The organism is Oscillochloris sp. ZM17-4 (genome assembly GCF_019599295.1).
GTDB lineage: Bacteria > Chloroflexota > Chloroflexia > Chloroflexales > Chloroflexaceae > Oscillochloris.
Window position 1 is genome coordinate 93,312 of record NZ_JAIEWN010000001.1, and the last position, 49,498, is coordinate 142,809.

The window sequence follows — 49,498 nt, forward strand, 5'->3', positions numbered from 1 at the left end:
TGCAACACGCAGATTCATCCGGTGCGCATGCTTCGGCCCTACTACACGAAACCCGTTAACTCCATGCACATAGGGCGAAGCGCCCCCATCGGGGGCTCGGGGGCTGGCCCCCGAGTCTGGGAGAGGCCAGGGCGCGGGGCGCTGCGTCCCTACAGCGCGCTGTGGCGCGCCTCCCACGCGGCGGCCCGCGCCGCATCCTCCGCGCAGCCGTCCAGCAGCGCCGCGATCTCCGCCCGCGCCCCCTCGGCCCCCGCGCCGATCAGCGCCAGCCGGTTCAGCGGGCGGGTCTGCTCGCGCGGGCGGAACGGTGTCAGCTCCAGACGCCCGCCCACGTAGTGCAGCTCGTCTGGCCAGGGCGCGTCCCCGCAGTGGACGACCCCCTTGGCCCGGTAGATCTGCGGCGGGAGGCTTGACATAACCTCTGTCAGCGCCGCCCGGCGCAGCGGCGTGTCGCCCTGCCACACAAAGCTGCCGAATCCGTCCAGCCCCAGGTGTCCCGGCGCGGCCGGCGGGTCATCGCCGGCCAGGCGCGGCCCGAAGAGCAGTTGTGGGTCGATGTTCCCGCCGGCGGCGCGGATGATCGGCGCGCGCGGGTTCAGCTCGCGCAGCCGCGCCTCGGCCCCGGCGATCTGCGCGGGGCTGGCCAGATCGACCTTGCTCAGCACCAGGATGTCGGCGGCGCGCAGCTGCCACTCGGCCACCGGCGAGGCCGCCAGGGCGGCGTCCAGCCCGTCGGCGGCGGCCACCGCCACCGCCGCGTCCAGCGGCAGCCCGGCGGCGCGGGCCTGGCGGATCATGCCGCCCGGCTCGGCCAGCCCCGTCGTCTCCACCACGATCTGCTCCGGGTCGGCCATGTCGATCAGCTCCTCCACGGCCACCAGGAAGTCGCTCCCCGCCGCACAGCAGATGCAGCCGCCGGTCAGCTCGACCATGGGCGGGCCGCCGGCGCGGCCCAGGGCCGGCCCGTCGAAGCCGGCCTGGCCGATCTCGTTCACCACCAGGGCGATCCGCCGGCCCGCGCCGCGCTCCAGCATCGCCCGCAGCAGCGTCGTCTTCCCGCTGCCCAGGAAGCCCGTCACAATCGTGATCCGTGGGGTCATGGCCCGCCCTCCGCGTAGCCGGTCAGCTCGACGTAGCCGCTGCCGCCGAGCGGCGCGCCGGCGCGGGTGCCCGTCACCTGCACCGCGCCCTCCCAGTAGACCACGCTCACTTGAAGCTCCTGGTCGGCCAGGTAAGGGATAATCTCCAGGTCGATCTGCTCGGCGGGGACGCGCAGCCTCCAGCGGGCCGGGTAGCTGGCCCCGCCGCGCGGGCTGCGCCAGCTGTCGAGGACATCGACCTGCACATCCTCGCGGCTCAGGCGAACCTGCGCCCCGTCGGCCGCCACCAGGCTGCCGGCGGTGTAGGGCGAGACCGCGCCGCCGGGCTGGCGCAGGCGGTAGAACATCAGGCTGGAGCCGTCATCCAGCTGGAGCGCGAACCAGTCCCAGCCGCTCACATCGCCCTCCAGACTGCTGGTGCTCCACTCGCGGTCCATCCAGCTCAGCCCGCTCACCCGGTAGCGCGTCTCGCCCACGCGCACCTCTCCCTCCGTCGCCATGCGCGGCAGTGAGTAGTAGTACGATGCGTTGCCCGGCGTCGGCCCCTTCTGGCTCAGCCCGGCGTCGCCCTGGAGCACCGGCGGCGCGCTGTTGACCGCCCGCAGGTCGATCGCCACGTCGCCCTGCGCCGCCCGCAGGCGCATATCCATGCCCTCGGGGCCGGCCCCCTCGACCGACCAGTTTTCTAGGAAGACCCGGAAGGGATCGCCGCTGGCCCCAGCGAGGCCGTCCGCGCCCCGGCTGAAGCGCTCATAGGCGTAGAACTGGTCGCCGGCTACATCGGCCAGGGCCAGGTGGCCCATGTAGATATCGCGGGTGGCCCAGGCCGAGTCCCGCGCGGGGGCCGTGGGGACAAGGGCGCGGCGGAAGAGCGTCAGCTGGTAGCCGAAGTGGCGGCCGGCGTCGTCGTCGAGATTGCCGGTGAAGTACCACCACTCGGTGAGGAACGCCGGGTGCGGGCCGTGGTCCTGCGGGAACGTGAAGGGTCGCGGCGCGAGGGCGCGCTCGTAGCCGGCGGTGGCGTCGGTACTCAGCGCCTCGATCGCCCCCAGCCGGGCGCGCACCTCCGGCTGGGCCGGGGCCGCGCATGCGGCCAGCAGCGCGAGGCAGATTATCAGCAGGCCGAGCAGAACCTTCGGGCCGCGCGGGCGGTATATGATCATGTGCATACATGTATTGTAGGGCCGAAGCATTGGCCCTGCAATGCTTCGGCCCTACTTGCGCCGCCAATGCTTCGGCCTTACTATAGGAAGATCGGTATGAGCGACTACCAAGACATTGAGGACGAGGCGCGGGTGCTGGTCGCGGTGGTGAGCCGCGTGCGCGACCTGGAGCTGGCCCGCGCCGAGGGCTGGTACCGCGTGCCCCTGGCCCGTCTGCCGGCCCGCTTCGCCGCCGACTTCCTGGCCTTCTACCAGACATCCGTGTTCGGCGCGGAGCGCTGGGCGGTGCGCTACTACGCGCCCGTGCTGCGCTACCGGATTGTCCTCCGCCGCGAGCTGCTGCCCGCCGAGCCCGATCACCCCCGCGCCGACGAGCGCTACTACCGGGTCGAGCTCGGCCCCCTGGAGGCGCTGCCCCTGCCGGTGCCCGCCGAGCGCCTGCGCCGGGTCAGCTTCATCAGCACCACCTTCGGCCAGCTGCGGCGCGCCCGCGATGTGTGCGAGCTGTTCCATCCCGACGAGGACGCCGCGCCCCCCGACGATATCTGGGGCGCCGGGATGGCCGGGAAAAGCCTGACGTAATTAATGTTGAATGCTGAATGTTGAATGTTGAATGTCCGGCATTCAACATTCAACATTCAGCATTCAACATTCAACATTACCTATGCACGCGATCATCGTCGCCAACGCGCCCGACTTCGACGCCGCGCCCTTCGCCGGGCTGCTGGCCTCCGCCGACCTGATCGTCGCCGCTGACGGCGGGGGCAACGCCCTGCGCGCCGCCGGGCTCACCCCCCACGTGGTGATCGGTGACCTCGACTCGCTTGAGCCGCAGGCCGAGGCGGCCTTCCGCGCCGCCGGCGTCGAGGTTATCCGCCTGCCCGCCGAGAAGGACGAGACCGACCTGGAGCTGGCCCTGCTGCTCGCCGTCGGCCGCGGCGCCGGTCAGATCGACATCCTCGGCGCCCTCGGTGGCCGCTGGGATCAGGGCCTGGCCAACGTGGCCATGCTCGCCCTGCCCGAGCTGGCCGGCCTGCGCGTGCGCCTGCTCGACGTCGCCCAGGAGGCCTTCCTGGTGCGCGGCGCATCCGACATCCCCGGCGCGGCGGGCGACACCGTCTCGCTGCTGCCCCTCGGCGGCCCGGCCTACGGCATCACCACCCGCGGCCTCTTCTACCCGCTGGACGGCGCGACCCTGCGCTTCGAGCGCTCGCGCGGCGTCAGCAATCTGATCACCGCCCCCCCCGCCCACGTCTCGGTGGGCGAGGGCATGCTGCTGGTGGTGCATCACACGGTACAGGCCGGCAGATAGCGTGATGATACGCGCTAGCAGGTTGTATATCTCTCAGGCATGCGCTACAACGAGTCTGTCGATGGTATCCGCCCTGTATGTGTGGGTCGGATCATCTCACGGAGGACTCCTTTGCGCACATTCAACATCGCCCTGTCGCTACTGGCGCTATCGCTGCTCATCGGCGTGGGGGCTGTGGCCCGCGCCGACACCACCCCCCGCCCCCAGATCGTCGGCGGCGCAGACGTGCCCGACCCCAACCCCTACACCTACCAGGTCTCGATCGGCACCGTTGACTCCTACTTCTGCGGCGGCTCGATCATCGCGGCTGACTGGGTGCTCTCGGCGGCCCACTGCTTTGTCGACGAGAATACCGGCGCTGTCACCGACGCCACGACCCTCGTGGTGCGGACAGGCATACGCAGTATTCAGGCTGGATTTGACGATACGACGGGGAACCGGGCTGTCGCGCAGCTGACCGTCCATCCTGCCTATGATCGGGGAACCTCCGCCAACGACATCGCCCTGCTCAAGCTCGCGGCGCCCGTCGACGCGGCCTGGATCGTCCCGCTGGCCGACGCGGCGAACGACCCGGCCCTGACCGTGCCGGGCACCAACGCTATCGCCACCGGCTGGGGCGGCACCATCGGCTATGGGCCGAATGACCCGACCCCGACCCAGCCCACCATCGACATCCTGCGGTTCGTAGAGATGCCGATCGCCAGCAACACGACCTGCGGGATCACGGCGACCCAGCTCTGCGCCGGCCTGCCCGGTGGCGGTGTCGACACCTGTCAGGGCGACAGCGGCGGCCCGCTCGTGGTGAGCGACGGTGCGGCCTGGTACATCCAGGTTGGCGTGGTGAGCAACGGCGCGGGCTGCGCGGCGCCGGGCTTCTATGGCACCTACACGCGGGTGGGCTCCTACCGCAGCTGGATCGACTCGACGATGAACCCGGTGGACCCGAGCACGATCATTCCGCGGGCCTACCTGCCGCTGATCGTGCGGTAGCCGACACCATACACCGTAGGGGCGCAGCGTGCTGTGCCCGCATGTAGCCCCTACGTCACATCCCCATGGCGGCCCGGCCGACCAGCTCCAGCGCGGCGTCGTCGCCGGGCGGGTGGGTCAGGCCGGCGCGGGCGTCGCGGAAGTAGCGCTCCAGGGGCAGCTGGCGGGTCAGGCCGAAGCCGCCGGCCACGCGCAGGGCCTGATCGCTGGCGCTGACGGCGGCGTTGGTGCAGAGGTACTTGGCGGCGGCGATCATTGGGGAGAGCGCCTCGCGGCCCTCGGGCGCGGCGTCCCAGCTGCGGGCCGTCTCGTGGAGCAGGGCGCGGGCGGCGCTGAGCTGCACCTGCATCTCGCCGACCCGGCGCTGGATCTGGGACAGGCTGGCGATCGGCCGGCCGAGGGCCGTGGGCGCGCGCTCGCGCGCGTAGGCCCCCGCGGCGTCACAGGCGGCCTGTCCCACCCCCAGGTAGGTGGCGGCCATCGTCAGGGCGAACCAGGCGTTCATGACGGCGGTCTTCTGGGCCGGGGCGACCCCGGCGGGCCGGCGGTCGACCAGCCAGGCGTCGGGCACGGGCACATCCTCCAGCCAGAGGTCGTTGCTGCCGCTGGCCCGCAGGCTGAGCGCGTCGCCCCAGGTCTCCTCCAGGCGCAGGCCGGGGCTGCCGGCGCGGATGATCGCGTTGCCGGTGCCGCCCTCGGGCATGCCGGGGCCGGGGGGCAGGGCCACGCTCACCACGAAGAAGCGCAGGGCCGGGGCCATGCTCACAAACTGCTTATGCCCGCTGACCCGCCAGCCGTCGCCCTGCGGGGTGGCCCGCGTGGCGGGCATGCCCCCGCGCGATGGGCTGCCCAGCTCGGGCTCGCTGGCCGCCGCGTTGATCAGCGCGCCCTCCCCGGCGATCTCGCGGCAGACCTGGGCGAAGATCGGGTCGGGCCAGCTGCGCGCCTCGGCCAGCCGGCCGATCAGGTGGACGGTCATATCCACCGCCATGGCCGTGGAGCCGTCGCCGCGGGCGAGGTGCTCCTGGGCCAGGGCCATCTCGAACAGGCCGGCCCCCTGGCCGCCATACTCGGCGGGAACCACCAGCCGCAGGTAGCCCGACTCGCGCAGGTCGGCGTAGTTCTCGTGGGGGAAGCTGCCGGCGGCGTCGTGCTGCGGGGCGCGGGCGGCGAAGCGGGCGGCCAGATCGTCGGCCAGGGCGACGATCTCGTGCTGGCGCGGGGTTAACATGCTCATCGGTGGGGGTTCTTTTTTGTGGGGGACTGGGCGGCGCAGCCGCCCAGTCCCCCACAAAAGCGGGTTTAGGGCGCAGCCCTAGATCTGATCCAGGTAGTCCTTCAGCAGCTTGCCGAGGCGCGGGTGCCGCAGCTTGCGCAGCGCCTTCACCTCGATCTGGCGGACGCGCTCGCGGGTGACGCCGAAGGCCTTGCCGACCTCCTCCAGGGTGCGCGGCTGGCCGTCGGAGAGGCCGTAGCGCAGCTCCAGCACGCGCCGCTCGCGCTCGGTGAGCTGGTCGAGGGCGGTGGCGATCTGCTGGCGCAGCATGCCGCTGGCGGCGGCGTCGTCGGCGTCGAGGGCGTGCGGGTCGGGGATGAAGTCGGCCAGGGTGCTGTCGGCCTCCTCGCCCACCGGCGTCGCCAGCGAGACCGGGTCCTGGGCGGTGCGGCGCAGCTCGCGCAGCTTCTCCTCGCTCATGCTGAGGAAGTGGGCCAGCTCGCTGTCGTTAGGCTCGCGGCCGAGGCTCTGGGTGAGCTGGCGGCGGGCGGCCTGGATGCGGTTGAGCGTCTCGCCGAGGTGGACGGGCAGGCGCACCAGGCGGCTCTGGTCGGCCAGGGCCCGCGAGAGCGCCTGCTTGATCCACCAGGTGGCGTAGGTGCTAAACTTAAAGCCCTTATCGTGGTCGAACTTCTCGATCGCCCGCAGCAGGCCGAGGCTGCCCTCCTGGATGAGGTCGAGCAGGGGCAGGCCGCGGTCGCGGTAGCGCTTGGCGATGCTGACCACCAGGCGCAGGTTCGCGGCGGCCATCTGCTGGCGCGCGTCGTTGCCCTGCTCAATCTGGCGGCGCAGCTGCTGGGCCTCGTTGCTATCGGTGCGCAGCTTGTCCTTCTTCATGTTCTCGAACTTTTCGGTGGCTTCCTGCCCGCGCTCGATCGCCTGGGCCAGGCGCTTCTCCTCGGCGGCGGTGAGCAGGGGCACCTGGCCGATCTCGCGCAGGTAGAGCCGGACGCTATCGCCGAGCAGTGCGTCGGAGAGCCCCTCGTCCAGGTCGTTCACCACGCCGCTCGTCGGCTCCTCTTCAGGCCCCGGATCGTCGGCGCTGTCGCGGACGGAGATGCTGGCCTCAGACAGGGCCGCGTAGATCGAGTCCATGACCGAGTCTACGACCTCGACGGCCTCCTCCGCGTTGGGCACGAGAGCCTGGATCTCTTCGAACGTGACAAAGCCGCGCTGTCGCCCAAGGGTCAGTAGGCCCTGCATGTCGGTCGGGTGGGGAGAGGAGCCACGCGCAGTGTCGGGTTGGGTCTGAGCCATAGCGTTATCCTTGACCGGGCGAATCGGCGTCGTGCCTGCCTACCGTACCGGAAGATCAGCATACGCTTGCAATGCCGTTGATACGGGTGCCGGGGTCGCCAGAGAGTGGAAGCAACTGGCTGTCGGGAAAAAGAACGGGGGACTGTGCCGATATTGCGCCTGTGGTTACATGTGGGGCGTATTGTAGCATACCTGCTGTCGGAGTGCAGATTACCTGCCTCCAACGGCAAGATCACATAGTACAAGCTACGAGAGGAGATCGCGCACCTCTGCGGCGCTGGCGCAGGCCAGGGCGCGGTCGGCCAGCTCCGTCGCCGCCGCGCCCTCGGCGGCGCGGATGGCCGCGCGCACCAGCGGCAGGCTATTCGGCCCACAGCTGAGCTCGTCCACGCCAAGGCCGATCAGCAGCGCGGTGGCCGCCGGGTCGCCCCCGAGCTCGCCGCAGACGGCCACGTGCCTCCCGTGGCGGTGGGCCGCCTCACAGGTCATGCGGATCAGGCGCAGCACCGCCGGGTCGAGCGGCTGGTAGAGCTCGTTGATCCGGCTGTTGCCGCGATCGCAGGCCAGGGTGTACTGGGTCAGGTCGTTGGTGCCGATGCTGAAGAAGTCGGCCTCGCGGGCCAGGGCCTCGGCGTTCAGCGCGGCCGCCGGCACCTCGATCATCACCCCAAGCTGCGGGCTGGCGGCCTGCTCCAGTCCCTCCTCCGCCAGCTGCTCCCTGGCCCGATCAAGCAGGGCGCGCGCCCGGCGTAGCTCGTCCACCGTGCTGACCATCGGCAGCATGATCCGGATGTCGGCCGCCGCCCCGGCGCGCAGCAGGGCGCGCAGCTGCGGCAGCAGGATCTCGGGCTGGCTCAGGCCGATGCGCAGGCCGCGCCAGCCCAGGAAGGGGTTGTCCTCGTGGGGCAGCGGGAAGGCCGGCAGGTGCTTGTCGCCACCCACGTCGAGCGTGCGCACGGTGATCGGCGCGCCGGGCAGCTCGGCGGCCACCGCCGTATAGAGCGCCAGCTGCTCCTCCTCGCCGGGCAGGTCGGGCCGCTCCAGGAAGAGCAGCTCGGTGCGCAGCAGGCCCACCCCGGCGGCCCCCCACGCGCGGGCGGCCAGCGCCTCGGCGGGCGTCGACGCGTTGGCCACCAGGGCCACCGCCCGGCCGTCGCGGGTGACGGCGGGCAGGCCGACATCGGCGCGCATAGCGTCCATGCGGGCGTCGATGTCGGCCCGGGCGCCCCGCAGCCGGGCCAGCGCCTCGGCGGGCGGGTCGATGTGCAGGCTGCCCGCCGCGCCGTCGAGGGCCAGGGCGACGCCCTCGGGCAGATCGAGCAGATCCTCGCCGAGGCCGACGACGGCCGGGATGCCGAGGGCGCGGGCCAGGATGGTGCTGTGGGCGGTGAGCCCGCCGGCGGCCAGGGCGAAGCCGAGCAGCCGCTCGCGGGGGGCGCTGATCAGGTCGGAGGGGCCGAGGTCGCGGGCGACCACCACCGCCGGGGCCTCCAGTCGCTCGGCGAGCCCCTTGGCCCCGGTGAGCCGGCGCTGCACCTGGCCGACCACATCGCGCACATCGGCGGCGCGGGCGCTCAGGTACTCGTCGCCGATCGCGATCAGCTCGGCGGCCTGCTCCTCGCCGGCCGCGCCGATCGCCTGGGCCGCGCCCATGCCGCCCTCGACGATCAGGGCCGCCGCACGCTCGCGCAGGCTCGGGTCTCCCAGGAGCATGCGGTGTGCGCCGAAGATCTCGGCCTCCTCGGCCTGCTCCTCGGCGCGCAGCTGCTCCTCAAGCGCGGCGATGGCGATATCGACCTCGGCGATCGCCGCGTCGAGGCGGGCCATCGCATCCTCGGGGCTCTCGGCCGCGGCCGCGCCCGCCGCCGACACGGGGTTGAACACTAGGGCCGGTCCGATCACGATCCCCGGCGCGGCGGCCAGCCCGCGCATGATCTGGGCTGTGGGCATATGTGTCATGTATCCCGTAGGGCCGAAGCATTTGGCTGGCTCGCAAAGCGAGCCAGCCAAATGCTTCGGCCCTACCCTTTACCGTATCCCCAAGACACTATGGGCGATCACGCCGCGCAGAATCTCCGAGGTGCCCTCGCCGATCGTCAGCAGGCGCGTGTCGCGGTACATCCGCTCGACGGGGAACTCCTGGCTGTAGCCGTAGCCGCCGAGGACCTGGATGGCGTCCCGGCAGACTTTCTCGGCGGCCTCGGAGGCGTAGAGCTTGGCGGCGGCGGCCTCCCGGCTGTAGGGCCGGCCCTGATCCTTCAGCCAGGCCGCCCGGTAGACGAGCAGGCGCGCCGCGCCGATGGCCACCTCCATATCGGCGATCATATTTGCCACCGACTGGTGCGCGCCGATCGGCTTGCCGAAGGCCTCGCGCTCGCGGGCGTAGCTCACGGCGGCCTCGTAGGCGCCCTGGGCCAGGCCCAGCGCCATCGCGCCGATGCCGACCCGCCCGCCGTCGAGCACCTGGAGGAACTGGATGAACCCCTTGCCGCGCTCGCCGAGCAGGTTCTCTCGCGGCACGCGCACATCATCCAGCTGGATCGCCGTCGTCACCGACCCGCGCAGGCCCATCTTGTGCTCGGGCTGGCCGAAGCTCATCCCCGGCGTGCCGCCCGGGATGATGATCGCGCTGATCCCGCGCTTGCCGCGCTCCCGGTCGGTCACGGCGGTGACGATGATATGGCCGGCGACGGGCGCGTTGGTGATCCACATCTTGCTGCCGTTGATCACCCACTCATCGCCTTTGAGCGCGGCGGTGGTGCGGGTTGCCCCTGCGTCGGAGCCGGCGTGGGGCTCGGTGAGGCCGAAGGCGGCCATGTATGTGCCCTCGGCGGCGGGCCTCAGGAAGCGCCGCTGCTGCTCGGGCGTGCCGAACATGGCGATCGGCGCGCTGCCCAGCCCGAGGTGGGCCGAGTAGGCGATCGCCGTCGACCCGCAGCAGCGGGCCACCTCCTCGATCGCAATCGCCGTGCTGACGCTGTCCACGCCCGCGCCGCCCAGCTCCTCGGGGAAGGGCAGCCCCATCAGCCCGAGCGCCGCCATCTTGCGGAATGTCTCGGCGGGGAACTCTCCGCTCTCATCGACGTGGCGGGCCTGGGGCGCGATCTCGCCCTCGGCGAACTCGCGCACCGTGCGCCGGATCATCGCCTGCTCGTCGGTCAGGTCAAAGTGCATCGTTGCCTCCACAACATGGCTGTGTCATCGATCTCTAGCGTAGCTACAGACAGATCGATTATACAACCATCAGCTCCACGCCCTCCATCGTCTCGGCGATCAGGTTGTCCACCACCGCCTTCAGGTCGCCGCCGCTCTCCTCAAACACCCGCAGCTGGCGGTCGGCGCTGGAGCCGTGCTCGGCGATGTGCAGCAGGTACTCGACCTCCTTGCGCGAGCCGAGCATGTCGACGACATCGTCCACCAGCTCGACCATCTCGTGGATGAGGGCCTTCGTCTCCACCTCGCTGCGCTTGCCGAAGTCGATCATCTTGCCGCCGAGGCCGTAGCGCTGCGCCCGCCACTTGTTCTCGTTGATCAGCGCCCGCCGGTAGACCCGGAAGGTCGTGTTGTGCTCAAACATCGTGTAGAACTTGACGATAACCGCCTGCATCATGGCCGCCAGGGCCAGGCACTCCTCGACCCTGGTGGCGATATCGCAGACGCGGAACTCCAGCGTGCCGAAGATCGGGTGCGGGCGCAGGTCCCACCAGATCTTCTTGCCGTTGTCGATGCAGCCGGTGCTGATCAGCAGCTCGATATAGCGCTCGAACTCGCCGGCCGAGGCGAAGGTCGGCGGGGTGCCGGTGCGCGGGAAGCCGCTGAAGATTAGGCTGCGGTAGGAGTGGAATCCGGTCTTGCGGCCCATCCAGAAGGGCGACGAGGTGCTGAGGGCCAGCAGGTGTGGGCAGATATAGCGGGCCACGTTCATCAGCTCGATCGCCACGTGGTTGCTGGGCATACCGATGTGGGTGTGCATCCCGAAGATCAGCAGCTGGAGCGCGGCGTCCTGCATCTCCCCAACCACCGCGTCGTAGCGCTCGTGGGGCGTGATCTCCTGGGTCATCCACGAGGAGAAGGGGTGGGTGCCGGCGGCGACGATCTTCAGGCCGTGGCGGGCGGCCAGCCCGGCGATCGTGCCGCGCAGGTGGAGGATCTCCGCCCTGGCCTCCGAGATCGTCCGGCAGGGCCGCGTGCCCACCTCCACAATGCTCTGGTGCATCTCGGGCTTGATCTGCTCGCGCAGGATCATCTGGCCCGGCTCGAGGATCTGCGTGATGTAGGAGCGCAGCTCGCGCGTCTCCGGGTCGACGATCTGGTACTCCTCCTCGATCCCCAGGGTAAACGCGAAGTCCGGGTCCATCGGGTTGTACACGCTCACGGCGCTCTCCTCGGTTCTGTGATCGGTTAGGAGACAGGGGATAGGGGATAGGGAACAGGGAACAGGGAACAGGGAACAGGGAACAGGGAACAGGGAACAGGGAACAGGGAACAGGGAACAGGGAACAGGGTCTGGTTGGGATGTAGATATTATACACGGAGATGCTTTTGGGTGTCGCTTGCCCGGACATACGGATGCTGGTAGCATACGTATGTCCCCTGTCCCCTGTCCCCTGTCCCCTGTCCCCTAGTGCGAGGTGCTATGGATGTCGAACGCTTTCGCCCGGCCGCCGAGCGCTGCCTGGCCGGCGCGCGGATGGGCGGGCTCGTGCTGGCGGCGGCCGCCGGCGACGATGCGCCCCAGTCGCTCGCCCTCGGCGCCGACGCCGCCGGGGCCGCCCTCGCCGCCAACACCCTGTTCATCACGGCCTCGATCACCAAGCTTGCCACCGCCCTGGCCGTCCTGCGCCTGGCCGACCTCGGCGCCCTCGGCCTCGACGCCGCCCTGGCCGCGCACCTTCCCGACGCCGCCGCGGCCCAGCCCGGCGTGACCCTGCGGCGCATCCTGAGCCACAGCGCCGGGCTGCCGGTGGACGTGCGCGCCGAGCGGGCGCCCTACCGCATCGGGCTAGGCTGGCCCCAGCTGGCCGCGGCCTGCCTCGCCGAGCCGCCGGTGGCCGCGCCGGGCAGCGTGGTTCAGTACGGGAACGTGGGCTACGGGCTGGCCGCCGTGATCGTCGAGCGGCTCTCCGGCATGCCCTTTGCCGCCGCCCTTCAGGATCTGGTGCTCGGCCCGCTCGGCGTCGAGGGCTACCTGGGCGACGAGCCGCCGCGCGCCCCGGCCCTGCTGGCCGATATTCGCGGCAGCAATCCGCCGGAGCTTGCGCCGTTCAACTCGGCCTTCTACCGCTCGCTGGCCCTGCCCTGGGCCTGCCTGGTGACGACGGCCGAGGGCGCGCTGGCCCTGGTGCGGGCCTTCGCTGGCCGGCCGGCCGGCTTCCTCTCGCCCGCGACCCTGGCCGACGCGCGGCGCAGCCAGACCGACGGCCTGCCGGGCGGGGCGGCCCCGCCGCTCTGGTACGCCGCGTGCCCCTGGGGCGTCGGCCCCGACATCCGCGGCGCCAAGCAGCCCCACTGGGCGCCGCCAAACGCCGCGCCCGAATCCTTCGGCCACGCCGGCGCCTCGGGCTGCATCGCCTGGCACGACCCGGCCAGTGACACCAGCTACGCGATTATGGGCACGAGGACGGCCACCAACGGCTGGCTGCTGCGCCACGCCACCACGCTGGGCGACGCGCTGATCGAGGGGCGCGCCCGCACCTAAAATCTTGTACTGCCGAAATGTGCCAGCGAAGCTGGCACATTTCGGCAGTACAAAGCGGGGCATAGGCTGGCAGCATCGCGCGCTACGCGCCGCCCTCCTGGCGGATCACCTCGATCGTGCGGGCGAGCCGCCGGTCGAGGGGGTAGGCCTGCCCGCCGATACGGATAGTGATCGGGCCGTCGAAGGGCGCGCTCTCGACGACCCGCACGCAGCTGCCGGGGGTGAGGCCGAGCCCCGCGAGGTAGCGCAGCCGGTCGGCGCTCTGGTCGCGCACGCGCGCGATGCGGGCGCACTCGCCCACCGCCAGGTCGGCCAGGCGGATGTCGTCGCTCGGCGGCAGCCGGCCCTCCAGCGTCGGGATCGGGTCGCCGTGCGGGTCGACATTCGGGTTGCCGAGGTGTGCGGCGATGCGGGCCTCCAGCTTCTCGCTGATATGGTGCTCCAGCCGCTCCGCCTCCTCGTGGACCTCGTCCCAGCTATAGCCGAGCGCCTCCACCAGGTACAGCTCAAGCAGGCGGTGGTGGCGGATCACCTCAAGGGCGATCCGCTCGCCGCCGGAGGTGAGCTGGACGCCCTGGTAGGGCGTGTGCTGGACCAGGCTCATCTCGGCGAGCTTCTTGATCATGCCGGTGACGGACCCCGGCTTAAAGCCGCGCTGCTCGCCGAGCATGGAGGTGGTGACCACGCCGCCCTGCTGCTGGAGCGTGTAGATCGCCTTGAGGTAGTCCTCGATCGCCGGCGTGACACGGCTGCTCTGGTGGATCTGCTCGTCGGGTGCCGTCATCGACTGCGCCTCCTTCCCGAGGAGTGTCTGCGCCACTGCGTTCGCTTCTGGCAACTGTACCATAATCTCGCCTGGTTTGCATGCTGGCGCGCTGCGTGCTATCCTACGTCGTCAGAGCGGCAGCTACGCCGATCATCCCATTCGCCCCGGCTGAGATAGAGGTGCTCGACGATGACCATCACCGATCGTATGCTCACGGGCGCAATCGCCAATAACCCCGCCAACTATGATGGCGACGGCGAGTGGCGCTACTCCATCCCCCACAAGTCACTGTACTTCACCCGCGCATCCGCCGCCGACGCGCGCGATAGCGAGCCCTGGTTCCCGCTGCCCTCGCTCAACCCCGACGGCTCACGCCGCATGGAGCTGGCCTTCCAGCAGTTCATCCAGCGCCGCTGGCCGCCGAGCCGGCGGGCCGAGCTTGAGCGCTTCGCCGAGCGGCGCGGCTGGAACCTGGCCATGGAGCTGAAGTACGGCGGCGGCGCCCTGGAGGATAAGGAGGCCGAGGAGTGGCAGTACGTGGTCAACCGCGAGCTCCAGCGCCTCGCCCAGCAGGTGCGCCAGAAGATCGCTGAGATCGGGCAGGGCTGACAAACAACCAAGCGGCCTCAGACAGGCCGATTCAGCGGCCTTCGCAGACTGAGCCCGCCCGTTTACGGGCCGGGCGCTTTCTGCGCTACAGCCCCCCAGTGAATCGGTACTCCCTGGTCCTCACCACGCCGAGGATGCGGTAGGTTGCCGTGGCGCAGATCGCGTGCGGCCCGGCGGCCGCGCCGCCAACCGGCACCTCGGCCTCGGTCGCCTCGCCGTCGGTGGTGATGCTGCCGGACGCGCCGGCGCCCAGGCTCAGGTCGAAGATGATGCTCTGGGGCCGGGCACCCGCGCCATAGCCCCAGCTGAACCTGGCGTAGGCCGGCCCATCGCCGCTGACCCCGTTCAGGCGCAGGTTGCGCACGCTCGCCGGCAGGAGCGCCCCCCGCCACACCACTGCGGTCAGCACGCCCCAGAAAGCGATCCAGAACCCTCTTCGCATCAGTGCCCCCTACTCGTCGTCGTCGTCATCCTCGCCCGCATCGTCGGCCTGCGCGTCGCCGTGGGGCAGCCTGATCTGGCGCCGCTCCGGGTCGGCCTGCTGGCGGTAGAGCGTGGCCACGTGGCCGATCAGGATCACCAGGGAGCTGCCCGTCTCCTCCAGGATCGTCGCGGTGAGCTGCTTGCGCTCATCCTTATGCTCCAGGAAGCGCACCTTGATCAGCTCGTGGGCGTCGAGCTCGCGGTTGACCTTATCGACGATCTGTTCGGTGAGCCCCTGCTTGCCCAGCATCACCGTGGGCTTGAGCGGGTTGGCGAGCTTGCGCAGGAAGTTGCGCTGGCGTTTTGTGATCTCTTGCATGTCGCTCCTAGTGCAATTGCAGATTGCAGATTGCAGATTGCAGATTGCAGATTGCAGATGGGTGTGGAGCGGCGAAGCCGCCTCATCACCTCATCACCTCATCACCTCATCACCTCATCACCTCATCACCTCATCACCTCATCACCTCATCACCTCATCACCTCATCACCTCATCATCTCAGTGTCTCAGCGCCTCAGCGCCTCAGTGATACCGCCCGCGCATATCGTTCAGGCGGACGGTGAGCACATCGCGCAGATTGCGCAGCGAGTCGCGCAGGGGGCTCACCTTCGTCTCGGTGCCGTAGTGCCAGGGCACCGGGACCTCGGCGATGCGGTAGCCGCAGCGGATCGCCAGGAAGAGCAACTCGACATCGTAGGCGGTCACGGCGGCGCCGCGCAGCACCGGCGCATCATCGCCGTAGATCCGCACGCGCCGGAAGAGATCCTGGGCGGCGGCGCGGGTCATGGCCTTGAACCCACACTGGGTGTCGTTAATGCCTCGGATCGCCACGCTGCGGATGATCAGGTTGAACACGCGCCCCATCACGTGGCGGTACCATGGCTCGCCCTGGCGCGTGGCGCCAAGCCCCTCGCGCGAGCCGATCACCACCTCGTTGCCGGCGACTAGTCGGGCGTACATCGTCCCCCACTCGCTGATCGGCACGGCCAGGTCGGCGTCGCAGAGCAGCACGTAGGCGCCGCGGGCGGCAAGCGCCCCCGCCCGCACGGCGAAGCCCTTGCCGCGATGGTCGCGGCGCAGCACCCGCACGCCCGGGTGCGCCTCGGCGATGTCCGCTGTCCTATCGCTGCTGCCATCGTCCACCACCAGCACCTCGCTGGCGTAGCTCTGGCGCGCCAGGTAGCTCATCACGCTTGCAAGGGTTGCCGGCAGGCGACCCTCCTCATTGTAGGCCGGGATGACCACGGAGAGCAATGGTGCTTCGAGGGACACAGGATCTCACTTTGGCCGCCGGTCACCGGCGGGTGACCAGCGCACAATCGCGTCGGCGAGGGGGGAGTCAGTCTGTGCGGCGGCTATCTTCCGCCGCTTGGCGAGGAAGCGCGGCATGTGGCGCAGGGCGGCCAGGTGGCCGCGCAGGCGGGCGCGGGCGGCCGGCTCGCGCAGGTGGCGCACGCTCTGGAGCATAAAGCCGAGCTGCGAGCGCAGCAGATCGGGCCAGTGCCGGCGGGCCAGGCCGCCGGGCATATTCTTCACCCAGACCAGCGCGAAGTTCCGGCCGCAGTAGTAGCTGGCCAGGGACCCGCCGCCGGTGGCGCTCAGCTTATGGTAGATCACGGCCGTCGGCACAAAGATCGTCCTGAGCCCAGCCCGCCGCGCCCGCAGGTTCAGATCTACATCCTCGCAGTACATCACCAGGTCCTCATCGAAGATATGGCCGTCCTCCGCGAGCGACTCAAGGGCGCCGCGCCGGTATGCCGCCGCTCCCGCGCACGGGCCGAACACCTCGCTCACCATATCGTACTGGCCGGTGTCGCGCTCCCAGACCCCGCGCGACCCGGGCTCGCCGAAGACCTGGTAGTAGTCTCCCGCAGAGTGTATGTGGTCGCGCCGGTCGAAGAGCATAAGCTTGCTCGCGGCGAAGGCGTACTGCGGCCGGCGCTCCAGTGCGCCCACGAGCTGGTCGAGCCAGCGTGGGTCTGCCTCAGTGTCGTTGTTGAGCAGCACCACATACGGCGCGGCGGTGGCGGCGATCCCGGCGTTCACGGCGATCGCCAGGCCCTGGTTGCGCGGTCGGGCCAGGACGCGGACTTCAGGGTATCGCTCGGCGAGCAGCGCCAGCGAATCATCGCGGCTGCCGTCGTCGACCACCGTCACCGTGAAGTCCTGGCGGCTCTGGGCGCGCAGGGCGTCGAGGCAGGTGGGCAGCAGCGAGGCACCGTTATAGTTGGGGATGATGACGTCGATCATGCCAGCGTTGCGAGGTAGGCCGCGAGGGCCTCCTGCCAGGGGCGGAGGGCGACGCCGAGATTGGCGCCGGCGATATTGGCCAGGGGCGTGTAGGGCGGCGGGGCGCTATCGCGCCGATAGTCGGCCAGCCTGATGGGCGCGATCGGCACATCGGTGCGGCCGGCCATCTGAAGGATCGTGCTGGCGAAGGCGTGGCGCGAGCAGGCCCCCTCATTCACCAGATGGTAGGTGCCGTAGCATCCGGTGTCGATCAAGCGCGCGACCCCCTTGGCCACATCGGCGCAGTAGGTCGGGCTGCCCACCTCATCATCCACCATGCGCAGGCCGCCCTCGGGCGGGCTGGCGGCCAGGCGCAGCACCGTGCGCACAAAGTTGCGTTCGCCGCCATAGAGCCAGGCCACCCGCACAATATAGAAGTCGCGCAGCAGCTCGCGCACGGCGAGCTCGCCGGCCCACTTCGAGCGGCCATAGGCGTTGATCGGCGCGGCCTGATCATACTCCAGGTAGGGCCGGCCGGCGTCGCCGGCGAAGACCTCGTTCGTGCTGATATAGAGCAGCGGGGCGCCGAGGCGGCGGCATGCCAGGGCGACATACTTTGTCCCCAGCGCATTCACCCGATAGGCGCGCTCAGGGTCACGGGCGCAGCCGTCCACATTCGTGTAGGCCGCCGGGTGGATCACCAGGTCTGCGCCGGTCGCGGCGATCTGTTCAATCGCCTGTGGGCTGCCAAGCTCAAGCTGCTCGTGCCCGAGCAAGGCCAGCTCGTTCCCGTCGGCCAGCTCGGCTACGAGCGCGTGGCCAAGCTGGCCTCGCGCGCCGGTGATCGCAATACGCACGTGTCTCCTCCTCTGCCCCTCATCATCAGGCAGACAGAGTAGCAGATCGTGAGAAGAGCGTCAAACTACTGGCTTGCCAGCGGGAGTGTGATCTCGACCACCACGCCGGGGCCGTCGCCGCGGTTGGCGATCGCGCAGCGGCCGCCCGCCGCATAGACGATGCGGGCCACCAGGGCCAGCCCGAGCCCCATGCCCTCAACCTGGCCGGTGAAGCTGCGCTCTCCCTGATAGTAGGGCCGCCATGCCGAGGCGATCTGCTCTGGCGAGAGGCTCGTCCCATCATCGGCGATCCGCAGCGTGATCTGGCCCTCTGTGGCGGGCGTGATCGTCACATGCACCAGCGGGTCGTGGTCGGGGTGAAATTTTCGCGCGTTCTTAAGAAGCTCTCGCAGGGTCACATCCAGGCTATGGCGGGCGACGGTGATCCTGCGGTGGTCGTCGGTGCTGTCGCGGATCGTCTCGACATGCGCGATCTGGAGGTCGCTGGCGATCTCGGCAACCATCGCGTCGATATCATCGAGGGTGATCTGGTCGCTTCCATAGAGGTCGGCCGGGGGGCGCAGGTAGTTGAGGATGTCATCGATCTCGCCCTGGAGCCGGCGGGCGCCGGCGATCGCCACCCCGGCGATGCGCGCCATACCGGCGCGATCCATCGAGGTGTTGCTGTCGCTGATCAGGTTCAGCCCGCCGAGGATGCTCGCCAGGGGCGTGCGCATCTTGTGGGCGACCATCGCGTGGAAGGTCCACATATCGCGCTGCGAGGTGATCTGTGCGGTCACATCGCGGAGCCGCACCACATGTCGGTCGTCGCCGCTCGGGGGATGGGTGGCCAGGTCCACCTGGAGCCAGAACTCGGCGGCAGTGGCTGTCTCGGGGCGCACCAACATGCGCGGCGCGCCGGCGGGGAGCGGCTGCGGCCAGCTGGCCCACGCCTGCTGCGGGGCGAGGCTGTACTGGCGGGCGACGTGGCCGAGAAAGGTCCCCGGCTCGTCGTCGATGATGCTCAGCAGCTCGCGCGCCCGCTGGTTGCTGTACTGGATGCGGTCGTCTTCGGTGATGATCAGGTAGCCGTCATCGGACTGCTCGACCACCCAGGCGAATCGCGCCTTCTCAACGGCGGTGCGCTCCTGCTCCTCAAGCAGCAGCCGGTAGCGGTTGAGCCGGAGCACGGTGGAGACGCGGGCGCGCAGCTCGACATAATCGAACGGCTTGCCAATGAAGTCATCAGCACCGACCTCGAACCCGCGCAGGCGCGAGGCGCGATCATCCAGCGCGGTGATCATAATCACCGGCACCTTCGCGAGCCGGGGGTCGGCGCGCAGCGCCTGGCAGACGCTGAACCCGTCCATGCCCGGCATCATCACATCGAGCAACACCAGATCTGGCTGGTTGGCGGCGGCGAGCTCAAGCGCCTCGCTACCATTGATTGCGCAGAAGATGCGATAGTCAAGTGGGCGCAGAAGGTCGGAGAGGATCGCCAGGATCTGCGGGTTATCATCGACCAGGAGGATCGTGCTGCGATCCATATGCTCTCTGTGGTTACGCTACGTGATACTCTAGCCCGGCTACGCCGCGATCATTGCGTGGAAGAATAGCTCCAGTATACGCGATGTCGCGCCGCACCCCAGTCGTTTCATCGGCCTGCCTAGATCGGCCCGACTCGTCCGCGGGCGGCCTGGACGATGCGCAGCAGCTCCTCATCATTCGGCCCGCCGCCGTGCTCCTCCCACCAGATCCGATACCAGCGCAGGTTCTCGGTGAAGGCCCAGATCACCTCCTCATTGCTGAGGGGCGGCACGCGATGCCGTAGATCAACCATCACTTCCTGGCGATCACTGTCGCTCAGCTCTTCGATAGACTCGAGGATGCGCTCAGCGCGCAGCAAGAAGATCTCACGCTCGATCGTGGGGAATTGATCGCCGATCTGGCGGATGTTACCGAGGTAACAGATGGTGCGCTGTCGTGGCGCGCCTTTCTGATCACGGTAGCTCTCGACAAGGTATGCGTCGAAGAAGCTTGTGTCGGCGATGTTGGCGTTCTTATGCCGCCGGACGATCCAGCGCACGTACATATCCAGGCTCCGTAGGTCGGAAAATTTTGCTTATTATAGCATGGATTTCACTGGAGTTGAATAATATGACAATGCCGTCCATGCCTTTCTGACCAATGGCGCGCGGGTGTCACAGATATCATACAAAAAAATGGTAGGGGTGGCAACGCCATCCCCAAAGAGGCTTTGTGGAGGTTGTGGCGACTGCGCCGCCACAACCTCCACAAAACCGAGCCTGGGGCTGCGCCCTAGCGTACGACAAGTGGCATGTAGATCCGATACTCCTGCTGGAGGGCCGGCTGGTTCAGCTCATACTCGTGGCGCGCCCCGCCGATCTCCACCTCCACCAACCAGTAGCTGTACCCCACCTGCGGGTCGGCGCTGCTGTCGAGCCAGCTGTAGCGCGCCCCGCCGCCACCTACGCCGCTGGACAGAATCAGCGGCCCGCTCACCTGCTCCGCGTCGGCGCGGCTGCCCGTGGCGCTGCGGTAGATCTCGAAGCCTGCGCTATTGATCTCCGCCCCCGTCTCCCAGCGCAGCAGGTTGCCGCTGCGCTGCCGCTCCAGGGTGAAGCTCTGGAGCGTGATCGCCGTCGGCGGGCGCGACATCCCGGCCCACCAGGTCAGATCCTGCACGCCGATGCCCAGCGTGAAGACCTTCGTCTTCCCGCTGTTTGGGTTGGCGTCACTGTCGATGCTGTTGTCGCCGCCCTGATCCTGCGGGCTGATCAGCCAGCCTGAGGGCGGGTAGAACTGGATGTAGTAGTCGCCCGGCTCCAGGTCGATGAAGATGAACGCCCCGGTGCTGTCGGTGACGGCGCTGGCGACGAGGCTTCCGTCGCTGCGGTAGAGCTCGACGGTGACGCCGGGGATTCCGGCCTCGCCCGCCCCAAAGATGCCGTCGTGGTTGCTGTCCTCCCAGACGTGGTTGCCCACGCTGGCGAGCTGGTAGATCCCGCCGTCGAGGCTGTCGTTGACCTCTCCGGGCGTCAGGCTGACCACGCCGCTCTGCATACTGGCCCGGTCGATGTCGCTGTCGGTGGCCGTGTCGCCGCCCTGGAGCTGCGGGCTGATCTGCCGGCCCGTCGGGCGCACGACCTCGATCTGGTAGTCGCCCGCGCCCAGCTCGCGGAAGTGGTAGCTGCCGTCGCTCGCCGTGGTGGTTGTGCTGATCACGGCGCCGCCCTGGATGAGCCGCATGGTCACGCTGGACACGCCCAGTTCGCCGCTGTCCTGCACGCCGTTCGCGTTCGCGTCGTCCCAGATGAAGTCGCCCAGGCTGGCCGGCAGGTAGATCCCGGCGTCCCAGCTCAGGTCGTTGGCCCCGCTGGCTAGGGCGAATGTCGCGCTCTGCCCGATGGCCCGGTCGGCGTCGCTATCGACGCTATCGTCCGTCCCTCGATCCGCCGGGCTGAAGATGTAGCCCGCCGGCAGGTTGCTGAAGACGACGTAGTAGTCGCCCGGCGTCAGGCCGCTGAAGCTGTAGATCCCGTCCTCGGCCCCGACCGTCGCCGTGGTGCTGCTGCTCACCAAGGTGCCATCGGCCTGGTAGAGCGTCACGGTGACGTCATTCACGCCGACCTCGCCCGCGTCCTGCACTCCGTTGGCGTCCAGGTCGTTCCAGACCCGGTCGCCCATGCTGGCAGTCGTGTAGATGCCCGCGTCCCAGGTCGGGTCGTCCTGGCTGCTCAGCAGGTCGATGTCGGATGTTCGCCCGCTGGCCGGGTCGGCGTCGCTGTCCTTGCTGCTGTTACCACCCTGGCTCTGCAAGGTGAAGGAGTAGCCCGCCGGCAGGCCGCTGAAGACCAGGTAGTAGCGGTCGGGGGGCAGGCCGATGAACTGGTAGAAGCCGTCGGCGTCGGTGATCTGCGGCGTCCCTACCTGCCCAGTGGCCGTGTTGTAGAGCGTGACGGTGACGCCGGGTACGCCGGGCTCGCCCGCGTCCTGCACGCCGTTGTGGTTCATGTCCTCCCAGACAGTATCGCCCAGGCTTGCAAGCTGGTTGATCCCGGCGTCCCAGCTGTCATCGCTCTCGCCGCTGGTCAGAGTGGTGGCGATCGTCTCGCCACTGGTGCGGTCGGCGTCGCTGTCAATCGCATCGTCGCCGCCCGCGTCGCGGCGGGTGAAGAGGTAGCCAGTGGGCTTGTCGAAGACCAGGTAGTAGCTGGCCGGCGGCAGGTCGCTGAACCCGTAGATCCCGCTGCCGTCTGTCGGCGTGCTGTCCACCAGGAGGTCGTCGCCGCCGCCGGGTATTCCGTCGGCGCCTGCGTCGTAGAGGGTGACGATGACGCCGCTCACCCCCAGCTCGCCCGTGTCCTGCAGGCCGTTGCCGTCCGCATCCTCCCAGACCCGGTCGCCGATGCTGGCCGGCTTGAACAGGCCGAAGTCGACCGTCTGGTTGCCGTTGGTGTCGTCGCCGTCGTCGGCGACATCCGGCTCGCCCAGGGCGCTGAGGCTGACCGGCGCGCTCTGGATGCTGCCGCCGATCAGGCTGCCGTTGTCGTCGTTGTTCTTGTCGTTGGCTGCCGGGGCGCCGGTCGGGTCGTCCGGGTCAGGCGCGGGCTCGCTCGGCCCCGCCGTTAGGCTGTGCGCGCCGGTGCTGCTGCGGTAGCCGCTCAGCACGCCGCTGAAGTTGCTGGCCGGCAGAACCACGATGTAGTCGCCCTGGGCCAGCCCGCTGAACTGGTAGAGCCCGCCGCCGGCAGTCGTGGTGGTGCCTACCAGGCTGTTGTCGCTGGCCCGGCGCAGCTCGACCGTCACGCCGTTGATGCCGCTCTCGGTCGCGCTGTCGAACTGGCCGTCATTGTTCAGATCGTCCCAGACCAGGTTGCCCAGGCTGAGCGTGTGGTAGATCCCGGCGTCCCAGTCCAGGTCGGTCTGCCCGGCACTCAGGGTGATCGTCGCCGTGCCGCCGTCGGCCGGGCTGGCGTCGCTGTCGGTCGCGGACGTGCCCTGGCCGGTCGGGCTGAAGACGTAGCTCGGCGGCAGGCCGCTGAAGACCACGCGGTAGTCGCCTGCGGCCAGGTTATCGAAGCTGTAGAGCCCGCCTCCGGCGGTGGTCGTTGTCGCCACCTGGCTATTGCTCGCGTCGTAGAGCGTCACGGTGACGCCGTTCACCCCCGACTCGCCCGCGTCCTGCACGCCATTGCCGTTCAGGTCGTCCCAGACGAAGTTGCCCAGGCGGGCCGGCTTGAAGAAGCCAAAGTCGACCGTCTGGTTGCCGTTCTTGTCATCGCCGTCCACACCGCTGTCTGGCTCGCTGTCTAGGTCCAGGGTGATGGGCATGCTGACCACGTCGCCGCCAGTGAGGCTGCCGTCGTCGTGGTTGTCCTGGTCGGCGTCAGGGTCGGGCGCCGGCTCGTAGGCACCGGTGAGGCTGCCATTGGTGCCGCTGCTGCTGATGTAGGCCGGCATAGCGCCGCTGGCGGACAAGGCACCACCCGTGGCGAAGTTGCTCGCCGGGATGACGACGATGTAGTCGCCAGGGATGAGCTTGGTGAAGCCGTAGACCCCGCCGAGCTTGGTGGTGTCGCTGATGACGAAGGTGTCGCCCGCGCCATAGCTGCCGTCGCCGTTGTCCAGGTAGAGATCGACGGTTACGCCGTTGATGCCGCTCTCGGTCCCGCTGTCGAACTGGCCGTCGTTGTTCAGGTCGTCCCAGACCAGGTTGCCCAGGCTGAGCGGGCGGAACACGCCGAAGTCGAGGGTCAGGTTGCCGTTGGTGTCGTCGGTGTCAACGCCGATGTCCGGCTCGCTCTGGGAGGTCAGGGTGACGGGCAGGCTGGCCACGTTGCCGCTGCCGTCGGTATTGCCGCTATCGTCGCTGTCGATGTCTCCGTCGGGGTCGGCCAGGGCCGTGCCCTCGTAGTCGCCGGTCGCGCTGCCGTTGGTGCCGGTGCTGCTGACGTAGGCCGGCATGGTGGCGGTGGCGGCCAGGGCGCCTGCCCCCGTGAAGTTGCTCGCCGGCAGGGCCACGACATACTCGCCGGGGATGAGGCTGTCGAAGCTATAGGTTCCGCTGATGTTGGTGGTCGTGGTCAGGGTGACGGTGTCGCCCAGGCCGTTGGTGCCGCTCAGCTCAACGGTCACGCCGCTGATGCCGCTCTCGGTCAAGCTGTCGAATGTGCCATCATTATTGAGGTCGTCCCAGACCTGGTTGCCCAGGCGCACCAGGCTGTAGAAGCCGGCGTCCCAGGTCGGGTCGATCTCGCCGCTGGCGAGATCGGTCGCGGCGGTGCGCAGGGTGGTCGGGTCGGCGTCGCTGTCGTCGGTTGTGTCCGTACCCTTGCCCGTCGGGCTGGCCTTATCGAAGCCGGCGGGCAGGCTGAACTGCACCCGGTAGAAGCCGGGGATGAGGCCGGTGAAGCTGTAGGCACCGCCGCCGGCTGTGGTGGTGGTGGCGGCGCTCAGGTTGTCGTCGGCGGTGCCAAAGGCACCGTCGGGGCCGGCGTACTGGAGGGTGACGGTCACGCCGTCGATGCCGGGCTCGCCCGCGTCCTGCACGCCGTTGGCGTTCTGGTCGTGCCAGACGAAGTCGCCCAGGCTGGCCGGCTGGTGGAAGCCGAAGTCGAGCGTCAGGTTGGAGTTGTGATCCGGGGCACCGTCCGGCTCCTCGCCCGAGCTCAGGGTGATCAGGTTGCTGCTTGCGGTCGCGCCGACGCCGATGCCGTTGTCATCGTCGTTGGTGTTGCTATTCGGGTTCGGCGTGTCGGTCAGGTCGTCGGATGAGCTGTAGCCGGCGGGCGGGGTGACGCGCACGATGTAGCCGCCGGGCTTGAGGTTGGTGAAGAGGTAGAGCCCGTCCGCAGCGGTGGTCTGAGTGGCGGTGGCGATAGTCTCGTCTACGCCGCCGCTGCCGCTGTTATCCTCAAGCGTGCCATTGCCGTTGGCGTCGAAGAAGAGATCAACGCTCGCCCCGGCCAGCGGGCTGTCGGTGCCGTCGAAGGTGCCGTTGTTGTCGCGGTCGATGAAGACCAGGTCGCCCAGGCTGAGCGGCTGGTAGAAGCCGAAGTCGAGGCTCGGGTTGGAGTTGGGATCGCTGTCCCCGTCGTTGATCTCCTGGCCCGAGCTGAGCGTGATCGGGTTGCTGCTGACCGGCGTGGTGACGCTGTCGCCAATGCCGTTGTCGTCGTTGTTGCTGTTGTTATTCGGGCTGGCGCTGCTGGCGATATCGTCGGACGAGCGGTAGCCGGCGGGCGGGGTGACGCGCACCACGTAGTCGCCAGCGGGCAGGTTGCTGAACAGGTAGAGTCCATTGGCCGGGGTCGTGATTGTAGCGACCGGGGTGCCGTCGCTCGCGCGGGCCTGGGTCGTCCCGTCGGCGAGGAACAAGTCCACCGCCGCACCCTGAAGCGGGCTGTCGCTGCCGTCGAAGGTGCCGTTGTTGTCGCGGTCGATGAAGACCAGGTCGCCCAGGCTGACCGGCTGGTAGAGGCCGAAGTCGACGGTCAGGTTGCTGTTGTCGTCGGCGGTCGCGTCGCCGCCCACCGTGTCGGTCTCGCCGGTCGGCTCGCCGCCGACGCTCAGGGTGACGGTGGCGCTGCGGATGACCGCGCCGCTGGCGGTGCCGTTGTCGTCGCTGTCGGCATCGTCGTCACTGGTTCCGACCGTACCGTCGAGTCCGGTGTCCGGGTCGGGGGCGGGCTCGTAGGGCCACGGCAGGGTGGTGCCGGTGCTCGACCGGTAGCTGGCTGCCGGGGCGATCTCGACGATGTAGCCGCCGGCGCTCAGGTTCGTGAAGCGGTAGTAGCCGCCGCCGGCGGTGGTGGTGCTGGCGATCGCGTCGGTCGTATCCACGCCGCCGCCGTTCACGTCGTCGGGCTGGCCGTCGCCGTCGTTGTCGCGGTAGAGCCGCACGTCTACGCCGTCGATGCCAGGGCTCGCGCCGTCATCGATAATCCCGTTGTTGTTACGATCCTCCCAGACCCGGTTGCCCAGGCTGAGCGCGGTGTAGAAGCCGAAGTCTACCGTGTAGTTGGCGTTGGCGTCATCGGCCGTCTCCGTGAAGCCGAGGGTGGCCGGCTCGCCGGTGGGCTCCGCACCGAGGCTCAGGGTGACGGGCGCGCTGCGCACGACCGCGCCGCTGGTGGTGCCGTTGTCGTCGCTGTCGGGCGCGAGCGCCCCGCCGGTGTCGGGGTCGGGGGCGGGCTCGTAGGGCGTTGGCAGGCTCTGGCCGGTGCTGCTGCGCATGCCGGCCGGGGTGTCCACCTCGACGATGTAGGTGTCGGCGCCCAGGTCGGTGAAGAGGTAGTAGCCGCCGCTGGCCGTGGTGACGGTCAGGATGGCGTCGGCGGTGGTCACGCCGGCGGTGCCGTCCACATCGTCGGGGGTGCCGTCGTCGTTGCTGTCGCGGTAGAGCCGCACGGTCAGGCCGTCGATGCCGCTCTCACCCGCGTCGATGAGGCCGTCGTTGTTCAGGTCGTCCCAGACCCGGTTGCCCAGGCTGAGCGGCTGGTAGAAGCCGAAGTCCACCGTGTAGTTGGCGTTATTGTCGCGGGCGCTATCGCTGAGCGTCGTCGGTCGCGACCGTGTCGGGGTCGGGGGCGGGCTCGTAGGCGCTGAAGTTGCCGGTCGAGCTGCGGTAGCCGGCCGGGGGCACCACCTCGACGATGTAGTCGCCGGCGAACAGGTCGGTGAAGAGGTAGTAGCCGTCGGCGGTTGTGGTCTGGTCGGCCACCGTGGCGCCGGTGGCGTCGGTGGCGGGGTTGCCCGCGCTGTCCAGCAGGCGCACGGCCACGCCGGCGATGCCGGGGCTGGCCCCGTCGGCGGCGTTGATCGTGCCGCTGTTGTCGAGGTCGTTCCAGACCCGGTTGCCCAGCGAGAAGCTCGGGTAGAAGCCGAAGTCGACTGTGCGGTTGGACTGGGCGTCGGGGGCTTCGCCCGTAGTCACCGCCGGGCCGCCGCCGATCTCGCTGGTCGGCTCGGCGGTGCCGGTGCCCTCGCCAAGGGTGACGGCGGCGCTGCGCACCACCGCACCGCTGACGGTGCCGTTGTCGTCCTCGTCGGTGGCGTCGCTGTCCGGGTCGGGGGCGGGCTCGTAGGGCAGGGGGGAACCCGAGCTAGTACTGCTGCGGTAGCCGGCCAGCGCGTTTGCGCCGGTGAAGTTGCTCGCGATCACCTCGACGATGTAGTCGCCGGCGGGCAGCAGGTCGAAGCGGTAGAACCCGCTGGCGTCGCTGGTCTGGACGGGCGCGTTGCTGCCGTCGATGCGCACCGCTGGGTTGACGCCGTCGCTCTGGAGCAAGCGCACGGTCACGCCGCTGATACCGTTTTCGCCTGCGTTCTGGGTGCCGTTGTTGTTGCGGTCGTCCCAGACGCGGTTGCCGAGCGAGTAGTAGCGCACGATGCCGAAGTCAATCGTCGGGTCGTCGCTGCTGCCGGTGGCGTTGTTCACCGTGGGCTCGGCGCCGGGGACGAGCGTGAAGACGTTGCTGGTCGCCGTCGTGGCGGTCTGGTCGCTGCCGACGCCGTTGTCGTCGTTATCGGTGTTGGCGCTCGGGTTGGCGCTGTCGGCGGTGTCGCGGGTGCTGACGTAGCCGGCCGGCACGTCGATCTGCACCTGGTAGCTGCCCTCGGGCAGGCGACTGAAGGCGTAGTTGCCGCTGCTGTTGGTGGTCATACCGCCGAGGGCGTCATCGGCGGTGCCGAGCCGCCCGTCGGGGCCAATCGGAATCTCGTTGCCATTGGACGAGTAGAGGCGCACGGTGACGTTGGCGATGCCGAGCTCGCCCGCTACCCACGCGCCGTCGTTGTTCAGATCATCCCAGACCAGGTTGCCCAGGCTGGCGGTGTAGAAGCCGAAGTCGACGGTCTGGTTGTCGTTGGCGTCGGGCCGCACCGCCGGGTTGGGGTCGACGTCGGGGTTCTCGCCCACCGGCTCAGTGCCGGGGCTGAGGGTGACGGGCAGGGCCAGCACGCCGCCGCTGTAGAAGCCGCTGGCCTGGAGCGCGCCGTTGTCGTCGCCGTCGGGCGCCGTAGCGCCCCCGGTGTCGGGGTCAGCCGGCGCGATCTCGCTGGTCGTGCCGTCAGCGCCCATAGTGGTGCCGCTGCTGAAGAGGCCGCGCAGCGCGCCCGTGGTCGGGTCGAGCTCGCTGGCCGGGATGCCGACCACGTAGGTGCCGGGGTTGAGCAGGCGCTGGGGCGATAGCCCAGTGCCGCTGGCGTTGGTGCGCTCGGTGAAGAGGTAGGTGCCGGCAGCCGTAGTGGTCGTGGTCACGGCCACGGCCTGGGTCTCATCCACGCCGCCGCTGCCACTGTTATCCTCGATCGTGCCGTTGTCGTTTGCATCGAAGAACAGCTCGACGCGCACGCCGTTGATCCCGACCTCGCCTGGGTCGACGTTGCGGTTGTTGTTGGTGTCGTACCAGACCTGGTTGCCGACGCTGACCGGCTTGTAGAGGCCGGCGTCCCAGGTCATGTCGCTCTCGCCGGCGATCAGGGTGGTGCTGATCATCACCCCGCTGGAGTCGGCGTCGCTGTCGGCCGTGTCATCGGCGCCCTGGTCCTGCGCCGTGAAGACGTAGCCGGCGGGCGCGGTGACGGTGACAGAGTAGTCGTTCGGGATGAGGTCGGTGAACTGGTAGAACCCGGAGGGTAGCGTGGTGGTTGTGCTGATCGGGGTCGCGCCCTGGTAGAGCGTCACGGTGACGCCGTCGATCCCCGGCTCGCCCGCGTCCTGCACGCCATTGCCGTTGCTGTCCTCCCAGACGAAGTCGCCAATGCTGGCCGGCCGGAACAGGCCGAAGTCGAGGGTCTGGTTGCCGTTGGTGCCGTCGCCGTCCACGCCGCTGGCCGGCTCCGTCCCGCTGGCCAGGGTGATCGCGCGGGTCGCGATGTCGCCGGAGCCGAGGAGCGAGCCGTTGTCGTCGCTGTTGGCATCGTCGTCGCCGCCACCGACCGCGCCGTCGAGCCCGGTGTCCGGGTCGGGGGCCGGCTCGTAGTCGCCGCCGGCGCTGCCGTTGGTGCCGGTGCTGCTGGTGTAGGCCGACAGGCCGCCGCTGGCGGCCAGGGCACCAGCCCCCGTGAAGTTGCTCGCCGGGATGACGGCGATGTAGTCGCCGGGGATGAGGTTGGTGAAGCTGTAGATCCCGCCGAGCTTGGTGGTGTCGCTGACGACGAAGGTGTCGCCCGCGCCATAGCTACCGTCGCCGTTGTCCAGGTAGAGATCGACGGTCACGCCGTTGATGCCATTCTCGCCAACATCGAACAGGCCGTTGTTATTGACATCATCCCAGACCAAGTTGCCCAGGCTGAGGTGCTGGAAGAAGCCCAGGTCGAGGGTCAGGTTGGTATTGGGGTCGGTGTCGCCGTCGTTGATCGGCTCGTAGCTCGGGTTGAGGCTGATCGCCTTCGTGACGGCGTAGCCGGCCGGGTCGTCGGTGCCGTTGTCGTCGTTGTCGGCATCGTCGTCGCCGCCACCGATTACGCCGTCGAGACCGGTGTCTGGGTCGGGCGCTGGCTCGTAAGCGTGGGTGGCCGCACCATTAGAGCCCGTGCTGCTGCGGTAGAGGTAGAGCGGCTTCCCGCTGGCGAAGTTGCTCGCCGGGATGACCACGAGGTAGTCGCCCTGCTGTAGGTCGGTGAAGAGGTAGTTGCCACTGGTGTCGGTGGTCGTGGTCAACACCAGCGTGTCGGTGAGAACGTCGTAGCTGCCGCTGTTGTCCGTGTCGCGGTAGAGCTCGACGGTCACGCCGTCGAACCCAGGCTCGCCCGCGTCGACCGTCCCGCTGTCGTTCAGGTCGTCCCAGATCAGGTTGCCCAGGCTGAGCAGCGGGTAGATGCCCATGTCCCAGCTGGTGTCGTTATCGCCGGCGGCCAGCGTGAAGGTCGCCGTCGTGCCGGTGGCTTCGTCGGCGTCGCTATCCTTTGCGTCATCAGCGCCGCTGTTCTGCGGGCTGATTCCATAGTGCGCCGGGATGGTGCTCAGGTCGAAGGTGACAGAGTAGGTTCCCGTGTTCAGGTAGCTGAACCCGTAGAAGCCTGAGGCCAGGGTGGTCGTGGTGCTGATCAGGGTCGCGCCCTGGTAGAGCTTCACGGTGACGCCGCCGACCCCATTTGTCTCGCCCCCGTCCTGCACGCCGTTACCATTCGTGTCGATCCAGACCCAGTCGCCCATACGGGCGTGGTTGAACAGGCCGAAGTCGACGCTCAGGTTGGTGCTTTCGTCCGTCGCCCGGTTGGTCGCGCCGCTCGGCATGCCCGTGTCAGTCTCGCCGGTCGGCTGGTTGCCCAAGGTCACGCTGAAGATGGTGCTCGTCACCGTGTTGCCCGCCACCTGGGTGCCGTTGTCGTCATTGTCGATATCGCTGGCGTTGCCGGTCACGGTCGTGCCCGGCTCGTAGGTGCCGGTCGGCATACCGTTGGCCCCGCCGGTGCTGGAGACCCAGTCTGGGCCGCCGGTGCCCACGCGGATCTGGTAGTGCCCGCCGTCGCGCAGGCCGCCGAAGAAGTAGTGCCCGCCGTTGCTGGTCGTGATCGTGGTGGCGGCTGCTGCCTCGGCGGGTTCGATAGTCCCGCTGTCGTCGGCGTCATAGTAGAGGCTGACGGTCAAGTCGTCGAGCCCAACTTCAGCGGTATCTTTCAGGCCGTCGTTATTCGCGTCGCTCCAGACGAGGTTGCCCAGGCCCAGGCTGTAGAAGCCGAAGTCGACGCTTAGGTTGCTGTTACTGTTGGTATCACCGTCGTTGATCGGCTCATCGTCCAGTTTGAGCGTCACCGCGCCGCTGCTCACCGAGCCGGTGGCCACGCCAGCGCTCGGGCCGACGCCGTTGTCGTCATCGTTGACGTTATCGTCCGGGTCGTTCGCGCTATCGGGCAGGACTCCGCCGTCGCTGCTGCGGAAGTAGCGCAGCGCCCCCGTCCCCGTGAAGTTGCTCGCCGGGATGACCACCACATAGTCGCCGGGGATGAGCTTGTCGAACAGGTAGAGCCCGCCGAGCTTGGTGGTGTCGCTGACGACGAAGGTGTCGGTGCCAGCGGTGTAGGCGTTATTGCCGTCGGTGTCGCGGTAGAGCTCGACGGTCACGCCGTCGATGCCGACTTCGCCATTATTGAACAGGCCGTCGTTATCGGTGTCGTTCCAGACCAGGTCGCCCAGGCTGAGCGGGCGGAAGACGCCGAAGTCAACGGTCAGGTTGCCGTTGGTGTCGTCGGTGTCAGCCGCCAGGGCCGGCTCGTCCTGCGAGCGCAGCGTGATTGGCAGGCTGGCCACGTTGCCGCTGCCGTCGGTGGTGCCGCTGTCGTTGTTGTCGATGTTATTGTCGGGGTCGGCGAGAGCCGCGCCCTCGTAGGGGCCGGTCGCGCTGCCGACGGTGCCGGTGCTGCTGACGTAGGCCGGCAGGTTGCCGCTGGCGGCCAGCTTGCCCGCGCCGCTGAAGTTGCTCGCCGGCAGGGTCACGACATAGGTGCCGGGGATGAGGTTGTCGAACAGGTAGGTGCCGCTGATCGCGGTGGTGGTGGTCAGGGTAACGGTGTCGCCCAGGCCGTTGGTGCCGCGCAGCTCAACGGTCACGCCGACGATGCCGCTCTCGGTGCCGCTGTCGAATTCGCCGTCATTATTGAGGTCATCCCAGACCTGATTGCCCAGGCGCACCCTCTGGTAGAGGCCGGTATCCCAGGTCTGGTCGCTCTGGCCTGCGGTCAGGGTGAGGGCGGCCGTCTTGCCGGTGGCCGGGTCGGCGTCGCTGTCGGTCGTAGCGGTGCCCTTGCCGATCGGGCTGAACTCATAGCCCGTGGGCAGGTCGAATCCGACCCGGTAGGTGCCGGAGATGATATTGGTAAAGGCGTAGATACCGCTGGCGTTGGTCGTCGTGGTGATAGCCTGGGTGCCAATGGTGATGGGGTCGCCATCGACCTGGGCACCGCTACCATCGAGCAGGGTCACGGTCACGCTGATGATGCCGGTCTCGTCGCCGCCATTCTGCACGCCGTTGGCGTCGCGGTCGAACCAGACGAAGTTGCCGAGCTGGGCCGGCTTGAACAGGCCGAAGTCGAGGGTCAGGTCGCTGTTCTCGTCGCGGGCCGGGTTGGTCGTCGCCGTGGGCATGGTCGTGTCGGCCTCGGCCAGCGGCGTCGCGTTGGGCAGCAGATCGAGCACCGCCGAGCGGATGACCGCGCCGCTGGTCGTGCCGTTGTCGTCGCTGTCGACGGCGGACGGGCTGGCAGGCTCGTAGGGGCCGCTGGCGCTGCCGTTGATGCCGGTGCTGCTGATATAGCCCGCCGGGGCGACGATCTCGACCAGGTACTTGCCCTGGGTCAGGCCGCTGAACAGGTAGGCCCCGCCATTGCTGGTGGTCGTGGTCGCCACCGCCGTGCTCTCGGCCCCGGCGTCGATCGTGCCGTTGCCGTTGCTGTCGCGGTAGAGCCGGACGGTCACGCCGTCGATGCCGGCCTCGCCGTTATTCAGCAGGCCGTCATTGTTCAGGTCGTCCCAGACCCGGTTGCCCAGGCTGAGCAGTTGGTAGAGGCCGGCGTCCCAGGTGCGGTCGTCCTCGTTGCTGACCAGCGCGGTGGCGATCGTTGTCCTCGTCGCGGCGGTGCCGGTGGCCACGTCGCTGTCGGTGCTGTCGAGGGTGTTGCCGCTCACATCGCCCTGAGTGAAGGCGTAGCCGCTCGGTCGGTCGAACGTGACCTTGTAAGTGCCGGGGATGCGGCCGGTGAACAGGTAGTTGCCGCTGGCGTCGGTCGTCGTCGTGGCCGCCGTCAGGTTATCGTCGGCGGTGCCGAAGGTGCCGTCGGGGCCGGCGTACTGCAGGGTGACGGTCACGCTCGGGAAGGTCGGGCTGCCCGCTTCCTGCACGCCGTCGCCGTTGATATCCTCCCAGACCCGGTCGCCGATGGTGGCCGGCCGGTAGAGCCCGGCGTCCCAGGTCGGGTCGTCCTCGCCGCTCACCAGGGTGGTGTCGATCGTCGCCCCAGTGGTGCGGTCGGCGTCGCTGTCGATCTCGTCGGCGGTCGCCCCGCTGGCCAGATCCTTAAGTGTGATCTCGTAGCCCGCCGGAGGGGTGAAGGTGACGTGGTAGCTGCCGGGGGTAAGGCCGGTGAAGCTATAGGCTCCGTTGCTGTCGGTGGTCGTGGTCAGGCTGACGACGTTGCCGGCGCCGTCGGTGCCGTCGAGGGCGACGCCCACGCCGTTGATGCCGGGCTCGCCGCTGTCCTGCACGCCGTTGCCGTTCATGTCCTCCCAGACGAGGTCGCCCAGGCTGGCAAACTGGTAGAAGCCGGCGTCCCAGGTCGGGTCGTTCTCGCCGCTGGTCAGCTCGGTCACGGTGGTGCGCAGGGTGGTCGGGTCGGCGTCGCTGTCGACCGTGTCGTCCGCGCCCTGGTTGGCCGCGCTGGCCTTGTCGAATCCGGCGGGCAGGGCGAACTGCACCCGGTAGAAGCCAGGGGTGAGGCCGGTGAAGCTGTAGGCTCCGCCGCCGGCGGTGGTGGTCGTGGCGGCGCTCAGGTTGTCGTCGGCGGTGCCAAAGACGCCGTCGGGGCCGGCGTACTGCAGCGTGACCGTCGCGCCATCGATGCCGGGCTCGCCCGCGTCCTGCACGCCGTTGGCGTTCTGGTCGTGCCAGACATAGTCGCCCAGGCTGGCCGGCTTGTACAGGCCCATGTCGCGAGTCATGTCGCTGGCCGAGATGGTGAAGTCGGTGATGGTGAAGCTGGCGTCGGCGTCGCTGTCTTTGGCGTCATCGCCGCCCTGATCCTGCGGGCTGCGCAGGTAGCCGGCCGGGATGTTGCTGAAGACAATACGGTAGGTGCCCGGGAAGAGATCCTCGAAGAGGTAGTTGCCGTCCAGGTCGGTGTAGGTGTAGTCCACCAGACTTGCGCCCTGGTAGAGCTCGACCTTCACGCCGGGCACGCCGTTGAGCTCGCCCGGATCCTGAACGCTATTATTGTTCGCGTCGATCCAGTCCTCATTTGGATCCTGGATGCCGTTGGCGTTCAGGTCGATCCAGACCCGGTCGCCCAGGTCGATCTTCGGGAAGATGCCGGCGTCCCAGGTCTTATCGGTCTGCCCCGAGGCCAGGCCGATCAGGCCAGTCACTCCGCTGATCGGGTTGGCATCGCTGTCGAGCGTATCGTCGCTGCCCTGGTTCTGCTGGGTGAAGGAGTGATCCGCCGGCAGGTCGCTGAAGATCAGGTAGTAGTTGCCCGGGGTCAGGTTGGTGAAGGTGTAGATGCCGGTTGCATCAGTGGTCGTGCTCGTCACCGTGATGCCGGCGCTGCTGTAGAGCGTCACGGTCACGCCGTTTACACCGGTCGCGCCGTCGTCCTGGATGCCGTTCACATTCGTGTCGAGCCAGACCCGGTCGCCCAGGGCGGCCAGGTTGTAGACGCCCATGTCCCAGCTCAGGTCGCTGGTGCTGGAGGGGAGGCTGATCAGCGGCGTCCGCATGGTCGCCGAAACGACGTCGCTGTCGTTGTCGCTGTCGGCCGCCGCGCTGTTCTTCGGCGAGACTTTAGTGTAGCCAGTGGGCATGGCGAACTCAACGATGTAGTCGCCGGGGGCCAGGTCGCTGAACAGGTAGGTGCCGCTGATCGTGGTGGTGGTGGTGATCGCCTGGATGCCGGTGGTGAGTGGATCACCGTCCACCGGGTTGCCGGCGCTGTCGAGCAGAGCGACGGCCACGCCGCTGACACCCAGCTCGCCCGGGTCCTGCACGCCGTTGGCGTTCAGATCGTGCCAGACCCGGTCGCCCAGCTTCGAGGGCTGGTAGACGCCGACGTCCCAGCTCATGTCGATCTCGCCGATGTCAAGGGTCGTCTGAATGGTGCGCAGCGTGCCCGGGGCGACGTCGCTGTCCTTGGCGTCGTCACCGCCCTGATCCTGCGGGCTGAGCAGGTAGGTATCCGGCAGAACGAAGGAGAGCCAGTAGTCGCCGGGCGCCAGGCCGCTGAAGCTGTAGTTGCCGCTGGTGTTGGTGACGGTGCTGTCGATCTCGCTGCCGCTGGCGTTGTGCAGGATCACCTGGACGCCGGCCACGCCGTTGCTCTCGCCGACATCCTGGATGCCGTTGGCGTTGAGGTCGAGCCATGCCTTATCGCCGATGCTGGCCGTCGGGTAGATGCCGAAGTCCCAGCTGGTGTCATTCTCGCCGATGATGAGCGGGGTCGGGATGGTCTGGTAGGTGCTCAGGTCTGGGTCGGAGTCGATCAGGTCGGATGCCGGTGTGTTCCCTCCGGCGTCGCGCACGGTGGTGCTGTAGCCGGCGGGCATGCTGAACTCAAGGTAGTAGTTGAGGTCGGGAACCAGGTTCGTAAAGTGGTAGTAGCCGCTGCTGTCGGTGGTCGTGCTCGCCACCGGCGTGCTCTCGCCTTGCCGGTAGAGCCGCACCGCCACGCCCGAGACGCCGGGCTCGCCCACATCCTGCACGCCATCGCGGTTCTTGTCGTTCCAGACGAAGTCGCCGATGCTGGCGTAGCCGAAGAGGCCGATGTCCCAGCTCGGGTCATTCTCGCCCGGGTCGAGGGTGGTGGTCGCGGTGCGCCGGGTGGCGGTGTCGGCGTCGCTGTCCTTGGTGTCGTCGGTGCCGATGTTCTGTGGGCTGACGGTGTAGCCGCTCGGGATGGTGCTGAAGACCACGTAGTAGTCGCCGGGGGGCAGGCCGCTGAAGCCATAGATGCCGTCGATGCCAAGGACATTGGCCGTGGTGGTGGTGCCCACCAGGGTGCCGTCGGCCCGGTAGAGCTTCGCGGTCACGCCATTGATGCCGGGCTCGAGGGCGTCCTGCACGCCGTCGCGGTTCTGGTCGTCCCAGGCCCGGTCGCCGATGCTGGCCAGGGTGGCCACCAGGCCGGCGTCCCAGCTCAGGTCGGCGTCGCCGTCGGCCAGGGTGATCAGGGTCGTCTCGCCAATCGTCGGGCCGGGGGTCGGGTCGGCGTCGGAGTCGAGCTGCGCGTTGCCGCCGAGGTTGCGACCAGTGAAGCTGTTGCCGGCCGGCAGGTTGCTGAAGCGCACCCGGTAGTCACCGGCGCTCAGCTCGGAGAAGCCGTAGCGGCCGGTCGAGTCGGTGGTGGTCGTCTTCAGGACAGCGCCGCCCGCGTCGAGCAGTTCGACTGTCACGCCGGGCACTGCGGGCTCGCCGCTGTCCTGGATGCCGTCGCCGTTCGTGTCGAACCAGACGAAGTTGCCCAGCGAGGCTCCGCCGATCATGCCGAAGTCGAGGGTCTGGTTGCCGTTGCTGCCGTCGCCGTCGATCAGCGCGCTCGGCTCGCCGCCGGCGCTCAGGGTGATCGCCTGGCTGACGATCTGGCCGCTGGACGCGTCTCCATTATCGTCATTATCGATATTGCTGTCCGGGTCGGGCGTTGGCTCATTGCCGGTGCTGGTGCGCAGGCCGTAGAGCGCGCCGCCGGGGGCGAAGTTGCTCGCGTCGATCGTGACGATATAGTCGCCCGCCACCAGATTGCTGAACTGGTACCAGCCCGGCTCGCCCAGGTGGGTGCTGGTGGTGGTGCTGCGCAGGTTCGTGCCGGCGCTGGTGGAGAGGGTCAGGCGCACCCCGTCGATGCCATACTCGCCGTCGGCCGGGTCGTAGCGCCCGTTGTTGTTCAGGTCGCGCCAGACCAGGTTGCCCAGGGTGAGGGTGTCAGACGGCAGGGTCAGGCCAGCGTCGCGGGTCGGGTCGTACTGGTTCGCAAGAAGGGTGAAGGTCGATGTCTTGCCGGTGGCCGGGTTAGCGTCGCTGTCCTGCGGGTTGGTGCCGCTTCCCTGCGTGGTGAACCCGGTGAAGCCGGCTGGCTTAATGAACTCGACATAATAGTCGCCGGGCGTCAGCTTGTCGAAGAGGTAGTAGCCGGGCAGGCCGAAGGGGTCGTTGGCAGTGAAGGTTGTGGCGACGAAGGTGTCGCCCGCGGTATACAGGTTCACCGTCACGCCATTCACGCCATCATCGGCGGACTCATCCTGGATGCCGTTCGCATTGCGGTCGATCCAGACATAGTTGCCCACGGCGGTGCTGGTGGTCAGGCCGGCGTCCCAGGTGGTATCGATCTCGCCGTCGATAAGGTTTGTGACGGGGGTGTAGCCGGTGGCCGGGTCGATGTCAGAGTCGATAGCGTCATCGCCGCCGACATCCTTCGTGGTGACACCGTAGCCGAGGGGCGGCGTGATGCGGGCGTAGTAGTCGCCGGGGGGCATGATGCTGGCGTAGCGCGGGTCGGCGCTCGGGTACGAGGAGAAGAGGTAGTAGCCGGGGTTGCCGGCGTCGTCCGGCCCGCTGATGGTCGTATCCACTAGCGTATCGCCAGCGCTCTGGCCGGGGGTGCCGTCATTGTCGTGGAAGAGCTCGATCCTGGCGCCGTTCACGCCGGTTTCGCCCGCCGTCTGGAGGCCGTCCTTATTCTGGTCGAGCCAGACATAGTTACCATAGGCCGGCGGCTTCGGCTGCTCACGCTCGATGCCGACGCGGGGCGGCTCGGGGGCCAGCAGGAACTCGGCCGCGCCGACGGCGCGGGCGCGGTAGCCGAAGGAGTTCCAGGCGATCTTCCCGGCAGTGACGGTCTCGGTATAGGGCGCTCGCATATGCACCGTGACCGTGACCGAGTCATCGGGCTGGAGCACCAGGCCACCGAAGTTGATCTTAAAGGATTGCACCGTGGTGATGTCGGTCGGCGGCGCACTACTCCATATCGGCGCATCGCAGCCGGGGGACTCGTTGTCTGGGTCAATCCCGAGGTCGGGCACGCGGCAGGGGTTGTTCTGGGTGCTGTAGAAGACGCTCGCGCCCGAGGGCACCGTGATCGGCTCGACCAGGAAGGGCCGCCACTCGGTGCCGCGCGGGGTGGTGGACTGCTTCACGCCCACGTCGCCGACCCAGGGCAGGATGTCGAGCAGGGTCAGCTCGCTGATCGGGATCGTCCCGGTGTTGGTGATCGTCAGCTGGTAGTCGGCGCTGCCGCCGGGCACCGTGTAGCCGTGATCAGGATCGTGCGTCCAGACGGTGTCGAGCTGGCCGAGCACCTCTTTAAGCGAGCCGCTGTTGGCCGCCGCCGCCAGGGTGACGCTAGAGATCGTCGAGCTACAGATCTGCTCCTGAGTGTTGCCGTCATTGTCATAGTCGAGCAGGTCGGCGCTGCTGCTTGAGCAGCTGTCCATCAGGATGTCGCTCGGCTGGTTGTCCCACCCGGAGAGATAGCCCGTGTTGCTCAGCGAGCCAGAGGCGGTATAGGGCGCGATGCGGGCCTGAAACTGAATCGTGATCGTCTCGCCGGGGGCTAGGTTGTAGGCGCTCGTGTCGATCCATCGCCAGCGCAGCAGCGGCTTGCCGCCGCTGTAGTTCGGCACGATGTCGAAGACCGGGTCGGGCGCGCCGGGCGGCTTTGCCGTGATCTGCTGGCTGCCATCCACATAGAGCAGGTCGCTCATCAGCAGATCCACGATCTGCGGGTTCACCAGAGGTGTGGTCAGGCTCTGGAAGCTATTATTTTTGAGGGTGAGGGTATAGGTGACGGTGTCGCCGGCGTTGACGATGCCTGGGTTAACCGCCTTGGCCACGCTCGGCCGTGCGCCAGGCGTGTAGACCACCACACGGGTGCGGGCGGTGCTCTGCCTGAGGATCTTGTGCCCGTTGAAGCTGAACTCAGCGTCGGCGGTGTTGACGATGATCTGGTTGACGGGCGCGCTGATCACCTTGGCCATAAAGCCGTTGCCGCTCACGGCGAAGCCGTAGGGCAGCTGGTCGAGGTAGGTGTAGCGCAGGGCGGTGATCCGTCCACCGGGGTCGAAGGAGGTGCAGCCGCCGCCGGTGTTCGGGGCGATATTCACGCAGCCGGCACCGGTGAAGGGCGAGCCGGGGATGCTTGTCCAGGTCGCGTTCAGGTTGGTCTGATACTCGATCCGGAGGTTCAGCGTGTTGGTCAGGTTATGGGCCGCCGCGATGATCCGCGTTACCTCAAGCTCGACCGGGATGGTATCGGTGAAGACATGCGAGTCAAGCGGGCTGGTGCCACTGTTGCTTGAGCTAAAGCTGTAGGTGACGGTGTCGCCGACCTCGGCGTTGGCTGGCCCGCTCTTGCCAAAGCCGGGGTTCGGCGTGGGCGGCTGGATGAGGCGCACGTCGAAGCCGCTCAGGCTCATGGTCGCCCCGCCCAGGAAGGTCACATCGGCGGCGAGGTCGTTGCGGATCTCGTCGCCGATATTGAAGGCGCCGGTCGGGAACTGGACGGTGACAGTGTGGGTCAGGCAGGACTGGCCGGCGCTGACCAGGATGCTGGCGGCGGGCCAGGTGACCGTCCCGGCGTTGTGGGTGCCGCCGTCGGTGGCGCTGACGAAGGTCGATCCGAGCGGCAGGGTGTCGGTCATCACCACGCTGGTGATGTCGACGGCGCCGATCGAGGAGGGCACGCAGACCTGAACCTGGTAGACGGTGGGCAGGTCGAGCACGCCGCCAGAGACAAAGCGCTTGGTGGCGCGGGCGCTGGGCTGAGCGACGGCGGTGATCGGCAGCGGCTTCGAGATGACGGGCGGCGCGCTTGATCCGCTCATCTCGGCGCGTAGGATGGCGATCGCCCCGTCGGGCGTGCTGCCCTTGGCGAAGCGCACCATCAGCGTAAAGGTGCCGGCGTCGCCGGGGGCGATGTCTGCGTTGAAGGTCCATGTTGCCGTTGATGTCGCCTCATCGTAGGCAGTAGTTGTCTTGTTGCTGGGGTCGAGCGCCTGGACATCGCCGATGGCGCGGGCCAGTTCGGGCGGGATGACGCTGGAGATCACCGCATCGCTGCAGGCCACATTGAAGACCGCCGAGCAGCTGTAGTCCACCTTGATCACCGCCCATTCGCCGCTGTTGACGATCGGCGTCGTGGTGCTCAGGCGCACCTCATAGCTGCTGCTGGCGGCGAGGACTGGCATCGCCTGCATGAGGCTGATAAGGACGAGGATGAGTAGCGTGCCGAGCCTTAGTGCGTTGTTGATGCGGCGGTGCATGACGTGATTCCTTGGTGTATGGCGGGTTTGAAGACGTGGGCACTGGTATGCCATTCAAGCCATAGAGATAATCAATGCATATGGATGACCGACTTGCGCCTACCTGTCTTGCGAGAAGTTAGCACAATAAGACGTGATGATGTCGCAATTAGTCACAGGGTTGCTCATCCCAAGTGAGCTGCTACCAACAAGGGAGGCAGAAACTTTTAATCATCCCAGAACCCGCGTGATGCGTGATCCGTGATGCGTGATCCGTAGCTCGGTCACGCATCACGGATCACGCATTACAATCGGATGATTAATAAAGATCCGCTTCCCCAAGCGGCTGGTTCTGTCTCCCTAGTGTCGATTCAAGCAGCCTGTTTGGGGTGGCGGCAACACAAGGCTGGATTGCAGCGCCCAACCCCCGACTCCCAACTCCTAACCCCCGCGCTGAAAGCGCACTAGGGCAGACCGTGCTGTGATTGCATGGTAGGTTGTGCTGATTACGGTCATGTATCGCGAAGCTTGCTGGATGTCGCAAGGGGGAGGCAACTTTGGTGCAACGCTCCTCGGCTGGCAGTGGTCGGTTGATCGCATGCATGTATTAGCTTCCGCTGTCGAAATAATTGCTTTTATAGCGAAAATAATATTGTGATTTCTTGGACAATTTACGGATAGTGTCATAGAGAAGATAGATAATGGGATTGGCCCATTGAAAAAAATGACATATCATGCCGATGCCTCTGACGCCAAGCACTTGCACGGCTTTTGTAAATATTGAAGCTTCTTTTACCATATGCTATACTCCCAGCCATCAAGCCTTTATATTGCATCTGCCCTGACGTAGCGCTCTAGCGACTGCGCACCCCTTCCAGTGGGGGGCACAGGCGTGATCGCACTGGCTTTGTGTACCCATCGACGATGACTGTGCTGCCTGGAGATGTCGAGCTTTCGTGGTGCGCGCAGCCTGCATCTCCTCTCCACAACCCCTGTGGTGTCGCCTCCGTGCTCTGTAGAAATGAGGGTGTCCTGATGGCTTTCGTGCGGTTTGTCGTCAAGACGATCCGGCTCTCGATCATGCGTATCGGTGCCGGTTGGATGTTCGCGCTGCTCACCTTTAACTTCAACCGTGTCTCGATCTCAGATCTCGGGGCGATCGCGGTGATCGTCACGTCGCTGATCGGCCTGCACCACTTTATCTCGTTCTTTCAGGTCTACTGGGGGCGCTTCTCCGACCGTACGCCCATCCTCGGCTACCGGCGCACGCCCTACATCATGCTCAGCAGCCTCGTGGCGAGCCTGGTCTTCCTCGCCCTTCCCTCGGTGGCGATCGGCCTGGGCGCGCGCTCGATAACGGCGACACTAGAGGCCTTCGTCCTGATCGTGATCTTCGGTGCCAGCATGGCGATGAACGGCAGCGCCTCGAACGCGATGGTCGCCGAGGTGACGACGCAGAAGGAGCGCGGCGCGGTGATCGCGGTGGTCTGGGCGACCATTATTATCAGCGGCATTATCTCGGCGGCGGTGGCCGGCAGCATTATGCCGAGCTACGACCCGGCGAAGATGCAGCAGCTCTATAACCTGACCCCAATCGTGGTGCTTGTCACGGCGCTGATTGGGGTGGTTGGGATGGAGCGGCGCATGAGCACGGCCGAGGTGGCGGAGCTGCGGGCCGAGTCGCCGGGGGCGATCGAGAGCCCGCTGACCTCCTTTCGCGTGGCGGCGGGCCTGGTACGCGACAATGTGCAGGTGCGAGCATTCTTCCTCTTTGTGCTGCTGGCGATCATGGGTATCTTCTTGCAGGACGCTATCTTGGAGCCCTTCGGCGCCGAGGTGTTCGGCATGAACCAGGCCACCACCGCCCACTTCCAGCAGGCCTGGGGCGGCGGCGCGCTGCTGGGTATGATCGGCATCGGCGTGCTCAGCAGCCTGCTGCCGATCTCGAAGAAGCTGATCGCCACCATCGGCGGCCTTGGCGTCGCTGGCGGCCTCGTGATGATCGTCGCCTCGTCGCTTATCTCGCGGCAGTCGCTGATCGAGCCCGGCCTGATGCTGATGGGTCTGGGGATCGGCCTGTTCGATGTGGGCGCTCTCGCGATGATGATGGAGATGACGGTCGATGGGCAGACCGGCCTGTACATGGGGCTGTGGGGCATGGCCCAAGGGCTGGGCAACGGCTTCGCCAATATCGCGAGCGGCGCACTGCACACCGGCCTGATCGAGACGGGCCTGCTCAGCCCAACAATGGCCTACGCCACGATCTTTGGCTTTGAGGCGCTGGTGATGGTAGCTGCGGTGGGTATCCTGCGCGGCATCAGCGTCCAGGAGTTTAAGGGCCTCACCAGCAAGGATATCGGCACGGTTCTGGCGATGGATGCGGCCTGATAGGGCGTTGCGCAGGGAGGGACGCAGCGCGCTGCGTCCCTCCCTGCGACGCGGGATCATCGTATGTACACACCTGATCAGCTTGCCCGTCGTGAGCGCTCGAAGTGGACGCGTGTGCAGATCATTCTGGCGCCTATCCAGTTTGTTGCCTTCCTGATCAGCTTCGGGCTCGTTATCCACTACCTTGTCACCGGCCAGGGCTACCTCGCGGCGACGATCAGCATCTGGGTCAAGATCGCACTGATCTGGGCGCTGACGATCACCGGGATGCTCTGGGAGTACGACATGTACGACCACTACTTTATGGCGAAGGAGTTCTTCTGGGAGGATCTGGGCAATCTGATCGCCATCCTGACCCATAACGCCTACTTTGTGGCCAAGTGGGTCGGCGCTGATGAGCGCACGGTGATGTGGGTGATGGTGTTCGCCTATATCACCTACCTGTTCAATGCTGCGCAGTTTATTGTTCGCGGCATCCGCTCGGCTCGCCAGCGCCGCGCCCTCCAGAGCGCCGGCACACAGGCTACGACTGTCCGTAGCTAATCGTCCGTCGGCCATCGATGGCCGACAGGGATATTCTAGAAAGCAACCGCCGCCATGTCGATTAAGTCTCGAGCTGTTGTTATTCCGCGTCGCAATGTGGTGGAGATCCGCACGGTTCAGGTCACTGAGCCGCGGGCCGGCGATGTCCTGATCCGCACGGCATACACCTCGATCAGCGCCGGAACCGAGCGCATGCTGCTCGATGGGCGCCTCCCCCAGCCCCAGCTGCTCTTCCCGGTGGTCCCCGGCTATGAGACGGTCGGCCAGGTGGTACAGACGGGCAAGAAGGCGCCGAAGGATCTACTCGGGCAGTGGGTCTATGTCGGCGGCGCCCGCTGCTTCCAGGGGGTCAACCCAGCCTGGGGCGGCCAGAGCGAGTTTATTAGCGCCGAGGCCGATCGAGTGGTGCCGCTGAAGACGATCGACCCGGCCACCGGCGTGATCCTGGCCCTCGCCGCCACCGCCCTCCACGGGATCAATGTCGCGCATATCCGCCCATCAGACCGGGTGCTCGTCCTCGGCCAGGGGATTGTCGGCCAGGTCGCCGCCCGCCTGGCGAAGCTCGCCGGCGCATCCTATGTGGCGGTGGCCGACCGGGTCGCTGTGCGCCTGGAGAAGTCGAAGGCCGACCAGGTGGTCGATATCAACCGCGAGTCGCTCGATGAGGCGATCAGCGACGCGAACATCAATGTGATCGTCGAGGCCACCGGCTCGATGACTGCCCTGGCCGGCGCCCTGCCGCTGCTGGCGAACCACGGGCGTGTTCTGCTGCTCGGCTACTACGACACGATTAATGTCCCCTACGCCCCGCTGTTTATGCGCGAGGCCCAGCTGCTGATCGCCCGCGAGTGGCAGTTCGGCCCCGATGGCGACCTGCCTCGCGCGCGCGACCTGATCGCCTCCGGCGAGCTTGATGTGAGCGGGCTGCTGACGCACCATGTGCCTCTGGATCGCATTCAGGCCGCGTATCGCCTGGCCTTCGAAGACCCGGCGTGCCTCAAGGTGGTGGTGGAGTGGCCGAAGGATGATGTTGAATGTTGAATGTTGAATGTTGAATGTTATTCAACATTCAACATTCAGCATTCAGCATTCGCTCCGAAGGAGCGCATATGCCTGCGAACCCGAAGCAGTCCGCCACAAGTACGGCCCGTATGCTCGCTGTCTATGGCAAGGGCGGGATGGGGAAGTCGTTCTTTACCACCAATCTGGTGAGTAAGCTGGCCCTGCTTGATAATCGGGTGATGCAGCTTGGCTGCGACCCGAAGCACGATAGCTGCAACGCCCTGTTCGGTGGGGCGAGCCTGCCCACCCTCGGCGATGTCTGGCGCGAGTATAAGGAGTCCGGCCGCGAGGACGCGCTCCAGGCCCAGCACGTGATCTTTAAGACCCAGATCATGGAGGGCGCGGCCACAGTCTACGGCTGTGAGATCGGCGGCCCCGAGGTTGGCCGCGGCTGCGGCGGGCGCGGGATCACCTTCGGCTTCGATACGCTTGAGAAGTTTGGCATGAGCCAGTGGGCCCTCGACTATGTGGTGATGGACTTCCTGGGCGATGTGGTCTGCGGCGGCTTCGCCACGCCGCTCTCGCGCTCGCTGGCCGAGGAGGTGATCATCCTCTGCGGCAACGACCGCCAGAGCCTCTACGCAGCCAATAATATCGCTAGCGCGGCCAAGTACTTCGCCAGCATGGGCGGGAAGACCCGCCTGATCGGCCTGATCGTCAACCGCGATGACGGCAGCGGTGTGGCCGACCGCTTCGCGGAGCAGATCAACCTGCCGGTGCTGGCCCGCATCCCGCTCGACCGCAAGATTCGTGAGCTGGCCGACGCCTGCCAACTGGCTCTGGTGGACCCCGGCTTCGATGCGATCTTCGACGGCCTCGCCCGCCAGATCATCACCCGTACCACCCCCCACGTCGATATGGCCGACGTACACCCACTGGAGTACAAGGAGTTCCTGAACGTCTTTGGCGCCGAGGAGCCCGATATTGTGCCCAATGGGGCCACGGCCGATGAGCTCTTCGGCGGCAAGAAGGTCAAGCAGATCCCGACCTTCGAGCTCGGGCTGATGCAGCAGGCCGTCGGTGAGAAGCCCAACATGGACTCACCCACGAAGCTTGTGGTAACTCGCCTGCTCAAGGATCTGGGCATGTATGTGACTGAGGCGAACCAGGATCCGAAGAAGGGCATGACCCTGACGGTCGATGGGCACACGACGATCTGTTTCGGCGATGATCATGAGCTTGATAGTAAGATGGCCATCCTCGCGGCCCTTCAGAAGTCCGGCGAGCCCTATCGCTACGTCGAGTGAGCGATGGCGCTCCAGACACGACCGAAGATAGCAGAGATAGAGTATGTATGCGCCCCTTGGCACCTACGCCTGCGCTGGTGGTTTGCCGCCCGGCTCTGGTCGTTTGGCTATAGCTTTGCGGAGGCCGCCGGGGGTGAGGCGCCGGATCTGGCGAATCCCCTGTGGCGGCGCTCGTAGGGGTGTCGCAGTGCAGGGTGGCTGCGCTTTTCTGACCCTGATCTCCACAAGCGGGCAGGGGAGAACCTCCCTTGCCTCGCAGCAAAAAATACGGTATTTATGGAATCACTGCCCGATCTGACCTACCTCAACCATCTGCTGGTGGAGAAGATGCGGGTGAAGCGTCGGCCAGTGGCGGTGACCTACTGCTCCGATGGCCCGCCGCCTGGCTACGAGCCGGTTGATATTGTGGCCTGTGGGATAGTGCGGGCCGCCGAGCAGGGCCGCCGGATCTACGTTGATCGCCATCACCACGACTGCTGGGTCGGCCAGTACCACCTTGGCTGGAACGCGCAGCCGGGCGAGTATATCACCGAGGGTGGCTACCTGACGGATGCGCAAGGGTTCTACACGCCCGAGGCGGCCCGCTGTAATAAGCAGCAGAGCCACTCGCTGCCCGAGGGGATGATCACGGCGTTGGCCGCCGCCCCGCTCGATGAGGTGCCCGATGGCGTGCCGGTCGATCTGCTGATCTGTGTGGTGGACCCGCAGCGGGCGATGCAGATCGCGGGGGCGGCCAGCGTGCGGATCGGCCAGTTCCCGCTCGGTGAGCTTGGCGCGAGCGCCTGCTCCTCGATTTTTGCTGCGCCATACATCACAAAGAACTCTGTTTTTGCTATCGGCGATGGTGGCGGCCGGATGCACAACCGCCTTGATGCGGGCGAGATGTTCGTCTCGATCCCGCGCGATCACCTCCGATATGTGGTAGAATTGGTCGAGAACTTTCATATAGATCCACAAAAAATGCGTGAAGTGATAATGCCTTCCTACGCAACTAAAGCGAAGGATGGCCGCCAGGAGTAAGCTATGCCAAGCGGTCTCGGCGAAGCAACACAGATGATCGGTCCGTTCGCCCCGGCGCTACTGTGCTGGGCCTGCCTGATCCTGACAGTGCTAGGCCTTGCTCTCACCTTCCTCTGGACAAATGTTACGGCATTTGCTCGACGCACCAAGGCGAACGAGAATAAGCCCGCTGCAGGCTCGATGATGGATCGGTCGCGTAGGTAACGTCTCTTGCCCCGCACCTTCGTTACGATGCGTGGGGTCGAACCCACGCCCGATGCAAGGGCTCTGGATGGGCGTTTGCCTCCGGGGCCCTTGTTCGTGCGATACGGCCACGCTGCCGTATCGCTATGAGTGATTTTCTATGTCGAAAGAGATCCTTGAGACGCCGCCCCAGGCGTCGCAGAATGGCACCGCACCCACCCCGAACGCCGCCGTCCCCCCGTACCCGTTTACCGCGATCGTCGGCCAGGCCGAGCTGAAGCTGGCGCTGATGCTCTGCGTCGTGAGCCCGACGATCGGCGGCGTGATGGTCATGGGCCATCGCGGCACCGCCAAGAGCACCGCCGTGCGCGCCCTCGCCGCCATGCTCCCGCCGATCAAGGCGGTGGCTGGCTGCTCCTACTCGTGCTCCCCTGATCGCACGGCCGGCCTATGTGACCGCTGTATGAATCACGGCGATGGCAAGCGGGTCGCCCATAAGCCCTCCGCCGTCACCATCCCGGTGCCAGTGGTGGACTTGCCGCTCGGCGCCACCGAGGATCGGGTCTGCGGCACCCTCGACATCGAGCGCGCCCTGACCCAGGGCGTCCAGGCCTTCGCCCCGGGCCTGCTGGCCCGCGCCAACCGCGGCTTCCTCTACATCGATGAGGTGAACCTGCTGGAAGACCACCTGGTGGACGTGCTGCTCGATGTGGCGGCCAGCGGCACCAACGTGGTCGAGCGCGAGGGTATCAGCATCCGCCACCCAGCCCGCTTCGTGCTGGTGGGCAGCGGCAACCCCGAGGAGGGCGACCTGCGCCCGCAGCTGCTCGATCGCTTCGGCCTCCACGCCCGCATCATCACGATCACCGATGTGGAGGAGCGTGTGGAGATCGTGCGCCGCCGCCGCGCCTACGACGCCGACCCCTTCGCCTTCGCTGCGGCCTGGGAGAAGGAGACGGCCAAGCTCCAGCGGAAGATCAAGGGCGCCCAGAAGCGCCTGCCCGATGTGGTGCTGCCCGACCCGATCCTCTACAAGATCGCCGAGCTCTGCGTGAAGCTTGAGATCGATGGCCACCGCGGCGAGCTGACCCTCAGCCGGACCGCCACCTCGCTGGCCGCCCTGGAGGGCCACTCCGAGGTGAAGCTTGAGGACGTGCGCCGGATCGCCATCCTCTCCCTGCGCCATCGCCTGCGGAAGGATCCGCTGGAGACTCAGGACGACGCGGTGCGGATCGAGCGGGTTGTGGATGAGGTTCTGGCATAGCGCATCCGCGCTATACCAGAGCCTCCGGCGGGGGCTGGGGGTGGCGTAGCCACCCCCAAACATCAACAAAAGCTGGTTATATGACCACACTTCCCTTCTCCGCCCTGGTGGGTCTCGATACGGCCCGCCAGGCTCTTCTGCTTCTGGCGGTAGACCCCGGGCTCGGCGGCACGGTGATCGCCGCCGGCGTGGGCACTGGCAAGAGCACCCTGGCCCGCAGCTTCGCCCGGCTCGCGGGGGCAGCGACCCTCGACACCCCGCCGCCCTTCGTTGAGCTTCCGGTTGGCGTCACTGAGGATCGCCTGCTGGGCGGCCTGGATCTGGAGGCGACCCTCTCGCGCGGCGAGCGCGTCCACCGCAGCGGGCTGCTGGCCCGCGCCAATGGTGGCATCCTCTACGCCGATGGGGTGAATCTGCTGGACGACAGCACGATCAACCACCTGCTCTCATCCCTCGACAGCGGCGTCGTGCGCGTCGAGCGCGAGGGGCTGAGCATGGTCGAGCTGTCGCGCTTCGCCCTGATCGCCACCTATGACCCGGCCGAGGGGCCGCCGCGCCGCCACCTGCTCGACCGGGTCGGCCTGATCGTGGCGCCGATCGGCCAGTCGCCGGCCCGCGCCCGCGCCGAGGTGGTGCGGCGCAACCTGGACGCCGACGCTATCGCGCGCATGCGGGTGCGCGCCCGGGCGGCCGCCGAGGCTGATAATCCCTACGACGATGAGGAGGCCCTGCTGGCGGCCACGGTGCTGGCGGCCCGCGAGGCCTTGCCGACGGTGCAGATCAGCGACGCCCAGGTGCTCCAGATCAGCCAGTCGGCGCTGGCCCTGGGGGTCGAGGGCCACCGGGCCGATATCTTCGCCGTGCGCGCGGCTCTGGCCTCGGCGGCCCTGGCCGGGCGCGACGAGGTGGGCGACGAGGATATGGAGCGGGCGGTGCGCTTCGTGCTTGTGCCGCGGGCCACCCGCGCGCCCGAGTTCGAGGACGAGGCCCAGCCCGAGCAGCCGCAGCAGCCCCCGCCGCAGCAGGAGGAGCAGCCCCCGCCCCCGCGCGACGAGGAGCAGCAGGACGATGAGGAGCAGGAGGAGCAGCCCCCGCCGCCTCCCGAGGAGGATCTGAGCGTCGAGGATCTGGTGCTGTCAGCTCTGGACGCGGAGGTGCCGCCTGATGTGCTTACCACGCCCTTCAGCATCAGGCGCGGCGGGCGCAGCGGCTCGCGCGGCAACACCTCGGGCAATCGGGGCCGCCACATCCGCTCGATACCCGGCCTGCCTGGCCAGGGCCGCCTCGATGTCGTGGCCACGCTGCGCGCCGCCGCCCCCTGGCAGAGCTCCCGCAAGGCTGAGGACGTCCGACGCGTGGAGTCGGGGCGCCGCGCGCTCAGCCACGCCAGGGCCAGCATCCGCCTGCGCGCCGACGATCTGCACATTAAGAAGTTCCGCAGCAAGGCCGGCACGCTCTTCTGCTTTGTGGTCGACGCCAGCGGCTCGATGGCCCTGCACCGTATGCGTCAGGCCAAGGGCGCGGTGAACGCCCTGCTCCAGCAGGCCTACGTCCACCGTGACCACGTGGCCCTCCTGGCCTTCCGCGGCGACCGCGCCGACCTGCTGCTGCCGCCCTCGCAGAGCGTGGAGCTGGCGAAGCGGGCGCTCGATGTGCTGCCCACCGGCGGCGGCACGCCGCTGGCCGCCGCGCTCCTGTCGGCCTACCAGGTGGCTGAGCAGGCCCGCGCCCGCGGCATCCACCGCACCACCCTCGTGCTGATCACCGACGGCCGCCCGAACGTGCCGCTCCAGCCCGAGCCCGGCCAGAGCAAGGATGAGCGCATGGCGCAGGCTCGCACGGAGGTGCAGACCCTCTGCGGCCGCCTGAAGGCCGCCGGGATCGGCGCGGTGGTGATCGACACCCAGCGCAGCTATGTCTCGCGGGGCGAGGCCCAGCAGCTCGCAGCCTGGATCGGCGGGCGCTACGTCTACCTGCCCCAGGGCCGCGCCGACCAGATCGCGGGCGCGGTGATCGAGGCGAGCGAGGGCTGAGCCCTACCCGGAACAAGAATGGCTATTGTGGGACATGCGCGGCTCTGCCGCGCATGTCCCACAATAGCCATAACAT

The 49,498-nt window shown here is 67.6% G+C and carries 29 protein-coding genes; 12 read left to right on the forward strand and 17 right to left on the reverse strand.

Annotated elements, in window-relative coordinates; genetic code table 11:
- Nucleotides 1-149 precede the first annotated feature (149 nt).
- Both K2Z83_RS00345 and K2Z83_RS00350 read right to left on the reverse strand, forming a co-directional pair.
- On the reverse strand, nt 150-1,100 hold the full coding sequence (locus tag K2Z83_RS00345) for a GTP-binding protein (protein ID WP_220593198.1): 951 nt from the start codon (nt 1,098-1,100) through the stop codon (nt 150-152).
- A complete protein-coding gene (locus tag K2Z83_RS00350) occupies nt 1,097-2,269 on the reverse strand; it encodes a lipocalin-like domain-containing protein (protein ID WP_255603036.1) in 1,173 nt (390 codons plus the stop codon). Before K2Z83_RS00350 ends, K2Z83_RS00345 begins: the two co-directional genes overlap by 4 nt.
- 90 nt (nt 2,270-2,359) lie before the next feature.
- On the opposite strand from K2Z83_RS00350, the gene K2Z83_RS00355 reads away from it, so the two are divergent.
- The 3 genes from K2Z83_RS00355 to K2Z83_RS00365 all read left to right on the forward strand — a co-directional run bounded on the left by K2Z83_RS00355 (nt 2,360) and on the right by K2Z83_RS00365 (nt 4,565).
- The gene (locus K2Z83_RS00355) at nt 2,360-2,845 is read left to right on the forward strand and encodes a hypothetical protein (RefSeq protein ID WP_220593199.1); all 486 of its coding nucleotides are present in this window, start codon (nt 2,360-2,362) and stop codon (nt 2,843-2,845) included.
- A 31-nt stretch (nt 2,846-2,876) separates the two neighbouring features.
- Complete coding sequence (locus tag K2Z83_RS00360; protein WP_255603037.1) at nt 2,877-3,575, forward strand: thiamine diphosphokinase; 699 nt, start codon at nt 2,877-2,879, stop codon at nt 3,573-3,575.
- A 111-nt stretch (nt 3,576-3,686) separates the two neighbouring features.
- Complete coding sequence (locus K2Z83_RS00365) at nt 3,687-4,565, forward strand: serine protease (RefSeq protein WP_220593200.1); 879 nt, start codon at nt 3,687-3,689, stop codon at nt 4,563-4,565.
- 55 nt (nt 4,566-4,620) lie between these two features.
- Here K2Z83_RS00365 and K2Z83_RS00370 read toward each other — a convergent pair whose 3' ends face one another.
- The 5 genes from K2Z83_RS00370 to K2Z83_RS00390 form a co-directional block, all read right to left on the reverse strand.
- Entirely contained in the window at nt 4,621-5,802 is a 1,182-nt protein-coding gene (locus tag K2Z83_RS00370; RefSeq protein ID WP_220593201.1) for an acyl-CoA dehydrogenase family protein, read from the reverse strand.
- A 78-nt stretch (nt 5,803-5,880) separates the two neighbouring features.
- Nucleotides 5,881-7,098 carry an RNA polymerase sigma factor RpoD gene (rpoD, locus tag K2Z83_RS00375; protein WP_220593202.1) on the reverse strand — a complete coding sequence of 406 codons (1,218 nt, stop codon included), beginning with the start codon at nt 7,096-7,098 and terminating at the stop codon, nt 5,881-5,883.
- Between the two features lie 246 nt (nt 7,099-7,344).
- Nucleotides 7,345-9,048, reverse strand: coding sequence for a phosphoenolpyruvate--protein phosphotransferase (gene ptsP / locus K2Z83_RS00380; RefSeq protein WP_220593203.1), 1,704 nt, complete (start codon nt 9,046-9,048; stop codon nt 7,345-7,347).
- 78 nt (nt 9,049-9,126) lie between these two features.
- The gene (locus K2Z83_RS00385) at nt 9,127-10,272 is read right to left on the reverse strand and encodes an acyl-CoA dehydrogenase (RefSeq protein ID WP_220593204.1); all 1,146 of its coding nucleotides are present in this window, start codon (nt 10,270-10,272) and stop codon (nt 9,127-9,129) included.
- Nucleotides 10,273-10,330: 58 nt separating this feature from the next.
- On the reverse strand, nt 10,331-11,473 hold the full coding sequence (locus tag K2Z83_RS00390; protein ID WP_220593205.1) for a carboxylate-amine ligase: 1,143 nt from the start codon (nt 11,471-11,473) through the stop codon (nt 10,331-10,333).
- A gap of 261 nt (nt 11,474-11,734) precedes the next feature.
- Between K2Z83_RS00390 and K2Z83_RS00395 the strand changes: the two genes are divergently transcribed.
- The gene (locus K2Z83_RS00395) at nt 11,735-12,796 is read left to right on the forward strand and encodes a serine hydrolase (protein ID WP_220593206.1); all 1,062 of its coding nucleotides are present in this window, start codon (nt 11,735-11,737) and stop codon (nt 12,794-12,796) included.
- An 82-nt stretch (nt 12,797-12,878) separates the two neighbouring features.
- Here K2Z83_RS00395 and K2Z83_RS00400 read toward each other — a convergent pair whose 3' ends face one another.
- Entirely contained in the window at nt 12,879-13,580 is a 702-nt protein-coding gene (locus K2Z83_RS00400; RefSeq protein WP_220593207.1) for a metal-dependent transcriptional regulator, read from the reverse strand.
- A 171-nt stretch (nt 13,581-13,751) separates the two neighbouring features.
- Here K2Z83_RS00400 and K2Z83_RS00405 point away from each other — a divergent pair, with 171 nt between their 5' ends.
- A complete protein-coding gene (locus tag K2Z83_RS00405) occupies nt 13,752-14,171 on the forward strand; it encodes a hypothetical protein (protein WP_220593208.1) in 420 nt (139 codons plus the stop codon).
- Nucleotides 14,172-14,256: 85 nt separating this feature from the next.
- On the opposite strand, the gene K2Z83_RS00410 is transcribed toward K2Z83_RS00405, so the two are convergent.
- From K2Z83_RS00410 to K2Z83_RS00450, 9 genes are all read right to left on the reverse strand, one after another.
- Nucleotides 14,257-14,613 (reverse strand): hypothetical protein, encoded by a 357-nt coding sequence (locus tag K2Z83_RS00410; protein ID WP_220593209.1) that lies wholly within the window; start codon nt 14,611-14,613, stop codon nt 14,257-14,259.
- 9 nt (nt 14,614-14,622) lie between these two features.
- Entirely contained in the window at nt 14,623-14,973 is a 351-nt protein-coding gene (locus K2Z83_RS00415; protein WP_220593210.1) for a YhbY family RNA-binding protein, read from the reverse strand.
- Nucleotides 14,974-15,175: 202 nt separating this feature from the next.
- Nucleotides 15,176-15,925 (reverse strand): dolichyl-phosphate beta-glucosyltransferase, encoded by a 750-nt coding sequence (locus tag K2Z83_RS00420; RefSeq protein ID WP_220593211.1) that lies wholly within the window; start codon nt 15,923-15,925, stop codon nt 15,176-15,178.
- A gap of 6 nt (nt 15,926-15,931) precedes the next feature.
- Entirely contained in the window at nt 15,932-16,903 is a 972-nt protein-coding gene (locus tag K2Z83_RS00425; RefSeq protein WP_220593212.1) for a glycosyltransferase family 2 protein, read from the reverse strand.
- Complete coding sequence (gene rfbD, locus K2Z83_RS00430) at nt 16,900-17,739, reverse strand: dTDP-4-dehydrorhamnose reductase (RefSeq protein WP_220593213.1); 840 nt, start codon at nt 17,737-17,739, stop codon at nt 16,900-16,902. Before rfbD ends, K2Z83_RS00425 begins: the two co-directional genes overlap by 4 nt.
- Nucleotides 17,740-17,804: 65 nt before the next feature.
- Nucleotides 17,805-19,265: a response regulator gene (locus tag K2Z83_RS00435; RefSeq protein ID WP_220593214.1), complete on the reverse strand. Its 1,461-nt coding sequence runs from the start codon at nt 19,263-19,265 to the stop codon at nt 17,805-17,807.
- A 119-nt stretch (nt 19,266-19,384) separates the two neighbouring features.
- The gene (locus tag K2Z83_RS00440; protein ID WP_220593215.1) at nt 19,385-19,810 is read right to left on the reverse strand and encodes a hypothetical protein; all 426 of its coding nucleotides are present in this window, start codon (nt 19,808-19,810) and stop codon (nt 19,385-19,387) included.
- Between the two features lie 227 nt (nt 19,811-20,037).
- Nucleotides 20,038-26,259 (reverse strand): SdrD B-like domain-containing protein, encoded by a 6,222-nt coding sequence (locus K2Z83_RS00445; protein WP_220593216.1) that lies wholly within the window; start codon nt 26,257-26,259, stop codon nt 20,038-20,040.
- Nucleotides 26,260-26,287: 28 nt separating this feature from the next.
- Nucleotides 26,288-39,703 (reverse strand): SdrD B-like domain-containing protein, encoded by a 13,416-nt coding sequence (locus tag K2Z83_RS00450; protein WP_220593217.1) that lies wholly within the window; start codon nt 39,701-39,703, stop codon nt 26,288-26,290.
- Nucleotides 39,704-40,717: 1,014 nt separating this feature from the next.
- Here K2Z83_RS00450 and K2Z83_RS00455 point away from each other — a divergent pair.
- The 7 genes from K2Z83_RS00455 (at nt 40,718) to bchD (ending at nt 49,422) form a co-directional block, all read left to right on the forward strand.
- Nucleotides 40,718-42,070 (forward strand): BCD family MFS transporter, encoded by a 1,353-nt coding sequence (locus tag K2Z83_RS00455; RefSeq protein ID WP_220593218.1) that lies wholly within the window; start codon nt 40,718-40,720, stop codon nt 42,068-42,070.
- Nucleotides 42,071-42,133: 63 nt separating this feature from the next.
- The gene (gene bchF / locus K2Z83_RS00460) at nt 42,134-42,613 is read left to right on the forward strand and encodes a 2-vinyl bacteriochlorophyllide hydratase (RefSeq protein ID WP_220593219.1); all 480 of its coding nucleotides are present in this window, start codon (nt 42,134-42,136) and stop codon (nt 42,611-42,613) included.
- A 54-nt stretch (nt 42,614-42,667) separates the two neighbouring features.
- Complete coding sequence (locus K2Z83_RS00465) at nt 42,668-43,654, forward strand: zinc-binding dehydrogenase (RefSeq protein WP_220593220.1); 987 nt, start codon at nt 42,668-42,670, stop codon at nt 43,652-43,654.
- A 68-nt stretch (nt 43,655-43,722) separates the two neighbouring features.
- Nucleotides 43,723-44,922, forward strand: coding sequence for a chlorophyllide a reductase iron protein subunit X (locus K2Z83_RS00470; RefSeq protein WP_220593221.1), 1,200 nt, complete (start codon nt 43,723-43,725; stop codon nt 44,920-44,922).
- A gap of 276 nt (nt 44,923-45,198) precedes the next feature.
- Nucleotides 45,199-45,942, forward strand: a complete 744-nt coding sequence (locus K2Z83_RS00475; RefSeq protein WP_220593222.1) for a DUF169 domain-containing protein — start codon at nt 45,199-45,201, stop codon at nt 45,940-45,942.
- Nucleotides 45,943-46,285: 343 nt separating this feature from the next.
- Nucleotides 46,286-47,389, forward strand: coding sequence for a magnesium chelatase ATPase subunit I (gene bchI, locus K2Z83_RS00480; RefSeq protein ID WP_220593223.1), 1,104 nt, complete (start codon nt 46,286-46,288; stop codon nt 47,387-47,389).
- Between the two features lie 80 nt (nt 47,390-47,469).
- Nucleotides 47,470-49,422 (forward strand): magnesium chelatase ATPase subunit D, encoded by a 1,953-nt coding sequence (gene bchD, locus K2Z83_RS00485; protein ID WP_220593224.1) that lies wholly within the window; start codon nt 47,470-47,472, stop codon nt 49,420-49,422.
- The last annotated feature ends 76 nt before the right edge of the window (nt 49,423-49,498 follow it).

Excerpts from the sequence above, each read along its gene's own strand:
- K2Z83_RS00370 (WP_220593201.1), bottom strand. The coding sequence starts at position 5,802 with ATGAGCATGTTAACCCCGCGCCAGCACGAGATCGTCGCCCTGGCCGAC.
- K2Z83_RS00425 (WP_220593212.1), bottom strand. The coding sequence starts at position 16,903 with ATGATCGACGTCATCATCCCCAACTATAACGGTGCCTCGCTGCTGCCC.
- K2Z83_RS00455 (WP_220593218.1), top strand. The coding sequence starts at position 40,718 with ATGGCTTTCGTGCGGTTTGTCGTCAAGACGATCCGGCTCTCGATCATG.
- K2Z83_RS00345 (WP_220593198.1), bottom strand. The coding sequence starts at position 1,100 with ATGACCCCACGGATCACGATTGTGACGGGCTTCCTGGGCAGCGGGAAG.
- K2Z83_RS00405 (WP_220593208.1), top strand. The coding sequence starts at position 13,752 with ATGACCATCACCGATCGTATGCTCACGGGCGCAATCGCCAATAACCCC.
- K2Z83_RS00400 (WP_220593207.1), bottom strand. The coding sequence starts at position 13,580 with ATGACGGCACCCGACGAGCAGATCCACCAGAGCAGCCGTGTCACGCCG.
- K2Z83_RS00410 (WP_220593209.1), bottom strand. The coding sequence starts at position 14,613 with ATGCGAAGAGGGTTCTGGATCGCTTTCTGGGGCGTGCTGACCGCAGTG.
- K2Z83_RS00475 (WP_220593222.1), top strand. The coding sequence starts at position 45,199 with ATGGAATCACTGCCCGATCTGACCTACCTCAACCATCTGCTGGTGGAG.
- K2Z83_RS00465 (WP_220593220.1), top strand. The coding sequence starts at position 42,668 with ATGTCGATTAAGTCTCGAGCTGTTGTTATTCCGCGTCGCAATGTGGTG.
- bchF (WP_220593219.1), top strand. The coding sequence starts at position 42,134 with ATGTACACACCTGATCAGCTTGCCCGTCGTGAGCGCTCGAAGTGGACG.
- K2Z83_RS00435 (WP_220593214.1), bottom strand. The coding sequence starts at position 19,265 with ATGGATCGCAGCACGATCCTCCTGGTCGATGATAACCCGCAGATCCTG.
- K2Z83_RS00355 (WP_220593199.1), top strand. The coding sequence starts at position 2,360 with ATGAGCGACTACCAAGACATTGAGGACGAGGCGCGGGTGCTGGTCGCG.
- ptsP (WP_220593203.1), bottom strand. The coding sequence starts at position 9,048 with ATGCCCACAGCCCAGATCATGCGCGGGCTGGCCGCCGCGCCGGGGATC.
- K2Z83_RS00415 (WP_220593210.1), bottom strand. The coding sequence starts at position 14,973 with ATGCAAGAGATCACAAAACGCCAGCGCAACTTCCTGCGCAAGCTCGCC.
- K2Z83_RS00450 (WP_220593217.1), bottom strand. The coding sequence starts at position 39,703 with ATGCACCGCCGCATCAACAACGCACTAAGGCTCGGCACGCTACTCATC.
- bchD (WP_220593224.1), top strand. The coding sequence starts at position 47,470 with ATGACCACACTTCCCTTCTCCGCCCTGGTGGGTCTCGATACGGCCCGC.
- K2Z83_RS00440 (WP_220593215.1), bottom strand. The coding sequence starts at position 19,810 with ATGTACGTGCGCTGGATCGTCCGGCGGCATAAGAACGCCAACATCGCC.
- K2Z83_RS00350 (WP_255603036.1), bottom strand. The coding sequence starts at position 2,269 with ATGCACATGATCATATACCGCCCGCGCGGCCCGAAGGTTCTGCTCGGC.
- rpoD (WP_220593202.1), bottom strand. The coding sequence starts at position 7,098 with ATGGCTCAGACCCAACCCGACACTGCGCGTGGCTCCTCTCCCCACCCG.
- K2Z83_RS00360 (WP_255603037.1), top strand. The coding sequence starts at position 2,877 with ATGTCCGGCATTCAACATTCAACATTCAGCATTCAACATTCAACATTA.
- K2Z83_RS00385 (WP_220593204.1), bottom strand. The coding sequence starts at position 10,272 with ATGCACTTTGACCTGACCGACGAGCAGGCGATGATCCGGCGCACGGTG.
- K2Z83_RS00395 (WP_220593206.1), top strand. The coding sequence starts at position 11,735 with ATGGATGTCGAACGCTTTCGCCCGGCCGCCGAGCGCTGCCTGGCCGGC.
- bchI (WP_220593223.1), top strand. The coding sequence starts at position 46,286 with ATGTCGAAAGAGATCCTTGAGACGCCGCCCCAGGCGTCGCAGAATGGC.
- K2Z83_RS00470 (WP_220593221.1), top strand. The coding sequence starts at position 43,723 with ATGCCTGCGAACCCGAAGCAGTCCGCCACAAGTACGGCCCGTATGCTC.